Consider the following 56,222-nt stretch of genomic DNA (forward strand, 5'->3'; position numbering starts at 1 on the left):
GCGCGGAATAAACCGCCGCAGGGCGTAGGAAGTTTGACTCCTGTACACTGCACGGCCTTGGCAGCCACACATTCCCCCGGCTGCGCTCCCGATTCTGGATGTTCCGGCCATGCAAAAAGAAACTGAAATCAAACTCCGCGTCAGCCGCGAAACCCTCGCTGCCCTGCGCGAGCACCCGCTGCTGAAGAAACGCAACAAAAGTGGCTGGGAACGCCGTGAGTTGATGAACCAGTACTTCGACACCCCCGAGCGCGACCTCGCCCAGGCCAAGGTCGCCCTGCGCCTGCGCAAGGACGGTGACGAAGTGATTCAAACTCTCAAGACCCGTGGCCAGAGCGTCGCCGGTCTGTCCGAGCGTAACGAGTACGACTGGAAACTGCCGAAAGCCAAGCTCGACGTGAAGAAACTCGACGGCGAATGCTGGCCCGAGTCGCTCGCCGAGCTGGACAAGAAAACCCTCAAGCCGATCTTCACCACCGATTTCGTCCGCGAGCGCGCCGAAATCGCCTGGGGCCGTGGCAAGACCAAAGTAGTCATTGAAGCCGCGCTGGATCTCGGTCACGTGGTGGTCGGCAAGCAGAAAGAAGAAATCTGCGAGCTGGAACTGGAGCTGCGCGAAGGCGAGCCTGCTGCGTTGCTGGAACTGGCTGCCGAACTGGCCGAAACCCTGGCGCTGATGCCATGCGATATCAGCAAGGCCGAGCGTGGTTATCGCCTGCACGACGCCAACAGCTACTCGCTGAGCCTGCCAGCGCCGCAGCTGACCACCGAAACCCGTCTCGACGACGCCTTCGCCGCGCTGAGCTGGCATCTGCTCGGCAGCAGCCAGCGTCTGGCCGAACAATATCGCTTCAACGGCCACTGGCGTCTGCTGCAGGACTGGGTCGAGAACCTCGCGGAAATGCGCGCCCTGCTCAGCAGCCTCGGTCAGGCTGCGCCGCGTCAGTCGACCCACGATCTGCGCGTGGCCCTCGATGCCTTGCTGGAAGACTGGCGTCCGCTGGTACAGGTCGGTATCGAAGACGAAGACGTGCGCAAGGCCGCGCCGGAGCAGTTCCTCGAAGAACTGGAAGACCCGCGCTGGGGCCAGTTCTCGCTGAACGCTTCACGCTGGCTGCTGGCCCGCACCTGGACCGCCGACCGCAACACTCGCGGTAATCGTCAGGGTGACGCGCAACTGCACAGCTGGCTGCCGCGTCTGCTCGGCGAAGAAGCCACTGCTCTGCAGCTGCAACGCTATCAGCAGCAGCCGGAAGATCTCGCTGAACAACTGCCGCGTATCGAACGCATTCAGGTCTGGTTGCACCATGCGCGCAACGTGCTGGACATCCCGGAAATGGATCGCCTGTACGGTGAGCTGAACAAACTGGCGCAACTGGCCAACGAGCCGACCATCACCGACGAACTGCTCGATGCACGCAAGCATCAGGCGATTGCGGTGTACCAGAACCGCGCCTGGAAAATCCTCCTGCGCAGCTAAACACCTTCCCACCTGATCGTTCCCACGCTCTGCGTGGGCACGCCTCAATGGACGCTCTGCGTCCGCTTTGGGACGCAGAGCGTCCCGGGCTGCATTCCCACGCGGAGCGTGGGAACGATCAAGCGGGGTCTGCTGCGCAGCCCAGCGGGGATAAATCCCCTCGCCACAAAGGCCATCCGCACTAGACCGGCAGGCTGGTGGTGGACTTGATCTCCGACAATGCCACGATCGAATTCACTTCCTGTATCCCCGGCACCAGCGACAGCTTCTCGAAGAAGAACCGCTCGTATGCCTCAATGTCTGCCGCGACTATGCGCAACATGAAGTCCACTGCGCCCATCAGCACATAACACTCCAGCACTTCCGGAAAGCCGCGAATCGCCTCGGTGAATTCGGTGAAGTTCGAACGCCCATGAGCGTTGAGTTTGATCTCGGCAAAAATCTGCGTGTTCAGGCCGATCTTCTTGCGATCCAGCAAGGTCACTTGGCCGCGAATGATGCCCTCCTCCTTCATCCGCTGAATCCGCCGCCAGCACGGCGATTGCGACAAGCCGACCTGCTCGGCGATCTGCGCGCTCGACAGCGAAGCGTCTTCCTGCAGCAAGGCGAGGATCTTGCGGTCGTAGGCGTCCAGCTCGCTGTGCATAAAAAATCCTCAAAGATCAGCTTTCACGAATCAACTCTTTCGATAAATCCGTTCAGACGCCGATCATAGCCAAGAAATACCCCGCACCGAATGTAAAAATTTCTCCAGTGATTTTGGAGACTCGCCATGCCGCACCTTGAAGCCGTGAACAGCACCCCCACCCGCGCCGATGTCTGGAACGTCAACAACGCCCATTGCCTGGCGCAGTACCGGATCCTCGCCGAGGCCGAGCCGGACCTGCTGGTGCGCGTGCTGAATCTGTTCGCCTTGCAGTTTCTGACCCCGGAGCAGATCAACGTCCAGCGCCAGGACGATCTGATGTCGATCGACCTCCTCATGAGCGGCCTGAGCTGGCATCGCGCGCAGGTGATCGCGGAGAAACTGCGCAACCTGATCAGCGTCTGCGCGGTGGATCTGCACAACGCCGACGCGGCGTGGCAGGCGCCCGCACAGGCTGCCGGCTGACAAATCCGGCAACGGCTTCGTCGGGTAGTGGCCCAACGGTCAGCGGGGCCACGACTATCCTTTTGCGCATAACGCTTAAAAAGGAAAGCCGCATGTCCGTTCAATTTGTCACTCAGGACCGCTGGCTGGACCTCAACGATGTATTACGGGAACTGGTCGCCCAAGGCTTCATCTGCCAGGACGCGGCGGAACAGGCGCTCAATGCCCGCCGTCGCCATGCTGCTCACGGGCAGATGCATCCGCTGGAATTCATCGCCAGCCAGCAACTCGACGACCTCAGCCGTCCGGGCAAACATCTGGATCTGGAAAGCCTGACCCTGTGGCTGGCGCAACAGGCCGGTCAGCCGTATTTGCGCATTGATCCGCTGAAAATCAATGTCGCGGCGATCACGCCGCTGATGTCCTACGCCTTCGCCCAGCGCCACAAGATTCTCGCCGTCGCCGTGGACCGCGACTCGGTCACCGTGGCCAGCGCTCAGCCCTACGTCAGCGGTTGGGAAGCTGACCTGACCCACGTATTGAAGCTGCCGATCAAACGCGTTGTGGCCAACCCGGTCGACATCCAGCGCTTCAGCGTCGAATTCTTTCGTCTGGCCAAATCGGTCAGCGGCGCCAGCAATGCCGACGCCCAGGGCGGCAACCTCGGCAACTTCGAACAACTGCTCAACCTCGGCGCCAGCGACCAGGAGCCGGACGCCAACGACGCGCACATCGTCAACATCGTCGACTGGCTGTTCCAGTACGCCTTCCAGCAGCGCGCCAGCGATATCCACATCGAACCGCGCCGCGAGCACGGCACCGTGCGCTTTCGCATCGACGGCGTGCTGCACAACGTCTATCAATTCCCGCCGCAGGTGACCATGGCGATCGTCAGCCGCCTGAAAAGCCTCGGTCGCATGAACGTCGCGGAAAAACGCAAACCCCAGGATGGCCGGGTCAAGACCAAGACTCCGGACGGCGGCGAAGTGGAGTTGCGTTTGTCGACCTTGCCGACGGCGTTCGGCGAAAAAATGGTCATGCGGATTTTCGACCCGGAAGTGCTGCTGAAGAATTTCGACCAGTTGGGTTTCAGCGCCGACGACCTGCGGCGCTGGCAGGACATGACCCGCCAGCCCAACGGCATCATTCTGGTCACCGGGCCGACCGGTTCGGGCAAGACCACCACCCTGTACACCACGCTGAAAAAACTTGCGACGCCGGAGGTCAACCTCTGCACCATCGAGGACCCGATCGAAATGGTCGAGCCGGCCTTCAACCAGATGCAGGTGCAGCACAACATCGAACTGACCTTCGCCGCTGGAGTGCGCGCGCTGATGCGACAGGACCCGGACATCATCATGATCGGCGAGATCCGCGATCTGGAAACTGCGGAAATGGCGATTCAGGCCGCACTCACCGGCCACTTGGTCTTGTCCACCCTGCACACCAACGATGCACCAAGCGCCATCAGCCGTTTGCTCGAACTCGGTGTGCCGCATTACCTGATCAAAGCCACCGTGCTCGGCGTTATGGCTCAGCGTCTGGTGCGCACGTTATGCCCGCACTGCAAGGCGCCACTGACGCTCGAGGATGAAGACTGGCAAACCCTGACCCGGCCCTGGCAAGCGCCGCTGCCGAGCAATGCGCAGCGAGCGATCGGTTGCCTGGAATGCCGCGACACCGGCTATCGCGGCCGCGCCGGGGTCTACGAAATCATGCAACTGAGCGACAGCCTCAAAGCGCTGATCACCCCGGATACCGACCTCACCGCGATCAGGCGTCAGGCATTCAAGGAAGGCATGCGCAGCCTGCGCCTGTCCGGCGCGCAGAAAGTCGCGGCGGGGCTGACCACGGTGGAAGAAGTGCTGCGGGTGACGCCGCAAAGTGAGTTGAAATAATTCAGCACGGAACTGGATCGGGGGATCGGCTATCCAACGCCGTAGTCAATCCCAGGAGTCACCTCATCATGCGTCTCAAACTTGCTGTCGCCACCTTGGCCCTGCTGTCGCTTCCCGTTGGTTCGGCCATGGCGGACAGCTTTTGGCGTAACGTCATCTCCTCCGGTGCCACCACCGGCTCGACCTACCTGACGTTCAAGGATCACAAGCTGATCGTCGCCGCCCAGGACGACGCCGGCAGCTTCGTCGCCAGCGACGGCGGCATCCGTGGCCCGTACCTGGAAGCAGCCATGCAGAAAGTCCGCGCCGACAACCCGGGCCTGCAGGCTTCGGACATGGAACTGGCGAACGCGATTCTGGCGAAGAACGCCGTGGCTTCCGAGTAAACGTTGCGCCGATGAAAATGCCGCTCGATCGAGCGGCATTTTTTTGCCCGTCTTCTGAAACCGATACAAAACCCTGTGGGAGCGAGCCTGCTCGCGAAAGCGGTGAGCCAGTCACCGAAAATGCTGGCTGGACGATTGCTTTCGCAAGCAGGCTCGCTCCCACAGGGACGGCGGTGGATTTAGAGATCAGCGGTAATCATCCACCGGGACACACGCGCAATACAGGTTGCGATCCCCGTAAACGTTGTCCACCCGATTCACCGCCGGCCAATATTTGTGCAAGCGTGTGTGCGCATCCGGGGTGATGGCCTGTTCGACACTGTAGGGTCGCTCCCAGACTCCAGTGACATCGGCCAAGGTATGCGGCGCGCGTTTGAGCGGATTGTCTTCGCCCGGCCAGTTGCCCTTCTGCACTTCATTGATCTCTGCGCGAATGCTCAGCATCGCCGCGATGAAGCGGTCGAGTTCTGCCTTGGATTCGCTCTCGGTCGGCTCGACCATCAACGTACCGGGCACCGGGAAGGACATGGTCGGCGCGTGGAAGCCGTAATCCATCAGCCGCTTGGCAACGTCTTCCTCGCTGATGCCGGTCTGAGCCTTCAGTGGGCGCAAATCAAGAATGCATTCATGCGCCACCCGGCCGTTGCGCCCGGCGTAAAGCACCGGGAATGCCCCGGATAGATGCTGCGCCAGATAATTTGCCGCCAGAATCGCCACCTCGCTGGCGTCCGCCAGTTGCGGGCCCATCATGGCGATGTACATCCAACTGATCGGCAAAATGCTCGCACTGCCCCACGGTGCTGCGCTGACTGCGCCGTTTTGTGCCAGCGGTCCGTCAATCGGCACCACCGGATGGTTGGCGACGAACGGCGCCAGATGCGCACGGACGCCGATCGGCCCCATGCCCGGCCCGCCGCCGCCATGGGGAATGCAGAAGGTCTTGTGCAGGTTCATGTGTGAGACGTCGGCGCCAATGTCCGCCGGTCGGGCGAGACCAACCTGGGCATTGAGGTTCGCGCCATCCATGTACACCTGGCCGCCGTGCTGGTGGATCACTGCGCAGATGTCGCTGATGCCTTCCTCGTAAACGCCATGGGTCGACGGGTAGGTCGCCATCAGGCACGACAACTTGTTCCCGGCCTCTGCGGCTTTCAGCTTCAAGTCTTCCAGATCGACGTTGCCCGCCTCATCGCATTCGACAATCACCACACGCATTCCGGCCATCTGCGCCGAGGCCGGGTTGGTGCCATGGGCCGACGACGGAATCAGGCAGATATCCCGCGCGCCCTCCCCCCGGCTCTCGTGATATTTACGGATCGCCAAAAGCCCGGCGTATTCGCCCTGGGCGCCGGAATTGGGCTGCATGCAGATCGCGTCGAAACCGGTAATCGCGCAGAGCCAACGCTCAAGTTCTTCGATCATCAGTATGTAACCGACAGCTTGCTCCCTCGGCACGAAGGGATGCAGATGGGCGAACTGCGGCCAGGTGATCGGGATCATCTCGCTGGTGGCGTTGAGCTTCATCGTGCAGGAACCGAGCGGAATCATCGACTGATTGAGCGCGAGATCCTTGTTTTCCAGTTGTTTGAGGTAACGCAGCATCTCGGTTTCGCTGTGGTGAGCGTTGAACACCGGATGTTGCAGGTACGGCGTGCTGCGCTGGAGTTCGTCGGGAATTCCCGAGGCGATGTCCTCCGCATCAAGCGCATCAACGCTCAGGCCGTGATCAGCCCCGAGCAGCACGTCGAACAGTTTTGCCACGGTGTGTTCATCACAGGTCTCATCCAGACTCAGACCGACGCGGCCGCGACCGAGAATGCGCAGGTTGATCTGCGCTGCCTGAGCACTTTCGATGATCGCCGTTTGCGCACCGCCGACCTCTAGGGACAGGGTGTCGAAGAACTGCTCGTTGAGCCGTTTGATACCGTTGCGCTCGAGTCCCGCCGCGAGGAGGCAGGTCAGGCGATGCACGCGCTGGGCGATACGCTTCAAGCCTTCGGGGCCGTGATACACCGCGTAGCAACTGGCGATATTGGCCAGCAGTACCTGCGCTGTGCAGATGTTCGAATTGGCTTTCTCGCGGCGGATGTGTTGCTCGCGGGTTTGCAGGGCCATGCGCAGCGCGACGTTGCCACGAGCATCTTTCGACACACCGATGATTCGTCCCGGAATCGCCCGTTTGTATTCCTCGCGGCTGGCGAAAAACGCCGCATGAGGGCCGCCATAACCCATCGGCACACCGAAACGCTGGGACGAACCGAACACCACGTCGGCACCCAACTCACCCGGCGGCGTCAACAAAAGCAGGCTGAGCAGGTCGGTGGCGACGCAGGCCAGGGCCTGTTGCGCGTGCAGGTGATTGATCAAGGGTTTGAGATCGCGGATTTCGCCGTGGGTGTCGGGGTATTGCAGCAGCGCGCCGAACACCTCGTGCTGCGCCAGATTATCCACCGCGTCTACGATCAGTTCGAAGCCGAAACCTTCGGCGCGGGTCTGTACCACGGAGAGGGTTTGCGGGTGGCAGTTTTCATCCACAAAAAACAGATTGCTCTTCGACTTCGCCACGCGCCTGGCCAACGCCATGGCTTCGGCCGCTGCGGTGGCCTCATCGAGCAGCGAGGCGTTGGCCAGTTCCAGGCCGGTGAGGTCGATGGTCAGTTGCTGAAAATTGAGCAACGCTTCGAGCCGGCCTTGAGCGATTTCAGGTTGGTATGGGGTGTACGCGGTGTACCAGCCAGGATTTTCCAGCACGTTGCGCAAAATGACGGTCGGCGTCACCGTGCCGTGATAGCCCATGCCGATCAGGCTGGTGAACAGCTGATTCTGCTCGGCATAACCGCGTAGTTTCGCCAGCGCAGCCTGTTCGTCGAGTGCCGGCGGCAGATCCAGTGCGCGATTGAAGCGAATGCCCGGCGGCACGGTCTGCTCGATCAGCTCGGCGCGACTGCCCAGGCCGAGGCTGTCGAGCATCGCCTGCTGCTCGGCGGCATCCGGGCCAAGGTGGCGGCGCAGAAAGGCTTCGGGATCGCGTAACTGGCTCAGGGACGGCGACTGGGACATGACGGGCTCTCCTGGCTGGCGCTTGGCGTCAATCGACACGGTCAAACCAGCATAGCAGGCGAATTTTCAAGATCACGCCGCCCCTGTGGGAGCGAGCCTGCTCGCGAAAGCGGTGTTTCAGAAACCTTGGCATTGACTGATATGGCGCTTTCGCGAGCAGGCTCGCTCCCACAAAGGGATATTCGTCGCCCATAAAAAAGCCCCGACGAATCGGGGCTTTGGGTGTTGCCGGCAACTTACTCGCCGATTGCAGCCTTGTACCCAGCAGCATCCAGCAGCTTGTCCAGCTCGGCCTTGTCGCTTGGCTGGAGCTTGAAGATCCACGCGCCGTACGGGTCATTATTCAGCTCTTCTGGCGAGTCGGTCAGCGCCTCGTTGATCGCGATGACTTCACCGCTGACCGGGGCGTAGATGTCGGAGGCGGCTTTCACCGACTCGACCACGCCGGATTGATCACCGGCGGCGAACACCTTGCCGACTTCGGTCAACTCGACGAACACCACGTCGCCCAGCGCTTCCTGCGCGTGATCGCTGATGCCCACGGTGACGGTGCCGTCAGCTTCCAGACGCGCCCATTCATGACTTTCGGCAAAACGCAGTTCGGCAGGGATATCGCTCATCTTCGGTTCCTCGGAAATTGGTCAGCGGTCATGCCCGCCAGAAAAGGTTAGATCAAGGTTTTGCCATGGCGCACGAAGGTCGGTTTGACCACTCGCACCGGGTACCACTTGCCACGGATTTCCACTTCGGCGCGGTCGGCAGTCGCCATCGGTACACGCGCCAGGGCAATCGATTTGCTCAGCGTAGGAGAGAAACTACCACTGGTGATCTCCCCTTCGCCAACATCGGCGATGCGAACCACTTGGTGAGCGCGCAAAACCCCGCGCTCTTCCAGCACCAGACCGACCAGTTTATGCGCCACGCCGACGGCTTTTTCCGCCTCCAGCGCCGCGCGACCGATGAACTGCCGCGAGGCCGGCTCCCAGGCGATGCTCCAGGCCATGTTCGAGGCCAGCGGTGAAACGTCCTGATGAATGTCCTGACCGTACAGGTTCATTCCGGCCTCGACACGCAAGGTGTCGCGAGCACCGAGGCCGATCGGCGAAATACCCGCACCGACCAGATCGTTGAAGAAACCCGGCGCCTGATTGGCCGGCAGGCAGATTTCCAGGCCATCCTCGCCGGTGTAACCGGTACGCGCGATGAACCAGTCGCCGTCGATGGCGCCTTCGAAAGGTTTGAGTTGCTGGATCAGCGTGGCGCGCGACTGGGTCACCAGTTCGGCAATCTTGTGCCGGGCCTGCGGGCCCTGGATGGCGAGCATCGCCAGCTCGGCGCGCTCGTGCAGTTGCACGTCGTAGGCGCCGAGCTGGGCGTTCATCCAGGCCAGATCCTGATCGCGGGTCGAGGCGTTGAACACCAGCCGGTACGCGTCGTCGAGGCGATAGACGATCATGTCGTCGACGATGCCGCCGCGCTCATTGAGCATGGTGCTGTACAACGCCCGGCCGGGGCGGTGCAGACGTTCGACGTCGTTGGCCAGCAGATGCTGGAGCCAGGCCTTGGCCTGGGCGCCGGTGACATCGATCACGGTCATATGGGAAACATCGAACACCCCGCAATCGCGGCGCACTTCGTGGTGCTCCTCGACCTGCGAGCCGTAATGCAGTGGCATGTCCCAACCGCCAAAATCGACCATCTTCGCGCCGAGCGCGAGGTGCAGGTCATACAGAGGCGTACGCTGTCCCATGGGTTTCTCCTTCCGGGCGTGGCGAGGGTGCGGACCGTCGCTATACGGCTGAAAGCCTTGATGAATAAGGCTTGCAGCCGATTCCAGCGCACGGGTCTGTCAGACGAACCGCACCGAATGCCGCGCATTGTAGCCGCATGATGTAGGACTGACGACTAAGTGTTTCGATGCGCCGAACGTCGAATCAATCCGATCACCGGCAACAACCCGACCAGCACCAGCGTCAATGCCGGCAATGAGGCGCGCGCCCATTCGCCTTCGCTGGTCATTTCAAAGATGCGCACCGCCAGCGTGTCCCAGCCAAACGGGCGCATCAGCAGGGTCGCGGGCATTTCCTTGAGCACATCGACGAACACCAGCAACGCGGCGCTCAACGTGCCGGGCAGCAAGAGCGGCAGATACACTTTGAAAAACAGTCGCGGCCCACTGACACCCAGGCTACGTGCCGCTTCAGGCAAAGATGGCCGTATACGCGCCAGACTGCTTTCCAGCGGCCCGTAAGCGACAGCGATAAAGCGCACCAGATACGCCATCAGCAAAGCTGCGAGGCTGCCGAGCAGCAACGGTCTGCCCGCACCGCCGAGCCATGACGAAAGCGGAATCACCAGCTCACGATCCAGATAACTGAAGGCAAGCATGATCGACACCGCCAGCACCGAACCGGGCAACGCGTAGCCGAGATTGGCCAGGCCGACCCCGGAGCTGATGGCTGGGGTCGGTGCCAGGCGCCGGGCAAACGCCAGCAACAGCGCAACGCTGACGGTGATCAGCGCCGCCATCGCGCCCAGATAGAGCGTGTGCAGAATCAGCCCGGCGTAACGCTCATCCAGATCGAAGCGTCCACGCTGCCAGAACCAGACGATCAGTTGCAGCACCGGGATGACGAAGGCGCAGGCGAACACCAATCCACACCAGCCCGTCGCCGCGAAGGCCTTGATTCCCCGCAGGTGATACAGCGCTTTCACCCGTGGCCGCTCGTTGCTGGCCCGATTCGCCCCGCGTGCCCGGCGCTCGCCGTACAGCACCAGCATCACCACCAGCAGCAACAGACTGGCCAGTTGCGCAGCGCTGGGCAGGCTGAAAAAGCCGTACCAGGTTTTGTAGATGGCCGTGGTGAAGGTATCGAAGTTGAACACCGACACCGCGCCAAAATCGGCCAGGGTTTCCATCAGCGCCAGCGCCACGCCCGCGCCAATCGCCGGACGCGCCATCGGCAGCGCAACCCGCCAGAACGCCTGCCACGGCGACTGGCCCAGCACCCGCGCCGCTTCCATCAAACCTTTGCCCTGAGCCAGAAACGCGGTGCGCGCCAGCAGATAAACGTAGGGATAAAACACCAGCACCAGCACCACGATCACCCCGCCGGTGGACCGTACCCGAGGCAGGCGCAGGCCGCTGCCGAACCATTCGCGCAACAGGGACTGCACGGGGCCGGCGAAATCGAGCAGGCCGACGAAAACGAACGCCAGTACATACGCTGGAATGGCGAAGGGCAGCATCAGCGCCCAGTCGAGCCAGCGCCGACCGGGGAATTCACAGAGGCTGGTCAGCCATGCGAGGCTGACACCCAGCAGAATCACGCCGACACCGACGCCGAGGATCAGCTTCAGGGTATTGCCGAGCAGACGCGGCATCTGGGTTTGCCACAGGTGCGACCAGATCTGCTGATCGATGGTCTGCCACGACAGCAGCAACACGCTCAGGGGCAACAACACCAGTGCGGCGATGGCGAAGACGATGGGGTACCAGCGGCGTTGGGCGGGGTGGGCCACTTTTGGGTCTCTGGAGGGATTGGGGTGTTCTTGGATTGCGTATTTCAGGTTGGGATTGCTGCCCTCACCCTAGCCCTCTCCCGGAGGGAGAGGGAACTGACCGAGGTGCTCATGCAAACTACATCGACCTGAGATATTGAGTCGAACTCAAGTTTCGAAAGCAACAAGTTGGCTCCCTCTCCCTCCGGGAGAGGGCTGGGGTGAGGGAGCGATCTTGAAAGATCAACAGTTACACGAAACGCCTCAGTTCCACCCCGCCCGATCCATCATCCGGATCGCCTCGGCCTGACGTTTACCCGCCACCTCAACCGGCAACGTATCAGCAACAAACTTGCCCCACGCCGCCACTTCTTCCGATGGCGCCACAGCCGGGTTGGCCGGGAATTCCTGATTCACATCAGCAAAAATCTTCTGCGCCTCAGGCGTGGTCATCCATTCGACCAGCGCCTTGGCCGCTTCCGGGTGCGGCGCATGTTTGGTCAGGCCGATGCCCGACAGGTTCACGTGCACACCACGATCGGCCTGATTCGGCCAGAACAGCTTCACCGGCAGTTCAGGCTTTTGCTTGTGCAGGCGACCGTAGTAGTAGGTGTTGACGATGCCGACATCGCACTGCCCGGCGTTGATCGCTTCCAGCACTGCAACGTCATCGGAGAACACGTCAGTGGACAGGTTGTTGACCCAGCCCTTGAGGATTTTCTCGGTCTTCTCGGCGCCGTGGACTTCGATCATGGTCGCAGTCAACGACTGGTTGTAGACCTTCTTCGCCGTGCGCAGGCACAGGCGGCCTTCCCAGTTCTTGTCGGCCAGCGCTTCGTAGGTGGTCAGTTCGCCCGGCTTCACCCGCTCGGTGGAATAGGCGATGGTCCGTGCGCGCAGGCTCAGGCCGGTCCAGGCGTGGGTGGACGAGCGATATTGCTGAGGAATATTGGCGTCGATGGTTTTCGAGGTGAAAGGCTGCAGAATGCCCATCTGCTCGGCCTGCCACAGGTTACCGGCATCGACGGTGAGCAGCAGGTCGGCGGTGGCGTTTTCGCCCTCGGCCTTGATGCGCTGCATCAGCGGCGCTTCCTTGTCGGTGATGAACTTGATCTTCACCCCGGTCTTGGCGGTGTAGGCATCGAATACCGGTTTGATCAGCTCATCGATGCGCGACGAGTACACCACCACCTCATCGGCGGCCTGGGCAGTGGTGCTGCCGATCAGGGTCAAGGCCAGTGCGGTCAGAAGACGCTTGGGTGCCAACATGGGAGTGGTCTCACGGTCGGGAAAGGTGGGCCAAATGGTAAAGACTCACATTTACCACCACAATCGAACACTGGGGGAAGGCGTTACCAGATGTTGCACGGCTCAAAACTGCGGTAAGTGGGCGGACGCTTTCGCGAGCAGGCTCGCTCCCACATTGGAATGCATCTCAACAGTGGGAGCGAGCCTGCTCGCGAAGGGGCCATCAGCCTCAATGAGGCGGTCAGGGCTTTGCCAGAGTTGGAAGATCCCCAGTCAACCCCAGCGCCTCGCGCACAAACAGCGCCTTCGCCTCGGGCATCTGCTCGACCAGTTTCAACCCGGCATTGCGCAACCAGCGCAGCGGCAGGGGGTCGGCCTGGAACAACCGCTCGAAGCCTTCCATCGCCGCCATCAGCGCCAGATTGTGTGGCATGCGCCGGCGCTCATAACGGCTCAATACTTTGACATCCGCCAGTCGCTCACCGCGCTGATGCGCTTGCAGGAGCACTTCCGCCAGCACGGCGGCATCGAGGAATCCAAGGTTCACACCCTGCCCCGCCAAGGGGTGAATGGTGTGCGCCGCATCACCGATCAAGGCCAGGCCCTCAGCGACGTAGCGCTTGGCATGGCGCTGACGCAGCGGCACGCACAGACGCGGATCGGCGCTGATCACTTCACCGAGGCGCTCTTCGAACGCTCGCTCCAGCTCAGCGCAAAACGCAGTCTCCTCGAGCGCCATCAAGCGCTCGGCTTCAGCCGGTGTGGTCGACCAGACGATCGAGCACCAGTCCTGCTGACCATCACGCTCCAGCGGCAAAAACGCCAATGGCCCGTGATCGGTAAAGCGCTGCCAGGCGGTTTTGCGGTGCGGCTGGCTGCAGCGCACGCTGGTGACGATGGCGTGATGCAGATAATCCCACTCGCGAGTCGCCACGCCGGTCAGACGGCGCACAGCAGAATTGGCGCCATCGGCCGCGATTACCAGCGGCGCGCGCAAGGTGCGGCCGTCGGCCAGGGTCAGCAGCCAGTCATCGCCGGAGCGACGCATCTGCTCCAGCCGTGCATTGGCCAGCATGCCCAGGTCGCAGTCATGCAAACGCTCGAGCAAGGCATCCTGGACCACGCGATTTTCGACGATGTGGCCGAGCACATCGGCATGCACGCTGCTCGCCGAGAAATGAATCTGCCCGGTGCCGCTGCCGTCCCAAACGTGCATGTCGGTGTACGGGCTGCTGCGCCGCTGGGCGATGCCGTCCCAGACGCCAAGGCGCTCGAGAATGCGCTGGCTCGCCGCCGACAATGCACTGACACGCGGTTCGAACGCCGCTTCGGCAGCGAAGGGTTTGACACTCAGCGGGCTACCGTCGAGCAACAGCACTTCCAGCCCACTGTCCTGTAACGCCAGCGCCAGGGCGCTGCCGACCATTCCGGCTCCGACAATCAGCACATCTGCGCGCATTTCCATGCTTTAGGCCTGTCTCGCTTGCGGCTTGAGCCGCACGTAAAGGGTTTTACCGACCCGCGCCACAAGGTTGCCGGCGCCGTCATGAATGTCGACCTGCAACTGCGGCAGGTATTTATCGCCGTTGGCGGTCTGCCGGCGGATCTCGTCGAGCAGGGTCTGGTCGATGTTGAACCGGGCGAACACCGGGCCTTTGCCCGGCGCAATGAAATCGATGTCGGCAGCCTTGTCCCAGACGATGTATTTCGGGCCGAGGTTTTCCATGAGCATCAACATGAAGAACGGGTCGACCATCGAATACAGACTGCCGCCAAACTGGGTGCCGACATAATTGCGGTTGTACCAGCCCAACCCCATGGACACCTGCACATCGCGAAAGTCGTCACTGATGTGCCGAACGCGCACTCCGGCGCAGAGATACGGCGGGTAGAAGGTCATTACCCAGCGCATCAATCGTGCCTTGCCGAATTTTTTGCTCAGCCACTCAAGCATCCGGACGGGTTCCCAGGCCCATCGCCTGCCGGGCGAACCAGCGCTTGGCCGGTGGCAGCAGATCGAGGCCGAGCAGGCCGAGGTTGCGCCCCAGCGACACCAGCGGCTGGCTGCTGCCGAACAGACGCGTGACCTGATCGGAGAAGCCCACCGTCAGGTCCTGATCGAGGCGCTGCCGCTCGCGATAGGCCTGCAACGTGGCGAAGTCGCCCAGCGGCTTATCGCTGGCCAGCAGCGCGGCAGCCAAGGCGTCGGCGTCACGCAGCGAAAGGTTGAAGCCCTGGCCGGCGATCGGGTGCAGGCTGTGTGCGGCGTTGCCGAGCACGGCCAGATGCGAGCGCACCTGTTCTTCAGCTTCGATCAGTGACAGCGGATAAAGATGCCGTGCGCCGACCTGTTTCAAAGTGCCGAGGCGGTAACCGAATACGCCTTGCAGCTCGCTGAGAAAATCACGCTCGCTCAATTCAGTCAGACGCTGCGCGTCCATGCCCAGCCGCGTCCACACCAGTGCGCAACGATTGTCCGGCAGCGGCAGCAGGGCCATCGGCCCCTCATCGGTAAAGCGCTCGAAGGCCATGCCGTTGTGCGCTTCGCTCGGGGTGATGTTGGCGATCAGCGCGCTCTGGTTGTAAGGGCGCTTGCGCACGTTGATGCCCAACTGTTCGCGCAAGCCGGAGCGGCCGCCATCGGCGAGCACCGCGAGATCGCATTCCAGCGTGGTTTCATCGTTGAGGGTCAGGCGATAGCCATCGGCCAACGGCTCCATGCGCGTGACTTCCGCCGGGCAGCGCCACGTGATCACGTCTTTGTCGAGGTGCTGCCACAGGCACTGGCCGAGCCAGGCGTTTTCCACCACGTAACCGAGCGCTGGCACACCCTCTTCCATCGCCGACAAGCGCGCGGTGGAGAAGCGGCCACGGTCAGAGACGTGAATCTGTTTGATCGGCTCGGCGCGGCGGGAGATTTCCTGCCACACGCCCAGGCGCTGATAAATCTGCCGCGAGCCGAACGACAGCGCCGAGGAGCGAGCGTCGTAGCTCGGTTGCCAGCTGTCGCCGGGGGCGAACGGTTCGATCAGGACGATTTTCCAGCCCTGCGCCTTGGCCCCGGCCTGCAACGCCAACGCCAGACTGGCGCCGACCAGACCGCCACCGATGATTGCCAGATTGACTCGACTCATGCTGCGTGTGTCCTTGCTTGTGCCATCAGCGCCTCGATCTCGGCGACGGTTTTCGGCACGCCGCTGGTGAGGATTTCACAACCGGATCGGGTCACGACCACGTCATCCTCGATACGCACGCCAATACCGCGCCATTTCTTCGCCACGTTCTGATTGTCCGCCGCGATGTAGATGCCGGGCTCCACGGTCAGCGCCATGCCGACCTCCAGCACACGCCATTCGCCGCCGACCTTGTACTCGCCAACGTCATGCACATCCATGCCCAGCCAGTGGCCGGCGCGGTGCATATAGAAAGCCTTGTAGGCTTCGCTGGCGATCAACTCGTCAACCTCGCCCTGCAACAAGCCAAGCTTGACCAGACCTGCGGTGATCACCCGCACCGTGGCTTCGTGCGCCTGGTTCCAGTGCTTGTTGGGGGCAATCTCGGCGAATGCCGCTTCCTGCGAAGCCAGCACCAACTCGTAGATCGCCTTCTGCTCCGGCGAGAACCTGCCATTGACCGGCCAGGTGCGGGTGATGTCGCTGGCGTAGCAGTCGATCTCGCAACCGGCGTCTATCAACACCAGATCGCCGTCCTTGAGCAATGCGTCATTCTGCTGGTAATGCAGGATGCAGCTGTTGCGCCCGGCGGCGACAATCGAACCGTAGGCCGGCATCTTCGCTCCGCCCTTGCGGAATTCGTAATCCAGCTCGGCTTCGAGGCTGTATTCATACAGCCCCGGACGACTGGCCTGCATCGCGCGGATATGCGCCTGCGCCGAAATCCGCGCGGCTTCGCGCATCACCTTCACTTCTGCCGCCGATTTATACAGGCGCATGTCGTGCAGGAGGTGATCCAGGGCAACGAATTCATTCGGCGGCTGCGCGCCGAGGTGCGCCTTGGAGCGGATCACGTTGATCCAGTCCATCAGGTGTCGATCGAATTCGGGATTGCTGCCCATCGCCGAATACACCCGGTCGCGGCCTTCGATCAGGCCGGGGAGAATGTCGTCGATGTCAGTAATCGGAAAGGCGTCGTCGGCGCCGTACTCGCGGATGGCGCCTTCCTGCCCTGCGCGCAGGCCATCCCACAATTCGCGTTCGGCGTTGCGTTCACGGCAGAACAGGATGTACTCGCCGTGCTCGCGGCCGGGCATCAGGACGATGACGGCCTGGGGCTCGGGAAAACCGCTGAGGTACTGGAAGTCGCTGTCCTGACGGTAGACGTGCTCGACGTCGCGGTTGCGGATGGCCACCGCGGCGGCGGGCAGGATCGCGATGCTGTTGGGTTCCATCTGCGCCATCAGGGCCTTGCGGCGACGGCTGTATTCCGCTTTGGGGATATGGGTCATGGGCAGATGGCTTTCCCTGGCACGCGATTAATGCAGCGAAGGTTTGGCCGCTGGCGGCACATCGGACTTCTTGGTTTCCGAGAACAGCAGCAACGGCGCGACGCGCAGGTATTCCATGACTTCCATGTAGTCGGATTCGCCGTCTTCGGATTCTTCCAGCGCGTCCTGCACCTGGGAAATGGCTGCCAGATCCTGCAGCACTTCGGTGGCTTCGGTGCTGAGCATGCTGCTGTCGCGGCAGTTCAGGCCGAAACCGCTGAGGAAGCCCTGGCACCACTCGCCCAATGCGGCAGCGCGGTCGGCCAGCGGTGCATCGTCGGTCGGCAGCAGCAGCACGACAGTGACGTCGTCGCCGGTCAGCTCGCCTTTGACCATCTCCTGCAGGCCGATCAGAGCGTTGCGGACGTTGTCCTGGATGTCGCCTTCGAGCAGTTCGGCGGCGTCGATCAGCCAGCCTTCGTGATCGAAGCCGGCCCCGGCGCAACTGCGCCCGAGCAGCACGCCGTGCAGTTCGGCAGGCGAGACGTTGTGGCCGCTGGCAGTCAGCAGAGTGGCAAAGGCTTGGTACGGGGAATTCGCAATGGTCATGGGCAGCTAGGCGCCAGACGGCGCTATGTCTAGAATGAAGGCCTTGTATCCTACATCGACAGCCCCGCCAAGACCATTAAAGGCTGTCCGCCAGTCACCACCCATCAGACGACACGTGGACCCAATGGAAGACACCGACCTGCAAGCGCTGATGGCCAGACTCGAACTGCTGATTGGCCGAGTCGAGCAACTTAAGAGTCAAAACGCACTCTTACTAGCTCAGGAAAAAACCTGGCGCGAGGAACGCGCTCACCTCATTGAAAAAAACGAAATCGCTCGGCGTAAGGTCGAATCGATGATTTCGCGCCTCAAGGCCCTGGAGCAAGACTCATGAGTTCAAGCAATAGCGTTACCGTGCAGATCCTCGACAAAGACTATTCGATCATCTGCCCGCCGGAAGAACGCAGCAATCTGGTCAGTGCCGCGCGCTACCTGGACGGCAAGATGCGCGAGATCCGCAGCAGCGGCAAAGTCATCGGTGCCGACCGCATTGCCGTGATGGCCGCGCTGAACATCACCCACGACCTGTTGCACAAAGAAGAGCGCCCGGACATCCAGGCCAGCGGTTCGACCCGCGAGCAGGTGCGCGACTTGCTCGATCGTGTCGATCTGGTCCTGGCCGACGATCAGAACACCGCCAAGGGCTGATTCGCCTGACAGCTTGAGGTATACTCGCGGCACTCCCTGGGGTGCTTGCCAGTTGACGATGTCCCGGAGCCGATTCGCACTACCCTGGAAGTTGCACGTTGGGCTGGTGTGCATGTCCGCTAGACGGAAAGCCTTAAAGTCTACTGCTTCTTCCACCTTGAACTTTCGGGTTCAAGGGCTGAGTTGACAGCGGTTCATCCGGGGAGCCTGATTCGAATCCGATGTCGGTGTATGCCGACATCGGATTTTTTATGCGTACGTTTTTGCATCCACCTGCCGAAGCCGAACCATGACCGAACCCGCGCTGCTGCCCCGCCCGCAACTCCGCCGTCTGCTGCGCAAGGCACGCCGCGCACTGACGCCAGGCGAACAACGCCAGGCTGCCAAAGGCCTGTTCCGGCAATTGGCCCAGGACCCGCACTTTCGCCGGGCCAAACATATCTCTCTGTATTTGCCCACCGACGGTGAAATCGATCCGCGCCTGCTGCTGCGCGAAGCCCAGCGTCGCGGCAAGGCAACTTATCTGCCGGTACTCAGCGCGTGGCCACGAACGAAAATGGTCTTCCAGCGCATCCGCCCTGGCGAAAAGCTCACCCCCAATCGTTTCCGCATCCTCGAGCCCCGGGCCAATCTGGCTCGGCAACGCAAGGTCTGGGCGCTGGATCTGGTGCTGTTGCCGCTGGTAGGGTTTGACGATGTCGGCGGGCGCCTGGGCATGGGCGGCGGATTTTATGATCGCAGCCTCGCCTATCTGGCCCGCCGCAAGAACTGGCGCAAGCCGACGCTGCTGGGCCTGGCCCATGAGTGTCAGAAGGTCGAACGTCTGGCGCAGGCGAGCTGGGATGTGCCGTTACAAGGCACGGTTACCGACAAGGCGTGGTATTTCGCAGAGTAGACGCCGCATGGAACAGCGGCGTCGAAGAGACAGGTTCAGCGTTTGAAAGCGGTCGACTGTTGCACCTGTTGCGCCACTTCAATCGGCGCGTCGGTCTTGTTCGCCCACAGGCTCTGCGCGTAACCGGTGGTTACCACGCCCAGGCCAAACAAAATTACCAAAGTCCATAGCAAATCCGGTTTGCGTTTCATCGATTGCCCCCCTCAAGGCACATCATCACGATGACAGCAGCGGTTTCCGTTCGTAGGCCGTGCAGCAGCGTCAAGCTTTAAAGGCCGGCATTTTGCGGCAACGTGAACCTGTGCGCAAACGCTGACGTCAACCGACTGTCGGTTTGTCATAAAATTGCCCGACAACCTGCCCAATGACCGCTTCAGGAGCACACGACATGGCCTACTGGCTGATGAAATCAGAGCCCGACGAACTCTCGATCAAGGGCCTGGAAAAGCTCGGCAAGGCGCGCTGGGACGGGGTTCGCAACTATCAGGCGCGCAATTTCCTGCGGGCGATGGCGGTCGGTGACGAGTTCTTTTTCTACCATTCCAGCTGCCCCGAGCCGGGGATTGCCGGGATTGGCAAAATTATCGAAGCAGCGTATCCCGATCCGACGGCGCTGGAGCCGCAGAGCCATTACTTCGATCCGAAGGCCACAGCGCAGAAGAATGCCTGGAGCGCCATCGACGTGGCGCACGTCGAAACCTTTGCGCGAGTCTTGAAGCTCGACTACCTGAAACAGCAGACCGCGCTGGCAGAAATGCCACTGGTGCAGAAAGGCTCGCGGCTTTCAGTGATGCCCGTCACCGCCGAACAATGGGCCGCAGTGCTCGGCCTGCGCTGAGAACTGCCAAGTCACACCGTGGTGGCAGACAAAAGGGCCTAGGCTTGACGCTCATTTGACTGACATCAAGCGCCCCCAGCGCTTGAACCGTCAGAGTGGACGCCACAGCCGCAGGATGCCCCCATGTCGACGCACCGCCGTTCCTCACTGTTATTTGCCGGATCGCTCATAGCCTTGCTGTTGGCCGCTGGCGGCTTCGGTTACTGGAAGTCGATAAGCAGCCGCCTGCCCGAGGGGCTGTCGGCCGGCAACGGACGACTTGAGGCCACCGAAGTGCAAATCGCCAGCAAGACCCCCGGTCGCCTCGCCGAGGTGCTGGTCGATGAAGGCGACAAGGTCACTCAAGGCCAACTGCTGGCCCGCATGGACACCCGCACTCTTGAAGCCCAGCGCAACCAGGCCGAAGCCGAGGTGGTGCGCGCCCGGGAAAACCTCAACGCCGCCCAGGCCAACGTGCAGTTGCGTCAGAGTGAGCTACTGCTGGCCCAACAGGAACTCGGGCGCTCTGAGTCGCTGTTCAAGCACGGTTTCGTCAGCGCTCAGGTCATCGATCAATTGCAGTCGCGCATCGGCACCGGCAACGCTGCCGTGACGGCGGCCCGCGCCCAAGTGTCGGCGGTCGCTGCAGCGATCGGCGCAGCCCAGGCGCAGGTCGCTCAACTGACCAGCGAAATCGACGACAGCAGCCTGCGGGCGCCGATTGACGGCGTGATCCAGTTACGCATGGCCGAACCCGGGGAAGTGCTGGGTGCCGGTGGCCGCGTCCTGCTGTTGATTGATCCCAACGATCAGTACATGAACCTCTACTTGTCCGCCTCGGTGGCCGGGCGTCTGGCGGTGGGCGATGAGGCCCGGGTACTGCTCGATGCCCTGCCCGACAAGCCCTTGCCAGCGAAAATCAGTTTTGTCGCCGGCAAATCGCAGTTCACCCCCAAGGAAGTCGAAACCCGCGACGAGCGGCAAAAACTGGTGTTCCGCGTCAAACTGCGCTTGACCCAACCCAGCGCCGTACCGCAAGCCAAGCCCGGCATGCCCGGTGCCGGGTATGTGCGCACCGCGCCGATCGTCTGGCCGGCCAATCTGCAATGAGCAGCCTCGCGGTCCAGGCCAATGCTATCGCGCACCGCTACGGCAAACAGCAAGCACTGAGCGATATCACCTTCAGCCTGCCAGCCGGCACCCGTTGCGGTCTGATCGGCCCCGATGGCGCGGGCAAGTCCAGCCTGCTGGGACTGATCGCCGGCGTGAAGGCCTTGCAGCAAGGGCAACTGGACGTCCTTGGCGGGCCGATCCAGCAGCGCCACCACCGCGACACGCTGTATGCACGCATCGCTTTCATGCCGCAGGGATTGGGCGGCAACCTGTATCCAGAACTGTCGATCCGCGAAAACATTCAGTTCTTCGCCACGCTGTTCGGCCTGTCGAAGGCCGACAGCGAACAACGCATGCGCAATCTGCTGCTTGCCACCGACCTGCTGAAGTTCGCCGAGCGCCCCGCCGGCAAGTTGTCCGGCGGCATGAAACAGAAACTCGGACTATGCTGCGCGCTGATCCACGAACCGGATCTGTTAATCCTCGATGAGCCAACCACCGGCGTCGACCCGCTCTCACGACGGCGTTTCTGGGAGCTGATCGACGACGTGCGGCGCCAGCGCCCGCAACTGACCCTGCTGGTCGCCACCGCGTACATGGAAGAAGCCGAACAGTTCGAGCATTGCCTGATGCTCGACAACGGCAAATTGATTGCCACCGGTCAGAGCCGTGAACTGGCGGCCGTCACCCCCAGTGGCAAACTTGATGAGGCCTTCACCCATTTCCAGGGTGACAGCCAGCATGACGCCAGGCCGCTGGTGATTCCGCCACGTAGCAGTGGCAGCAGCGACACCGCCATCGAGGCCCACGACCTGACACTGCGTTTCGGCGACTTCACTGCGGTCGATCACGTCAACTTCGCCATCGGTCGCGGCGAAATTTTCGGTTTTCTCGGCTCCAACGGCTGCGGCAAGACCACCACGATGAAAGTCCTGACCGGGCTGATGCCGGCCAGCGAAGGCCGCGCGACACTGCTCGGCAACCCGGTAAATGCCAAGGATCTGGCCACGCGCAAACGGGTCGGCTTCATGTCCCAGAGCTTTTCGCTGTATGGCGAACTCAGTGTGCGACAGAACCTTGATCTGCACGCCCGGCTGTTCGACTTGCCCAAAGCCGAGAGTGCGCCACGCATCGATGCCCTCATTCAACGCTTCAACCTGCTCAGCGTCGCCGATCAGCCGTCCGGCGCCCTGCCTCTGGGGCTGCGTCAACGCCTGTCGCTGGCGGTTGCGGTGTTGCATCGTCCGGAAGTGCTGATCCTTGATGAGCCGACGTCCGGCGTCGACCCGGCAGCCCGTGATGACTTCTGGCGACTGCTGATCGAACTGTCCCGCGAGCAAGGCGTGACGATTTTTCTCTCCACCCACTTCATGAACGAAGCCCAGCGCTGCGACCGCATTTCGCTGATGCACGCCGGCCAAGTGCTGGCGTGCGACACCCCGGCAGCGCTGCAACGTCAGTTCGCTGGAGAAACGCTGGAAGCCGCTTTCGTGACGTGCCTGGAACAGGCTCAGGGCATTGCGCAGTCGCCGCCTGCCAGTGAATCGCCGACCGCGCCAACGACCGCCACGCCGCCGCTCCAGCAGCGCGGTTTCAGCCTCGGTCGCCTGCTGGCGGTGGCCAGCCGCGAAGGCAAGGAGCTGCTGCGTGACAAGGTGCGCATGGCGTTCGCCCTGGCGGGGGCGATTTTCATGATGGTGATTTTCGGCTACGGGATTTCCCTGGACGTGGAAAACCTCGCGTTTGCCGTGTACGACCAGGACCAGACACCGCAGAGCCGAACCTATCTGGAGGCCTTTCGCGGCTCGCGTTACTTCGATGAACGGCCAGCCATCCATGATGCACAGGAATTGCACCGACGCCTGCAACGCTCGGAGATCAAACTTGCGCTGGAAATCCCCCCCGGTTTCGGCCGTGACCTGTACGCCGGTCGCCAGCCCGCGGTGGCGGCATGGCTGGATGGCGGCATGCCGTTTCGCGCCGAGACCAGCCGCAATTATGTCGAAGCGGTGCACTTGGCCAACCTGCAACAGTTGGCCGAACAGAGCAGTCTCGCCATCAACCATCAGGCGGGCGCCAGCCTGGAAACGCGCTTTCGCTACAACCAGGATGTGGTCAGCGTCAACGCTATCGGCCCCGGCGTCATGGCGCTGATACTGGCGTTCATTCCAGCGATGCTCACCGCACTCGGCATCGTGCGCGAGAAAGAACTGGGCTCGATCACCAACTTCTACGCCACGCCCCTGACCCGCCTGGAGTTTCTGCTGGGCAAACAGGCGCCATACCTGCTGGTCAGTCTGGTCAATCTCGCGCTGCTGGTGGCGATGAACCGCTGGCTGTTTGGCGTGCCGTTCAAGGGCAGCCTGCTGACGCTGGCGTTTGGCGGCCTGCTCTACGTGCTGGCGACCACCAGCATGGGTCTGCTGATCTCGGCCTTCACCCGCACACAGATCGCCGCGATCCTCGGCACCATGATCATCACCAGCCTGCCGACCATCCAGTTCTCCGGGCTGATCGTGCCGCGTTCTTCGCTGCAAGGTGCGGCTGCGGTGATGGGCATGCTGTTTCCGGCAGGACATTTTCTCGATATTGCCGTGGGGACGTTCACCAAGGCGCTGGACTTGCGGCAGCTGTGGCCACAATGCCTGGCCCTGTTCGGCTTCTTCGTCGGGTTCACAGGGTTGAGCCTGATCATGCTGAAAAAGCAGGAGGCCTGATGCACAAGTTCGCGCACATCCTGCGCCTGGGACTCAAGGAACTGACCAGCCTGCGCCACGACAGCGTGTTGTTGCTGTTCCTGTTCTACGCCTTCACCGTGGCGATCTACATGCCCGCCGCCGGTTCGGTAATCGGCGTGCACAACGCCAGCGTGGCGATCGTCGACGAAGACCGCAGCGCCCTCTCGCGCCAGTTGGCCCAGGCCCTGCAACCGCCGGAGTTCCAGACGCCGGTGCTGCTGCCTTACCCGCAACTGGATCAGGTGATGGACAGCGGCCAGTACACCTTCGTGATCAACATTCCGGCGGGGTTTCAAACCAACCTGCTCGCGGCGCGGCGACCGGCCATTCAGGTCAACGTCGATGCCACCGCGATGAGCCAGGCGTTCATGGGCGCCGGTTACATCGGCCGGATCTTCCAGCGTGAACTGCAGGCCTACGGCGGTCAGAGCGATGCCGCGAGCAAGACGCCGATTTCGCTGACCACCCGCGCGCTATTCAATACCAACCTGGAGGGTGGCTGGTTTCTGGCGGTGATCCAGATCGTCAACAACATCACCATTCTGGCGATCATCCTCACGGGCACGGCGCTGCTGCGCGAACGCGAGCACGGCACGCTCGACCATTTGCTGGTGCTGCCGCTGACGGCGCTGGAAATCATGCTGGCGAAAATCTGGAGCAACCTGCTGGTGGTGGTGCTGTGCACCTGGCTGTCCGTGGAGGTGGTGGTCAAAGGCGCACTCGGCGTGCCGCTTTCCGGCTCAATGAGCCTGTTTTTGCTGGTGACTGCGGTTTATCTGTTTGCCAGTACCGCGTTGGGCATCTTTCTGGCGACACTCGCGCGCTCGACGCCGCAGTTCGGCTTGCTGGCGATTCCGGTGATCATCCCGATGCTGCTGCTGTCGGGCGGCAGCACGCCCCTGGACAGCATGCCGCACTGGCTGCAGTGGGTCATGCAGGGCTCACCGTCCACGCATTTTGTCAGCCTCAGCGCCGCGATTCTGTTTCGCGACGCCGGGCTGAGCGTGGTCTGGCCGGAGTTGCTGGCGCTGACTGCCATCGGTCTGCTGTTCTTCGCCATCGCCTTGGCACGCTTTCGCAAAAGCCTGGCGTCCTGAAGAGCAGCAGCCAACGTATTTACTGAATGATCAGGTTGTTGAACAACAGATCCTCAACAACAGGCTTGCCGGTCTCGTCATTCATGACCTGCTGGGTCTGCTTCAACGCTTCCTGACGCAGCTTTTCCTTGCCCTCGATGCTGCCCATCGCCTCGGTCGACTGCTGAGTGAACAGCGCCACCAGCTGATTGCGGATCAGCGGCTCGTTGGCCTTGACCAGTTTGGTCGCCTCCTCACCAGTCACACGCAATGCCACATCGGCCTTGTAGACCTTGAGCTTGGCGGTGCCGTCCAGGCCATAGTTGCCGACGAACGGCGGGCTCAGGGTGATGTAATTGACCTTCGGCGCCTCGCCTTCTTTGGCTTCTTCGGCCAGTGCTGCCACAGGCAGAGACAGGGCCAGCAACAACATGATCCACGCTTTCACAATTCGCTCCTTATCCGGTTTGCGGCCTAGCATAACGACCCGCCGCGCAAGCACAAGCTTATGGCTGACTATCAGGGCCGGGCATGCTCGTTGACCCGTTGATTCACACACCTACACTTATCGGCCATCACTCCCAAAGGAATAGCCCTGATGAAAGCCGTGCTGTGCAAAGCCTTCGGTCCTGCCGAATCGCTGGTGCTGGAAGACGTCGCCAGTCCTGTCGCGAAGAAGAATGAAATCCTGCTGGACGTGCACGCTGCCGGAGTCAATTTCCCGGACACGCTGATCATCGAGGGCAAATACCAGTTCAAACCGCCCTTCCCGTTTTCGCCAGGCGGTGAAGCGGCGGGCGTTGTGCGCGAAGTCGGGGAAAAGGTCAGCCATCTGAAAGTCGGCGACCGGGTCATGGCGCTGACCGGTTGGGGCAGTTTTGCCGAGCAGGTGGCGGTGCCGGGCTACAACGTCCTGCCGATTCCGCCGTCGATGGATTTCAACATCGCCGCTGCATTCAGCATGACCTACGGCACCTCGATGCACGCGCTCAAGCAACGCGCCAACCTGCAACCGGGCGAAACCCTGCTGGTGCTCGGCGCATCGGGCGGCGTCGGCCTCGCCGCCGTGGAGATTGGCAAAGCCATGGGTGCCCGCGTGATCGCCGCCGCCAGCAGCGCCGAGAAACTCGCGGTGGCCAAGGCTGCCGGCGCCGATGAGCTGATCAATTACAGCGAAGCCAGCCTCAAGGAGGAGATCAAACGCCTCACCGACGGCCAGGGCGCCGACGTGATCTACGACCCGGTCGGCGGCGACCTGTTCGACCAGGCCATCCGCGCCATCGCCTGGAACGGCCGCCTGCTGGTTGTCGGCTTCGCCAGCGGACGCATCCCGGAACTGCCGGTCAACCTCGCCCTGCTCAAGGGCGCGGCTGTACTCGGCGTGTTCTGGGGTTCTTTTGCCCAACGCCAGCCCCAGGACAACGCAGCCAACTTCCAGCAGCTGTTCAGCTGGTTTGCCGAGGGCAAACTCAAACCGCTGGTGTCGCAGGTGTATCCGCTGAGCAATGCCGCGCAGGCAATCGATGATCTCGGTCAGCGCAAGGCTGTGGGCAAGGTTGTCGTTCAGGTTCGTTAACAACATGGAGCGATCCGGAGCAACCATCCGGATCGCTTTGGCGTTGAGGTCTGCCTCTCCCATGCGTCAAACCGCAGAAACCCACCCGAGCCACCATTCCCTCAGCGCCGCGTACTTGTCTCAGAGCGACATGTTCAGAAAGGAACGTTCATCTGCCCAAATTTCCGCTGTTTTGCCGACGTGAAGCGATGCTATTTTCGGTAACGAAACTGTAACATTCGCATCCGCAGTCAAAACAAGAAAACTGGAGCTCTTGAATGTTTGCTTTCTTTCGTCCTGCCGCACATCAGGCTCCATTGCCTGAAGAAAAAATAGACAGCACCTACCGCCGCCTGCGCTGGCAGATCTTCGCCGGTATCTTTATCGGCTACGCCGGTTACTACCTGCTGCGCAAGAACTTCTCCCTCGCCATGCCGTACCTGATCGATGAAGGCTACAGCCGTGGCGACCTCGGCCTGGCGATGTCGGCGATCGCCATTGCGTATGGTTTGTCGAAGTTCCTCATGGGCCTGGTGTCCGACCGTTCCAACCCGCGCTTCTTCCTGCCGTTCGGTCTGCTGGTCTCGGCCGGGGTGATGTTCATTTTCGGTTTCGCGCCGTGGGCAACGTCCAGCGTGACGATGATGTTCATCCTCCTGTTCATCAACGGCTGGGCGCAGGGCATGGGCTGGCCGCCGAGCGGGCGGACCATGGTGCACTGGTGGTCGCAGAAGGAACGCGGTGGCGTGGTGTCGGTGTGGAACGTGGCGCATAACGTCGGCGGCGGTCTGATCGGCCCGCTGTTCCTGATCGGCATGGGTCTGTTCAATGACTGGCACGCGGCGTTTTACGTCCCGGCAGCAGTCGCACTTGGCGTAGCGGTATTCGCCTTCATCACCATGCGTGACACCCCGCAATCGGTCGGCCTGCCGCCGATCGAGCAGTACAAGAACGACTACCCGGAAGGCTACGACGCCAGCCACGAAGACGAATTCAGCGCCAAGGAAATCTTCGTCAAATACGTGCTGCGCAACAAAATGCTCTGGTACATCGCTCTGGCCAACGTCTTCGTCTACTTGCTGCGCTACGGCGTGCTGGACTGGGCGCCGACGTACCTGAAGGAAGCCAAGGGCTTCACCGTGGATAAAACCTCGTGGGCCTATTTCTTCTACGAGTGGGCAGGCATTCCGGGCACGCTGCTGTGCGGCTGGATGTCCGACAAGATCTTCCGTGGCAACCGTGGTTTGACCGGCATGGTGTTCATGGCCCTGGTGACTGTTGCGACCCTGGTTTACTGGCTGAATCCGGCCGGCAATCCGATGGTCGACATGATCGCCCTGCTGTCGATCGGCTTCCTGATCTACGGCCCGGTGATGCTGATCGGCCTGCAAGCGCTGGAACTGGCGCCGAAGAAAGCCGCCGGCACCGCAGCGGGCTTCACCGGTCTGTTCGGTTATCTGGGGGGTTCGGTCGCGGCCAGTGCGGCGATGGGCTACACCGTTGACCACTTCGGCTGGGATGGCGGTTTCGTGCTGTTGGTCGGCGCTTGCCTGCTGGCGATGGCCTTCCTTGCGCCAACGCTGTGGCACAAGCAAGTCGCCAGTCAGAGCCGTGAAGCGGTCGCCTGATCGCTGTGTGATTTACAGCGCTTGAGCCGCGCCTCCAGATTTCGATCCGGCATGGCGTGGCTGCGCAGGGCGTGCGCGGTCTGCTCGACATAATCGCGAGTGGTGCCGTAACGCCCGCTGGCGCTGGCGAACACCTGGCTGAGCACATGATCCGGCAAGTTGCCGGCGTAGCTCGGCAGGTGGCGCTCCAGAACGAATCCCAAGGCCTGCACCTGAGTGCCATCTTCGAGCCGGCAATTGAGCCAGTGCGGGCGATACGAGGGAAACGGCATCTCGCGTTTCCACAGCGCATACAGCGCGGTATCGAGATTGTCTTCCGGCAAGCGGTAGGCAAAGCCACTGCATGAACCGCCACGATCCAGACCGAACACCAGACCGGGCATTTCCGGTGTACCCCGATGCTCGTGGGACCACAGGTACAAGCCGCGATGATAGCCATGCACGCGACCGCGCATGCGCTCAACCGCCGTGCATTCCGGCCGCCAGATCAGCGAGCCATAGGCGAACAGCCACACCGGCCCGCCCTTGTGGCGTGCCATGGTCGATTGCATGGAAGCGAGAAGTTGTTCGTGCGTCAGCTGCGGCCCAAGATCGAGCCGCGGAGGGTAAGCCAGGTTCAGAATTGCGTTTTCAATGGCGCTCATGGCGAATAGCGTTCAGCTCCCCGCGGGTGAAGAATTACTTAATAGAACGCACCGTTGTAACAATAAGGCACATATGTTTTAAGGCAAATTAAGTGCCACTGATTAATTGCCTGATTCATATATAACCTAGCGATATTTACTGTTTAAGGTAAATACCGATCGGCTATATACCAAGTTATAAGTCTCAAGAGCGCGGCGCATAGGCGAACACATCAGCGCGCATCTGATGCGCATCCATCCCCGCCTCGACCAGCGCATCCAGGGTCCCGTAAACCATCGCCGGCGAACCGCTGGCATAGACGTGCAGCGGCTTCAGATCGGGGAAATCCTCGCAAACCGCTTCGTGCAACATCCCGCAGCGCCCTTCCCAGCCGCACTGGTCGCTGACCACTTTGTGCAGGAACAGATTGGGCAGCTTCAGCCATTCGTCCCAGTGCTCGATCTGATAAAAATCTTCTGGACGGCGCACACCCCAGTACAGATGCACTGGATGCTTGAAGCCTTTGGCGCGGCAATGTTCGATCAGGCTGTGAATCTGGCCCATGCCGGTGCCGGCGGCGATCAATACCAGAGGACCGTCGGGCAGCTCCGCAAGATGTGTGTCACCGAACGGCAACTCGACACGCACCAGCGGGTTGCGTTGCAACTGCTCGATCAGGCTCAACGCACTGGTTTCGCGCGCCAGCACATGAATTTCCAGATCACGCCCGCCGTGGGGTGCCGAAGCCATGGAGAACGCCGATTTCTCACCGTTCTCACGCTCGATCATCAAATATTGCCCGGCGTGATAGCGCGGCGGCTTGCCCGCCGGTGCCCGCAGACGCACGCGCCAGGTGTCGCCGCCGACCTCGCGGCACTCGATGACCTGACACGATAGGCTGCGCACCGGCAATTCACCGAGTGCGAGCACGCCATCCCACAACAGCACGCAGTCTTCCAGCGGTGCGGCGATGCAGGTGTAGAACTCGCCATGGTCGTGGACTTTGCCGGCCTGCTCGACGCGGCCCTCCACCAGCAGCGCTGCACACACGTGGCAATTGCCGTTGCGGCAGCTTTGCGGGCAGTCATAGCCCAGGCGCCGCGCACCGTCGAGAATCCGCTCACCGGGCTGTATCTCGAGCACTGCTCCGGAAGGCTGCAGGGTTACACGCATCAATCTATTCCTAACTGATTCCAGATGGCATCGATCCGTTGGGTGACGGCGTCGTCCTTGACGATCACGCGGCCCCACTCGCGAGTGGTTTCGCCCGGCCACTTGTGGGTGGCATCCAGGCCCATTTTCGAGCCCAGGCCGGAGATCGGCGAGGCGAAGTCGAGGTAGTCGATCGGCGTGTTATCGATCATCACCGTATCGCGCTTGGGATCCATGCGCGTGGTGATAGCCCAGATCACGTCGTTCCAGTCGCGGGCGTTGATATCGTCGTCAGTGACGATAACGAACTTGGTGTACATGAACTGTCGCAAAAACGACCAGACACCGAGCATCACGCGCTTGGCATGCCCCGGATACGACTTCTTCATCGTCACCACGGCCATGCGGTACGAGCAGCCTTCCGGCGGCAGGTAGAAGTCGGTGATTTCCGGGAACTGCTTCTGCAGAATCGGCACGAACACTTCGTTCAGCGCCACGCCGAGAATCGCCGGCTCATCCGGCGGACGGCCGGTGTAGGTGCTGTGATAGATCGGCTTGATCCGGTGGGTGATGCGCTCGACGGTGAACACCGGGAAGCTGTCGACTTCGTTGTAGTAACCGGTGTGGTCGCCATAAGGGCCTTCGTCGGCCATTTCGCCCGGATGAATCACGCCTTCAAGGATGATTTCGGCGGTGGCCGGTACTTGCAGATCGTTGCCACGGCACTTGACCAGTTCGGTACGGTTGCCGCGCAAGAGCCCTGCGAAAGCATATTCGGAGAGGCTGTCCGGCACCGGCGTCACGGCACCGAGAATCGTCGCCGGATCGGCGCCAAGGGCCACGGACACCGGGAACGGCTGGCCCGGGTGCTTCTCGCACCACTCGCGAAAATCGAGAGCACCGCCACGGTGACTGAGCCAGCGCATGATCACCTTGTTGCGGCCGATCACTTGCTGGCGGTAGATGCCGAGGTTCTGGCGTTCCTTGTTCGGGCCTTTGGTGACCGTCAGGCCCCAAGTGATCAGCGGGCCAACGTCGCCGGGCCAGCAGGTCTGCACCGGCAACATCGCCAGATCGACATCGTCGCCTTCGATGACCACTTCCTGGCACACCGCGTCTTTGACGACTTTCGGCGCCATCGAAATGATCTTGCGGAAGATCGGCAGTTTCGACCACGCGTCCTTCAAGCCCTTCGGCGGCTCCGGCTCCTTGAGGAAGGCCAGCAGCTTGCCGATTTCGCGCAGCTCGCTGACCGACTCGGCGCCCATGCCCATGGCCACGCGCTCGGGGGTGCCGAACAGATTACCGAGCACCGGAATGTCGTAACCGGTAGGCTTCTCGAACAACAGTGCCGGGCCTTTGGCCCGCAGCGTGCGATCGCACACCTCAGTCATCTCCAGCACCGGCGAGACGGGAATCTGGATGCGTTTCAACTCTCCGCGCTGCTCAAGCTGCTGCACGAAATCCCGAAGATCCTTGAATTTCATTGACGATGGCACCCTCAAAATAGGCGTACATCCTACCTGCTCTGAGGGGCAAACAGCAGCCCGTCATTGCTCGATTGTGGCCCCCGCGCTGCGGCGAAGGCGCAGGCCTCGAACTCGGGAGTGCGCTGCCGACGCCGCAATATCGGCCCATCAACAGATATCCGTGATGGGCGCGAGATTTTTCGGGGCAAAAAAAAACGCCCCCTCTCGGGAGCGTCCTTTGCTGAAACGCCAGCGTATTACTTGCGTTTCATCGACAAGAAGAACTCGTCGTTGGTCTTGGTCGTTTTCAGCTTGTCGACCAGGAACTCGATGGCGGCGACTTCGTCCATCGGGTGCAGCAGCTTGCGCAGAATCCACATGCGCTGCAGTTCGTCGTCGGCGGTCAGCAACTCTTCGCGACGGGTGCCGGAGCGGTTGATGTTGATGGCCGGGAACACACGCTTCTCGGCGATCTTGCGATCCAGAGGCAGCTCCATGTTGCCGGTACCCTTGAACTCTTCGTAGATCACTTCGTCCATCTTCGAGCCGGTTTCAACCAGCGCGGTGGCGATAATGGTCAGCGAGCCGCCTTCTTCGATGTTACGCGCGGCACCGAAGAAACGCTTCGGCTTCTCCAGGGCGTGGGCATCGACACCACCGGTCAATACCTTGCCGGAGCTCGGGATCACGGTGTTGTAGGCACGGGCCAGACGGGTGATGGAGTCGAGCAGGATCACCACGTCTTTCTTGTGTTCGACCAGACGCTTGGCCTTCTCGATCACCATTTCAGCAACCTGCACGTGACGGGTCGGCGGCTCGTCGAAGGTCGAGGCAACCACTTCGCCGCGCACGGTGCGCTGCATTTCGGTCACTTCTTCCGGACGCTCGTCGATCAACAGCACGATCAGGTGAACTTCAGGATTGTTACGGGCGATGTTCGCTGCGATGTTCTGCAGCATGATCGTTTTACCGGCTTTCGGCGGTGCGACGATCAGACCACGCTGGCCTTTGCCGATCGGTGCACACAGGTCGATCACGCGACCGGTGAGGTCTTCGGTGGAACCGTTGCCGGCTTCCATCTTCATGCGCACGGTCGGGAACAGCGGCGTCAGGTTCTCGAAGAGAATCTTGTTTTTCGCGTTCTCCGGACGATCGAAGTTGATCGTGTCGACCTTGAGCAGGGCGAAATACCGCTCGCCTTCCTTCGGAGGGCGGATCTTGCCAACGATGGTGTCACCGGTGCGCAAGTTGAAGCGGCGGATCTGGCTCGGCGAGACGTAGATGTCGTCAGGGCCGGCGAGGTAGGAAGCGTCTGCGGAGCGCAGGAAGCCGAAGCCGTCCTGGAGAATCTCCAGCACGCCATCACCGGAGATTTCCTCGCCGCTTTTCGCGTGCTTTTTCAGCAGGGAGAAAATCACGTCCTGCTTGCGCGAACGGGCCATATTTTCTATGCCCATCTGTTCGGCCAATTCGAGCAGTTCGGTAATCGGCTTTTGCTTGAGTTCAGTCAGATTCATATAGGAATGACGTAATCATTTATGGAGGGGGGGGAAATTAAGCTTTTGGCTTAATGAGGCCGCGCCGCGGAGAAGGCGACAGGATCGCGAACTAATTCGAAAAGGAGTGCGTCGGCGACGGCTAGCAGGGGGCATTGGAGAAACCAGTGCGGGGCCGAATGTACCACCTGAGTTTCGGAGCGTCTAGCCCTGAATACGCAAAAAGCCCCGCGATTTGCGGGGCTTTTTTTCAGCGCTTTACTGCGACGCTCAGATGTTGGCGTCGAGGAAAGCCGCCAGCTGCGACTTCGACAGTGCGCCGACCTTGGTCGCTTCAACGTTGCCGTTCTTGAACAGCATCAGCGTCGGGATACCACGCACGCCATGCTTGGCCGGGGTTTCCTGGTTTTCGTCGATGTTCAGTTTGGCGACGGTCAGCTTGCCTTTGTAAGTCTCGGCAATCTCGTCCAGAACCGGTGCGATCATTTTGCAAGGGCCGCACCATTCAGCCCAGTAGTCGACCAGGACAGCGCCTTCGGCCTTGAGTACGTCGGCTTCGAAACTAGCGTCGCTAACGTGTTTGATCAGATCGCTGCTCATGGAATTCTCCAGGTTGTAAGCAAAAAAACGTGGCCCATCATAGCCGCCCTTCCCTTGTTCAGGAAGCCGCAGATGATTGAGTGTTGCTATGGCCCTTGATGAGTTTGGGTATAGCTCAAGTCACGCCGTGGCGGGAGCGATGAAGGCGATTCCAGTGCGCAGGGCGGCGTTGCGCACGTGTTCCTGCATGGCTTTCTGCGCCGCCGCCGAGGCGCGGCGCGCCAGTGCGCGGAGGATCTTGCGGTGTTCCTGCCAGGTTTCCATGGCGCGCTCGGCGCGGATGAACGGCAGTTTCTGGCTCTCGAGAAAGATCTCGGCGCTGGCGGTGAGAATGCTCAGCATCGCCTGATTACCGCTGGCAAGAAGGATGCGTCGGTGGAATTCGAAGTCGAGTTTCGCCGCTGCCTCAAAGTCGCCGAGCTTCAATTGCTCGCGCATGGCCGCAACGTTGTCTTCCAGCGCATCCAGATCGAACGTGCTCAACGTCACCGCCGCCAGCCCTGCTGCAAACCCTTCGAGCGCATAGCGCAATTGAAAGATATCCAGCGGCGATGCCTGCGCCGCAAACGACCAGCCTGGCGCGTTGTCGCCGCGCGACACTTCGACCGGCGACTGCACGAACACGCCCTTGCCCGGCTGAATGCTGACCACGCCCAGTGCACTGAGCGACGACAGCGCTTCACGCAACGATGCCCGACTGACGCCCAGTTGCAGCGCCAGATCCCGTTGCGAAGGCAACGCGTCGCCGGCACCGAAGCCCTGTTCGGTGATCAGTTTGCGGATCGCTTGCAGCGCCACTTCGGGTACGGCGCGGGAGATCGAATTCATGATGTGCGGACGCGTCAGGGCCAAGGTGCGGCTAGTTGTAAAGCTATTCGTCGAGTCCGGCAAGTCGTGCCCCAGCGGGGTTCGGCACTTGCAGCCGATGCGCCATCGCAGTGCGAAAACCGAGTTGACTGTTCAGACCAGTAAGACCGAACGAAGCCGCTGCTACTGCGGCCTTCCGGGGCGAAATCCGCCTGTTGGCACGGCCCATGCTCTGTCCGATCGCAGCAACCACTTCCCGCCGATCCGGAGATTGTCCATGACCCAGCGTTACAGCGCCCTCCTCGCTTCCCTGTTTGCCGGCCTGCTGCTGTGCCAGGCCCCCGCTCACGCCGACGGTCTGGACGACGTGGTCAAACGCGGCACGCTGAAAGTTGCCGTGCCCCAGGACTTCCCGCCGTTCGGCTCGGTCGGCCCGGACATGAAGCCGCGCGGCCTGGATATCGACACGGCGAAACTGCTCGCTGACCAACTCAAGGTCAAACTCGAACTGACCCCGGTCAACAGCACCAATCGCATCCCGTTCCTCACCACCGGCAAAGTCGATCTGGTGATTTCCAGCCTCGGCAAAAACCCTGAGCGTGAGAAAGTCATCGACTTCTCCCGCGCCTATGCGCCGTTCTACCTCGCCGTGTTCGGTCCGCCAGACGCCGCGATCACCAGCCTCGACGACCTCAAGGGCAAGACCATCAGCGTCACCCGGGGCGCCATCGAAGACATCGAGCTGAGCAAAGTCGCCCCCGAAGGCGTGACCATCAAACGTTTCGAAGACAACAACTCGACCATCGCTGCTTATCTGGCAGGCCAGGTCGATCTGATCGCCAGCGGCAACGTGGTGATGGTGGCCATCAGCGAGAAGAACCCCAAGCGCGTGCCGGCGCTGAAGGTGAAGCTCAAGGATTCCCCGGTCTACGTGGGCGTGAACAAGAACGAAGCGGCGTTGCTGGCCAAGGTCAACGACATCCTCAACACCGCCAAGGCTGACGGCGCACTGGAAAAGAACTCGCAGACCTGGCTGAAAGAGCCGCTGCCGGCCGATCTCTGATCGACTGCGCGGGAGACGTTCATGGCTTATCAGTTCGATTTTTTGCCGGTGGTGGAAAACACCGACCTGCTGCTGCGCGGCGCACTGTTCACGCTGGAGCTGACCGCCATCGGCGCGCTGCTCGGGGTCGGCGTGGGCATTGTCGGCGCGCTGGTGCGAGCGTGGCAGATTCGCCCGTTCTCGGCGATCTTCGGCGTCTACGTCGAGTTGATCCGCAACACGCCGTTTCTGGTGCAACTGTTCTTCATCTTCTTCGGCCTGCCGTCGCTCGGCATGCAGATCTCCGAGTGGCAGGCGGCGGTGCTGGCGATGGTGATCAACCTTGGCGCCTATTCGACCGAAATCATCCGCGCCGGCATCCAGGCGATTCCGCGCGGGCAACTGGAAGCGGCTGCGGCACTGGCGATGACCCGCTTCGAAGCGTTCCGCCACGTCGTCCTGCTGCCCGCGCTGGGCAAGGTCTGGCCGGCGCTAAGCAGCCAGATCATCATCGTCATGCTCGGTTCGGCGGTGTGTTCGCAGATCGCCACGGAAGAATTGAGCTTCGCCGCCAACTTCATTCAGTCGCGCAACTTCCGCGCCTTTGAAACCTATGCGCTGACCACCCTGATCTATCTGTGCATGGCGCTGCTGATCCGCCAGTTGCTCAACTGGTTCGGCCGCCGGTTCATTGCGAGGAGCAGCCAATGAGCGATTTCACTTTCTGGGACATCCTGCGCAACCTGCTCACCGGCCTGCAATGGACCCTGGCGCTGTCACTGGTGGCGTTCATTGGCGGCGGCCTCGTCGGCCTGCTGATTCTGGTGATGCGCATTTCCAAGAACACGCTATCAAGCAGCATCGCCCGCACCTGGATCGAGCTGTTTCAGGGCACGCCCCTGTTGATGCAACTGTTTCTGGTGTTCTTCGGCGTGGCGCTGGCCGGCATCGAGATTTCACCGTGGATGGCCGCCGCGATCGCTTTGACCTTGTTCACCAGCGCCTATCTGGCGGAGATCTGGCGCGGCTGCGTCGAGGCCATTCCCCACGGTCAGTGGGAAGCCTCGTCGAGCCTGGCGCTCAATCCGCTTGAGCAGTTGCGCTACGTGATCCTGCCGCAAGCGCTGCGCATCGCCGTGGCGCCGACCGTGGGCTTCTCGGTGCAAGTGGTCAAAGGCACAGCGGTGACCTCGATCATCGGCTTCACCGAACTGACCAAGACCGGCGGCATGCTCGCCAATGCCACGTTCGAACCGTTCATGGTCTACGGCCTCGTCGCCCTCGGCTACTTCCTGCTCTGCTACCCCTTGTCCCTCAGTGCGCGCTACCTGGAAAGGAGACTGCATGCCTCTGCTTAGAATTTCCGCCCTGCATAAATACTACGGCGATCACCACGTGCTCAAAGGCATCGACCTCAGCGTCGAGGAAGGCCAGGTCGTGGCGATCATCGGCCGCAGCGGCTCGGGCAAATCGACTCTGTTGCGCACACTCAACGGCCTGGAGTCGATCAACGACGGCGTGATCGAAGTCGACGGCGAATACCTCGACGCCGCCCGCGCTGATCTGCGCAGCCTGCGACAGAAGGTTGGCATGGTCTTCCAGCAGTTCAACCTGTTCCCGCACCTGACCGTCGGGGAGAACGTCATGCTCGCGCCGCAAGTGGTGCAGAAAGTACCCAAGGCCAAGGCAGCCGAACTGGCGCGCGAAATGCTCGAGCGAGTCGGGCTCGGGGAGAAATTCGATGCCTTCCCGGACCGTTTGTCCGGTGGTCAGCAGCAACGGGTGGCGATCGCCCGGGCTTTGGCGATGTCGCCGAAGGTGCTGCTGTGCGATGAAATCACCTCGGCGCTGGACCCTGAGCTGGTCAATGAAGTGCTCAGCGTGGTGCGGCAATTGGCCAAGGAAGGCATGACGCTGATCATGGTCACCCACGAGATGCGCTTTGCCCGGGAAGTCGGCGACAAACTGGTGTTCATGCACGATGGCAAGGTGCATGAGGTGGGCGATCCGAAGGTGTTGTTTGCCAATCCGCAGACGGTCGAGCTGGCGAACTTTATTGGCACGGTGGAAGCGACAGCCTGAAGCAGCCTCATCCTGATCGTTCCCACGCTCCGCGTGGGAATGCAGCCAGGGACGGGGTGCGCGCTCCGGCGGTTTGAGCCATGCGCGTTGGCGCCAGCGTTTGATCGTGGCACGATGTCGGGGTTATCGACCGAGACCCCCTGACCATGCCGCAATCCCAAGCCAAGAATCTGTCCCTGATCGCCGCAATCGACCTGGGCTCCAACAGCTTTCACATGGTCGTGGCCAAGGCCCAGAACGGCGAAATCCGCATCCTCGAGCGCCTCGGCGAGAAGGTGCAACTGGCCGCCGGCATCGACGACGCGCGCCAGCTCAACGAAGAATCGATGCAGCGCGGCCTCGATTGCCTCAAGCGCTTTGCCCAACTGATCAACGGTATGCCGCTCGGCGCCGTGCGCATCGTCGGCACCAACGCCCTGCGTGAAGCGCGCAATCGTGGCGAATTCATCCGCCGCGCCGAAGAAATCCTCGGCCACACGGTAGAAGTCATTTCCGGCCGTGAAGAAGCGCGCCTGATCTATCTCGGCGTTTCGCACACGCTCGCCGATACCCCTGGCAAACGTTTGGTCGCCGACATCGGCGGCGGCAGCACCGAATTCATCATCGGCCAGCGCTTCGAGCCTTTATTGCGCGAAAGCCTGCAAATGGGCTGCGTGAGTTTCACTCAGCGTTATTTCAAGGACGGCAAGATCACCCCGGCGCGCTACGCCCAGGCCTACACGGCGGCGCGCCTGGAGATCATGAGCATCGAGCACGCCCTGCATCGCCTGACCTGGGATGAAGCCATCGGCTCCTCCGGTACGATTCGCGCCATCGGCCTGGCCTTGAAGGCTGGCGGCCACGGCAGCGGCGAGGTCAACGCCGAAGGCCTGGCGTGGCTCAAGCGCAAGCTGTTCAAGCTCGGCGACGCCGACAAGATCGATTTCGAAGGCATCAAGCCTGACCGCCGGGCGATCTTTCCGGCGGGCCTGGCGATTCTCGAAGCAATCTTCGACGCCCTCGAACTGCAACGCATGGACCATTGCGAAGGCGCGCTGCGCGAAGGCGTGCTCTACGACCTGCTCGGCCGCCATCACCATGAAGACGTGCGCGAACGCACCCTGACCTCGCTGATGGAGCGCTATCACGTCGACCTGGAACAGGCAGCGCGGGTCGAGCGCAAGGCCCTGCACGCCTTCGATCAGGTCGCCGTGGACTGGGAACTGGATGACGGCATCTGGCGCGAACTGCTCGGCTGGGCGGCGAAAGTGCACGAAGTCGGCCTCGACATCGCTCACTATCACTACCACAAGCATGGCGCCTACCTGATCGAACACTCCGATCTGGCCGGCTTCTCGCGAGAAGACCAGCAGATGCTCGCGCTATTGGTGCGTGGGCATCGGCGCAATATTCCCAAGGACAAATTCGCCGAATTCGGCGATGACGGCATCAAACTGATTCGCCTGTGCGTGCTGCTGCGGTTTGCCATTCTGTTCCATCACATTCGCGGGACCCAGGCGATGCCACAGGTGGCGCTGCATGCCAATGGCGATCATCTCGACGTGGAATTCCCGGAGAACTGGCTGGATGAAAATCAGCTGACCCAGGCGGATTTCGGCCTGGAAGCGGATTGGCTGACGCGGGTTGGAATTGTCCTCACGGTGCACTGAGTAACTGGCTGGCACAAAAAAGGCGATCCGTTAGGATCGCCTTTTTATTGGGTTTGGCTTGAGAGCGGCGGTGTAGCTCTCCCCTCACCCCAGCCCTCTCCCGAGGGAGAGGGAGCCGATTTGTACTAGCGTTGAGGCCAGAGTTCGATCAGGTATTTCAGGTCAGTGTATGACGCAAGACACCTCGGTCAGTCCCCTCTCCCTCCGGGAGAGGGTTAGGGTGAGGGGCTTTTGACCTTCGGCACTTAACTGCTGACAGGCAATATCGGGCTGCCCAGCCGCTCCAGCAACGTCGCCTGCGCACTGCGCGGGTTCTGGTTGCCAGTGGGTGTGTTGCGGATGTAGCGGCCGTCCGACTGCAGGCTCCAGCTGTGGGTGTTGTCGGTCAGGTACAGCTCCAGCTCCTTCTTGACCCGAGTCAGCAGTTTCTTGCCTTCCACCGGGAAGCAGGTCTCGACGCGCTTGTCGAGGTTGCGCTCCATCCAGTCGGCGCTGGAGAGGAACATCTGCTCGTCGCCGCCGTTGAGGAAGTAGAACACCCGCGTGTGCTCAAGGAAGCGGCCAATGATCGAGCGCACATGAATGTTGTGCGAGACCCCGGCGATGCCCGGACGCAGGCAGCACATGCCGCGCACCACCAGATCGATGCGCACGCCGGACTGGCTGGCCTTGTACAGCGCGCGGATGATCTTCGGATCGGTCAGCGAGTTGAACTTGGCGATGATGTGCGCCGGTTTGCCTTCGAGGGCAAACTGGGTTTCGCGGGCAATCATGTCGAGCATGCCCTTCTTCAGGGTGAACGGCGCATGCAGCAGCTTTTTCATGCGCAGCGTCTTGCCCATGCCGATCAACTGGCTGAACAGTTTGCCGACGTCTTCACACAAAGCGTCGTCGGAGGTCAGCAGGCTGTAGTCGGTGTAGAGCTTGGCGTTGCCGGCGTGATAGTTGCCGGTGCCGAGGTGCGCGTAGCGGACGATTTCGCCAGCCTCACGGCGCAGGATCAGCATCATCTTGGCGTGGGTCTTGAAGCCGACCACGCCGTAGATCACCACTGCGCCCGCCGCTTGCAGACGGCTGGCCAGTTGCAGGTTGGATTCTTCGTCGAAGCGCGCGCGCAGCTCGATCACGGCGGTGACCTCCTTGCCGTTACGCGCGGCGTCGACCAGCGCATCGACGATCTCCGAGTTGGCGCCGGAGCGGTACAGGGTCTGGCGAACCGCGAGCACGTGCGGGTCTTTCGCGGCCTGACGCAGCAGGTCGACCACCGGCGTGAACGACTCGAACGGGTGCAGCAGGAGGATGTCCTGCTTGCTGACCACACTGAAGATGTTTTCGCTGTTCTGCAGCAGTTTCGGGATCTGCGGGGTGAACGGCGTGTATTGCAGCTCCGGATGACTATCGAGGCCAGTGATGCTGAACAGACGCGTCAGGTTGACCGGGCCGTTGACCTGATACAGCTCGGTCTCGCTCAGGTTGAACTGCTTGAGCAGGTAGTCCGAGAGGTGTTTCGGGCAGGTGTCGGCAACTTCCAGACGCACCGCGTCACCGTAACGCCGCGAGAACAACTCGCCACGCAGGGCGCGGGCGAGGTCTTCGACGTCTTCGGAATCGAGCGCCAGGTCGGCGTTTCGGGTCAGACGGAACTGGTAGCAGCCTTTGACCTTCATGCCCTGGAACAGGTCATCGGCGTGGGCGTGGATCATCGACGACAGGAACACATAGTTGTCGCCGGCGCCGCCGACTTCTTCCGGCACCTTGATGATCCGTGGCAGCAGGCGCGGCGCCGGGATGATCGCCAGACCGGAGTCGCGCCCGAAGGCGTCGATGCCTTCGAGCTCGACGATAAAGTTCAGGCTCTTGTTCACCAGCAGCGGGAACGGGTGCGTCGGGTCGAGGCCGATCGGGGTGATGATCGGCGCGATCTCGTCGCGGAAATAGCGGCGGACCCAGGTTTTGAGCTTGGTCGTCCAGTTGCGCCGACGGATGAAGCGCACCTGATGCTTTTCCAGCTCCGGCAGGAGGATGTCGTTGAGGATCGCGTACTGGCGGTCAACGTGACCGTGAACCAGTTCGCTGATCCGCGCCAGCGCCTGATGCGGCTGCAAGCCGTCAGCGCCGGCCTGTTCGCGGGCAAAAGTGATCTGCTTTTTCAGCCCGGCGACGCGGATCTCGAAGAATTCGTCGAGGTTGCTGGAGAAGATCAGCAGGAACTTCAGCCGCTCCAGCAACGGGTAGGACTCGTCCAGCGCCTGTTCCAGCACGCGGATGTTGAACTGCAATTGCGAAAGCTCGCGGTGGATGTACAGGCTGCTGTCATCCAGGCCGGGAATGGCGATCGCCGGTACCGCCACAGCGGTTTCGGCAACCGGCGCGGGTGGCGCAGGCTCCAGTTCCGGCGGGGTTTCGGTGATTTGCTCGACCACCGGCTGAGCTTCTTTTACGGCAACTTCAGTGAGTCCTTCGGTATTCATGGAATGTTCCTGGGAGGGCTATTTCTGCTCTCGTAACAATTGAGCGGCACGAACGGCAAAGTAAGTCAGGATGCCATCTGCACCGGCACGTTTAAAGGCGGTCAGTGACTCGAGGATCACCGCTTCGCTCAACCAGCCATTCTGGATAGCGGCCATGTGCATGGCGTATTCGCCACTGACCTGATAGACGAAGGTCGGCACCTTGAAGGCATCTTTGACGCGAAAAAGAATGTCCAGGTAGGGCATGCCCGGTTTGACCATGACCATGTCCGCACCTTCGGACAAGTCGGCACCGACTTCGTGCAGCGCTTCGTCACTGTTGGCCGGGTCCATCTGATAAGAGGCCTTGTTGGCCTTGCCGAGGTTCGACGCAGAACCCACGGCATCGCGGAAAGGGCCGTAGTAGGCGCTGGCGTATTTGGCCGAGTAGGCCATGATGCGCACGTTGACGTGGCCGGCAATTTCCAGCGCCTCACGTATCGCCTGGATGCGACCGTCCATCATGTCCGATGGCGCCACCACCTGCGCGCCGGCTTCGGCGTGGGACAGCGCCTGACGCACCAGCGCATCGACGGTGATGTCGTTCTGCACGTAGCCGTCTTCGTCGAGAATGCCGTCCTGACCGTGGGTGGTGAACGGGTCCAGCGCCACGTCAGTGATCACGCCCAGCTCCGGGAACCGCTCACGCAGGGCGCGAGTGGCGCGCTGGGCGATGCCTTCGGGGTTCCAGGCTTCGGCAGCATCGAGGGATTTCAGTTCAGGCGGGGTGACCGGGAACAGCGCCAGAGCCGGAATGCCCAGCTCGATCCATTTCGCCGCTTCTTCAAGCAGCAGATCAATGGTCAGTCGCTCGACGCCCGGCATCGAGGCCACGGCTTCGCGGCGGTTTTCACCGTCGAGCACGAACACCGGCAGAATCAGATCATCGACCGTCAATACGTTTTCACGCACCAGCCGCCGCGAAAAATCATCACGACGATTGCGACGCAGACGAGTGGCTGGGAACAGACGATTGGCGGGGGTAAAGCTCACGGCAGACTCCTGAGCCCGGGCAAACGGGCGAGCGTGACAGTTATAGACGGCCATTATGACTAACAGATGACAGTTATGTGTGCTCTGTGACAGGTAGCCGCAATCCATTGTCGATGTAGGAAATGTTCACGTCGAGACACATTTGGACACTTTCATGAATGTGCCCGAAGGGTTAGGCTGCGCGTTCATTTCGCCAGCACCCAGACAATGCTCCAACAATTTCTGCACGACTTTGGCTACTTTGCCTTGTTCCTCGGCACGTTCTTCGAAGGCGAGACCATTCTGGTGCTCGCAGGCTTCCTTGCGTTCCGTGGATACATGGACATCAACCTGGTGGTGGTTGTGGCGTTCTTCGGCAGCTATGCCGGCGATCAGCTGTGGTACTTCCTGGGGCGCAAGCACGGGCGCAAATTGCTTGCGCGCAAGCCGCGCTGGCAGATGATGGGCGACCGCGCGCTGGAGCACATCCGCAAACATCCGGACATCTGGGTCCTGAGCTTCCGCTTCGTTTATGGCCTGCGCACCGTGATGCCGGTGGCGATCGGCCTGTCCGGTTATCCACCGGGACGTTACCTGCTGCTCAACGGTATCGGCGCGGCGATCTGGGCCACCGCACTGGCTGCGGCGGCTTACCACTTCGGCGCAGTGCTGGAAGGCATGCTCGGCAGCATCAAGAAGTACGAGCTGTGGGTGCTCGGCGCCTTGCTGATCCTCGGGCTGGGCCTGTGGCTGCGGCGCCGCTTCAAGAATGCGCAACTGGCAAAGAAAATCTATCAGGACGAGCATCTCGCCAAGGCCGCCGAGGCCGAGCAATTGCGTCAGGCCGAAGCGACCCCTCCTGCCGGACCGAAAACGCCAGCCGAATAAGCCATTCGCTGGCGGCTGCCACGCGCATTCCAGGCAAATAATGAACACCCCGCCGCCGTTGCGATCCATTGAGAGAGCGCTCTGTTCCCGCGCGCGCCAGCCATGCCCCTATGGCCACGCGCGACGATTTAAGGGACATTGAGCGCCATGAATCTGGAGAGAAGCCCATGAGCAAAAAAGTTGCAGTGATCCTGTCCGGCAGTGGCGTGTACGACGGCGCCGAAATCCAGGAAAGTGTCATCACCCTGCTGCGCCTCGACCAGCGCGGCGCACAGGTGCAGTGCTTCGCGCCAAACATCGCGCAATTGCATGTGATCAACCATCTGACCGGCGAAGAAATGCCGGAATCGCGCAACGTACTGGTGGAATCGGCGCGGATTGCCCGGGGCAACGTCAAGGATATCCGCGACGCCGATGTCGAGGATTTCGACGCACTGATCGTGCCCGGCGGTTTCGGCGCGGCAAAGAACCTGTCGAACTTCGCCATCGAAGGCGCCGGCTGCACCGTACAACCTGAAGTGCTGGCCCTGGCCGAAGCATTTGCCGAAGCGGGCAAACCGGTCGGGCTGATCTGCATCTCACCGGCGCTGGCAGCGAAAATCTATGGCCCGGGCGTGACCTGCACCATCGGCAACGACGCCGACACCGCTGCGGCCATGAACAAGATGGGCGCCACCCACGAAGAGTGCGCCGTGACCGAAATCGTCGAAGACAAGGCGCGCAAACTGGTGACCACCCCGGCGTACATGCTGGCGCAGACCATCAGTGAAGCGGCTTCGGGGATCAACAAACTGGTCGACCGCGTGCTCGAACTGACCCACGAAAACGACGCTTGAAATCAAAAGATCGCAGCCTTCGGCAGCTCCTACAGGTTTCGTGTCGCGCCGTGATATTGCGGCATACACCGCCCCTGTAGGAGCTGCCGCAGGCTGCGATCTTTTCAGGGCTTGCGGGTGAGCCGGGTGAGAATCCGGTCCAGCGCATTGGCAAACGCCTGCTTCTCGCGCTCGCCAAACGGCGCCGGGCCGCCGCTCATCTGGCCCTGCTCCCTGAGATCGGTGAACAGATTCCGCACCGCCAGCCGCTCGCCCATGTTCTGCGCATCGAACTCCTTGCCGCGCGGATCCAGTGCCGCCACGCCCTTCTTGACCAGCCGATCGGCCAGCGGAATATCGCTGCAGATCACCAGCTCGCCCGGCACGGCGTGCTCGACCAGATAATCATCCGCCGCATCCGGCCCGCTCGGCACCACGATCAGTTTGACGATGGCCAGCCCCGGCTTGGTCTGCGGCTGCCCGGCTACCAGCACCACTTCGAACTGGCGCTTGAGGGCGAATTTCACTACAAGATCCTTCGCCGCCCGTGGACAGGCGTCGGCATCAATCCATACACGCATGTTCTTGCCTCCAAAAAATTCGCGAGCAGGCTCGCTCCCACAGGATACATACCGAACCTGTGGGAGCGAGCCTGCTCGCGAATATGAGCGCAGCGAATGCCTTTATGCAGCCGAAACCCGACGCTTCTCCGCCACCCAACTGCGCCCATACAGCACAGCAATCGCCACAATCGCCACCACCTGCGCGGTCAGCGAATAGGCATCGGCATGGATCCCCAGCCAGTCGAATTCAAAGAACGCGACCGGCCGTGTGCCGAAGATCCCGGCTTCCTGCAAGGCCTTGACGCCATGCCCGGCAAACACCACCGACAGCGCGCACAACAGCGCGGCGTTGATGCTAAAGAACAAGGTCAGCGGCAGTTTCGCCGAGCCGCGCAGAATCACCCAGGCCAGGCCGACCAGCAGCACCAGCGCCGTCGCGCCGCCGGCCAGCACGGCGTTGTGCCCGGCAGGACCGGCCTGCAGCCACAGGGTTTCGTAGAACAGGATCACTTCAAACAACTCGCGATAGACCGAGAAGAACGCCAGGATCGCAAAGCCGAAACGTCCACTGCCGCCGACCAGACTGCTTTTGATGTAATCCTGCCAGGCCGCCGCATGACGGCGGTCATGCATCCACACGCCGAGCCACAACACCATGACGCTGGCAAACAGCGCGGTGGCGCCTTCCAGCAACTCACGCTGCGAACCGCTGACGTCGATGACGTACGCCGCCAGTGCCCAGGTACCCAGACCTGCCAGCAGTGCCAGACCCCAGCCAACGTTGACACTGCGTACTGCCGATTGCTGACCGGTATTGCGCAGGAAGGCGAGGATCGCCGCCAGCACCAGAATCGCTTCCAGGCCTTCGCGCAGCAGAATCAGCAGGCCGGAGATGAAGCTCAGCGACCAGCTCAGACCATCGCTGCCCAGCATGCCGGCGGATTCCTTGAGTTTGGCTTTGGCCGCGTCCAGACGCTGTTCGGCCTGCTCGACCGGCAGACCATCCTGCAATGACTGCCGATACGCCATCAGCGATTTTTCGGTGTCCTTGCGCACGTTGGCATCGACGTTATCCAGCGAGCTTTCGACCAGTTCGAAGCCTTCCAGATACGCCGCCACCGACAGGTCATAGGCCTGATCGTGTTCACCGGCGCGGTAGGCCGCGAGGCTTTTGTCCAGCGTGGCGGCGGTGTAATCGAGCAACTGCGCCGGCCCGCGCTTGACCTGCGGTGGTTGCGCGCGCTGGGCACGGAACGACGCCGCGACCTCTGCGCCCTCCGCCGCCTGCACTTCGGCCGGGGTCTGCCGGGCCAGGTCGGCGATGTTGTAGACCTTGTCGGACTTGGCGGCCGCCGCATCGGCGCTGAAGCCGGCAATGTAGGTGGCCAGATCCCAGCGCTGGCGATCATCGAGCTGATCGGCGAACGCCGGCATGTCGGTGCCTTCGACGCCTTGGCCGAGGGTGCTGTAGATCGCGTACAGGCTCAGGTGATCCATCCGCGCAGCGTCGCGCAGGTTGGCTGGCGCAGGGGTCAGACCGACACCGGCCGGGCCGTCGCCAGCACCAGTGTCGCCGTGGCACACCGAGCAATTTTGCGCATACAGCGGCGCACCGCGTGTCGGGTCCGGGGTGATGATCGGTGCCTGGCTGACTTCATAAGCCACCGCCAGTTTCGCCCCCAGCTGTCGGGCCTGACGGGCGACATCAGCACCGTCCTGCTTCGCAGTGATGGCGGCGTGCAAAGATTCGACGCCCTGTTCCAGCGCGGCTTTTTCCGGTTTGGCTGGCAATGCAGTGATCAAGCCTTGCAGAACCTGGGTGAATTCCAGCTGCTCGCGGTATTCGCCATCGTCGATGACTTTGCCTGCCGCGACCGTCGGCGGGTAATCGGCACTGATGTAATCGAGCAGGTGCAACGCTTGCGGCGCGCCTTCCACGGTATCGGCCAGCAGCGGCAGGCTGCTCAGGGACAATAACGGGAACAGCAGCCAGGCCAGCAATCGGGACGAGGCAGTCATGAACGAATCTCAAATGGAAATGCGAAGTTACATATTGTTCACTTCGAAGACATTTCTCTCAAGCTTTGTCGGCGTTTCGCTTTGATTGGCAGGAAATACCCGGCAGACGGCAGCAGCGTTTGTCGCCGAGTATTGCCGCACTGCCCGCTGCCGATTGACGCTCGATCAAGATCGCAGCCATTTGCCACCATCCACTTTATACTGCCCGCCCCAGAGCATTTGCGCGCAAGGAATCAACCTCAATGCGGAGTCTTCCGTTCGTTTTGCTGCTTTGCGTCGCTGTTCAGTTGAGCGGTTGTGCCGCCTATCGCAACTACGATCTTGAAATGCAGCAGACCACCGAGCAAATGACCCGGGGCAATCTGACCGGGGCTCTGGCACTGGTGGAAATGAACAACCCGTGGGAAGACAAGGATCTGCTGTATTACCTGGAAAAAGGCGCGATCCTCAGCGCTGGCAGTGCCCTGCCCGACAGCCAGGACGCCTGGCGCAATGCCGACCGCATGATCTTCCAGCGCGAGGAAGCCAACCCGTCCGGCGCGATGAAATTACTGGCCCGTTTCGGTGATGAAATGGGCACGATGCTGGTCAACGACAAGCTGCGGCGCTATGAAGGCTACGATTACGAAAAGGTCATGTTGACTACGCAAATGGCCTTGAACCAGCTATCCGTCAATGACTTTGCCGGCGCCCGCGCAGACATCAGGAAAACCCACGAACGCGAAGCATTGATCGCCCGCCAGCGTGAAAAGCAATACGAAGCGGCCGAGGAACAGGCAAAAGCTCAAGGCAAAGTTCTCCATTACAAGGAACTGGAAGGCTACCCGGTCGCCTTGCTTGATGCGCCGCAGGTCGTTGAGCTGAAAAACGGCTATCAGAGTGCGTTCAGCCACTATCTGGCCGGATTCACCTATGAAGCCCTCGGCGAACGCGCCCTCGCGGCGGCCGGTTATCGTCAGGCGATCGAACTGCGGCCGGATATGCCCTTGCTGCAAAAGGCCCTGCGCAATCTCGACAAACCGCCAGCGAAAGCCGATGAAAGCGATGTGTTGCTGATTATCCAGAGTGGCCTGGCCCCGGCTCGCAGCTCCGTGCAGGTGCCGATCCCGGTTCGTCTGAACGAAACGCTGGTCATCATTGCGCCCATTTCATTCCCGGTGATGGTGCCGGACGCGGTCACACCCAACTTCAGCCATATCACCGTAGACGGTCGCAAACAGCCGTTGGTAGTGATCAATAGCGTGACCGATATGTCCATGCGCACACTGCGCGACGACATGCCGCAAATCATCTCGCGGGCGATGTTCCGCGCCAACATGGCCGCCATCGGTCAAGCGCAGGAAAACGAGCGCAACCCGGCGAAAGCCTCGTTGATCGTCACTCAGCATGATCCGTTCGAAGAAGCCGACACCCGCACATGGCGAGCGTTGCCGGACAAGACGCTGGTCGCCCGCCTGCGCTTGAAAAAAGGCCTGCATACCTTCCGTTTTGCGCCTGCGTCCATCGACCACCCTTTTGAAATGCGCGTCGACCAGGACCGCCAGATTCTGCACCTGCGGGTATTCCGGGATCAGGTCTATACCGTCGGATCAGCCTTTGTACCGAATCAAAAACCCGCGTCGGATACACCCGCTTCTGCGGAGAAGTGATGGCACAACATCTAGAAATGCACCCAAAAGGCTATTACATAGCCATCACCCCACGTTTATAATGCCGCGCCCTCGCCCAGCGAGCCGGCATCAAAAGCTCCTCACGCATGAGGAATTGGCAGGAGGCCAGCGCCGCCGTCGATAGGTCACACCAGCCCGACCAGCACACGCGGCTGCAAGTTTTTTACTCAGGGAAGAAGTACCCATGGCATTCCGCGCTCCCATGCTGCTCGCGCTCAGCGCCGTCACGCTGTTGTCCGGCTGCGCAGCGTTTCGCAACTACGATTCCGAACTGGCCCAGACCAATCAGCAACTGGCATCCGGCAACGTCGACGCGGCGCTGACCCTGCTGGAAAAGAACAACACCGGTACCGACAAAGACCTGCTCTATTACTTCGAGAAAGGCGAACTGCTGCGCGCCAAGGGCGACCTGTCAGGCAGCCAGAACGCCTGGGGCAGCGCCGATCAGGTGGTCGGTCAGTGGGAAGACGCGGTCAAGCTCGATTCGGCCAAGTACCTGGCACAGTTCGGCAGCTTCATCGTCAACGACAAGGTGCGTCGCTACGAAGGCTATGACTACGAGAAAGTCATGCTGACCACGCAGATGGCCTTGAACCTGTTGGCGGTCAACGATTTCGATGGCGCCCGCACTGCGATCAAAAAGACCCACGAACGCGAAGCGGTGATCGCTGACCTGCGCGACAAGGAATACCTCAAGAGCGAAGAACAGGCCGAAAAAGAAGGCATCAAGACCCAGTACAAGGATCTGCAGGGTTATCCGGTGGCCAGCCTCGACGCGCCGGAAGTGGTCGGCCTGAAAAACAGCTACCAGAGTGCGTTCAGCCATTACCTGGCCGGTTTCGTTTACGAAGCCCTGGGCGAGAAGGATCTGGCCGCGCCGGGTTATCGCAAGGCTGCCGAATTGCGCCCGAACACGCCGCTGCTCGAGCAGGCGCTGGTCAATCTCGACAAGCCTTCCAAATCCGATGACAGCGACATTCTCATCGTCGTGCAGAGCGGTCTGGCCCCGGCCCGTGACTCGATTCGCGTACCGTTGCCGCTGCCGATTTCCAACAACGTGGTGATCACCCCGTTGTCGTTCCCGATCATCAAACCGGACACCTCCACCGCGCCTTTTGCGCAGATCGGCGTCGACGGCAAGCAGGTCGACCTGACCGCACTGAACAGCACCACCGCCATGTCCCGCCGCGCTCTGCGTGATGACATGCCGGGGATCATCGTGCGCACCACCGTGCGCGCGATCACCAAAGGCGTGGCGCAGAAGCAGATCAACGAAACCAATCCGCTGGCCGGTCTCGCTGTGGGTATTTCTTCAGCAGTGCTCGAAGGTGCCGATACCCGTACATGGCGCACCCTGCCGGACAACACCCAAGTGGTGCGTCTGCGCCTGAAAAAAGGTGAGCATCAGGTTACCCTGCCGAGCGCCGTCGGCGGCTCGGTGGTCAAGGTCACCGTCGACCAGCGTTACCAAGTGATCAGCCTGCGTGCCGTGGGCAACCAGGTATTCGCTGGCGGCATCGCTGCTCACGTAATGCCGAGCGCTGCCGCGACCAACGTCGCCAGCCTCAAACAACCTTAAGAACGGAGTCTTTGCAATGCGCTTGAAGATCATCGCCGTCGCCGCCCTCGCCTTGCTGGCAGGCTGCGCCACCCCGCCACCACCTGAGCCGGGCAGCGCCGCGAGCAAAGTCGTGGCCATGGGCCCGCAGAAACACATCGTCGTCGGCGCCATGCGCGTGGCTCGTGAAAACGGCTTCATGACCGTCAACGTGCAGTTGAGCAACACCCTTAACAGCAACAAGATTTTCTACTACCGCTTCGCCTGGCTCGGCGCCGAAGGTTTCCCGGTTGCCGAAGAAGAAGTGTGGAAAAGCCAGATGATGTACGGCGCCCAGACCAGCTTCATTCAGGCCATCGCCCCGACCCCGAAAGCCGTGGATTTCCGTCTGGAAATCAAGACGCCTTAAGCCCGCCACCCTATTTCTGATTGAGAGAGCTTTCTCATGTTTGCACGCTTTTCCTGCATCGCCGTCATCGCCCTGCTCGCCTCCGGTTGCGCCAACACCTCGCCGACCCTGGGCAGCAAGAACATCAGCTACGGCGACACCAAAGCGGTTGAAACCGTGACCAACGAATTCGGTTCGACCGACCTGCAAATGATCGCCGAGTCGATGACCCGCTCGCTGGCCCAGTCCGGCATTCTGCAGGGCCGTCCGGTGGTTCAGGTCTACGATGTGAAGAACAAGACCAGCGAGTACATCGACACCCGCGAAATCACCACCAGCATCAAGACCCAACTGATGAAAACCGGTGTTGCGCGCTTCGCCAGCGACAACAATGCAATGCAGAGCCAGGTCGACCAGCTCAAGCTGCAAAACCAGAGCGGCCTGTACAAGAAAAGCACCGTGGCCAAGACCGGCAACATGGTTGCCGCCAAGTACCGCATCGAAGGCTCGATCAGCTCGATCGTCAAGCGCAGCAGCGACTACAAGGACGTCTTCTACAAATTCAGCCTGCAGTTGATCGACGTCGAAAGCGGTCTGGCCGAGTGGATGGACGAAAAAGAGATCCGCAAAACCACGGAGCGTTAATCGATGCGCACATGGATTGGCATGATGGCCCTGGCTTGCGCGTTCAGCGCGCAGGCGGCCCCGAAAGTGGCGGTGACGGATCTGGCGTATCAGGAGCGCGTGGAGCAATACATCCACATCGTTTCGGCGCAGAGTAATCATCGTGAGAGTTACTACAGCGCCAGCGGCTCTTCGAGCTACAACGAGATCGAAGCGACCACCAGCTACATCGAACAGGGCGAGTTGCGCAAATTCACCGGCGACATCAAGGGTGAAATCCTGCGTACCGGCATGTTCCAGCTGGTCCAGGGCACGCCGTATACCGCCTCATCCAAAGGCGACGTGTATGACGTGATCAAGCGCATCAAGGCCGGCAACTTCAAAGGCGCCGACTACGTACTGTTCGGCACCGTGTCCGACATCGATTTCACCCAGGACATCAACGAGCTGGCGCACACCGACAGCTACTCGGCGGTGCTGGGCCTGACGCTGGTGGCGGATTTCAGCCTGATCAACACCAAGACCTACGAGATCACCTCGGCCTTCACGGCGATGGGCGAAGCGCAGGACACCAAACTGGTGAACCATCGCGACATCAAGATCTCGCTGAACCGTCCGCGGGTGGTGCGTGAGGTGTCGAAGGCCTTGGGCGAAGACGTGGCCGGGCAACTGAGCATGCAACTCGGTGGCGGTGACGGTTATGAGCAGCCGCGTGAAGCGCCGCAGCGCAATAATCTGCCGCGTGATACGGCGCCGGTGATTTTACGCTGAGCCGATCTGAGGACTTTTGTGGCGAAGGGCTCTGTGGCGAGGGGATTTATCCCCGTTGGGTCGCGAAGCGGCCCTCGCTATTGATTCAAGACGATTGGGACTGCTGCGCAGTCCAACGGGGATAAATCCCCTCGCCACAAAAGCTCGCTTGCCCCGATGTCTCGGTAGAAATGAAAAAGGCGACCTCTTGAGGTCGCCTTTTTTCTGTCCGAGCGGTTTACGCCGCCGCTTTGCGCAACGTCGCCATGAACGCCGCCGCGCCAATGAATAACCCGGCAAAGGTGCGGTTCATGCGTTTCTGCTGCTTGGGCGTGCGCAACAGGCGCAGCACCTTCGACGCCAGTCCGGTGTAGCCGGCCATGACAATCAGATCGACGAAAACCATGGTCACGCCGATCACCACATACTGAATCAGCAGCGGCGCATGGGGATTGATGAACTGCGGCAACACCGCGAGCATGAACACCAACGCCTTGGGGTTGCTGATGTTCACCAGAAAGCCGCGAAACACCAAAGCCAGCGGCTTGCCGATCGGCCGCACTGCGGCGTCATCGCTCATGTCCATGGGCAGCGCCCGCCATTGCTTGATCGCCAGGTAAACCAGATAGGCGACACCGAACCATTTGATCGCATGGAATGCTGTGGCCGAAGCGGTGAGCACAGCGCCAACACCCGCGCCGACAATCGCGATCTGCACCGCCAGACCGATCTGCAGGCCCAGTGCGTTCCAGTAGCCGCGCCAGAACCCGTATTGCAGACCGCTGGACATCGACGCGATGGCGCCCGCGCCCGGGGACAGGCTGATCACCCAGCAGGCGGCAAAAAATGCCAGCCATGTTTGAAGCTCCATCGCACACCTCGGCTGATGCTGTAACAAGTCGTCAAAACTAATGCTGTTTGGGGCTAAAAGCAAAAGATCGCAGCCTTCGGCAGCTCCTACAGGGATCGTATTCCAAATGTAGGAGCTGCCGAAGGCTGCGATCTTTTGATCTTGCTGGAAAAGCTACTTCTCAAAGCCACTCGACGGAAACACATCTGTCCCGCGCCAACGCCGCACCGAACGCTGGAAGAACAGGCTGTTCGGCACCTGCACCATGGCGCTGCCGGTGCCCAACTCTTCGGCCTCGACCAGCGTGGTGTAGAGCAGATTGATCGCGATCACCCGGCCTTTGACGCCAGGCTTGTCGGTGGTATCCACCAGCTCGACTACGTCGCCGAGGCGGAACGGCCCGACGGTGAAGATCAGAATCGCGCAGAGCAGGTTCGACAGCACGCTCCACATGGCGAAGAACGCCACCGCCGCCACCGCGACAAATCCCGACAGCGCCGTCCACAGCACCGTGGCCGAAACGCCGAGGCGCTCGAGCACGAAGAGCAGCGCGCTGCCCATGATCAGCCAGCGCAACACGCCGCGTAGCGGCATCAGCAACTGCGGCGGAAACGGATAGCGCTCACCCAGGCGAGTGAGGCCTTTGGCGACGAAACGCTGGGTCAGGTAACCGGCCAGCAGAATCAGCAGAATCTGCGCGGTGAACCACAACGGTTCGACCCACACCGCCGAGAAAGGCAGCTTGAAGGCTTCCATCAGGACAACGCCTCCAGCTCCGCCTGCATGCTTTCCAGGGTTTCCAGCGCTTCCATCCAGGCTTCTTCCAGCTCGGCTTCACGAACCTTCAATTTCGCCTGTTCGGCGAGCAGATCACGCAATTCATTCTTGCGCGCCGGCTCGTAGATATCGCTGTCACCGAGGCTGGCATCGACCTTGGCCAGTTTCTCGTGGAGCTTGCCCAGCTCGGCTTCAAGCTTGTCGGCCTCGCGCTTGTGCGGCGCCAGTTGCTGACGCAACGCTGCCGCCGCCTGGCGCTGCGCTTTCTTGTCGGTCTTGTCCGGGTTGACAGGCGTGTTGCTGACCGGCGCATTGCGCTGACGGTATTCCACCAGCCAGCGCGCGTAGTCTTCGAGATCGCCGTCGAACTCTTCGACCTTGCCGTCAGCGACCAGATAGAAGTTGTCGGTGGTGCTCTTGAGCAAGTGCCGATCGTGAGAGACCACCAGCACCGCACCGCTGAATTCCTGCAGGGCCATGGTCAGCGCCAGACGCATTTCCAGATCGAGGTGGTTGGTCGGTTCGTCGAGCAGCAGCAGGTTCGGGCGTTCCCAGGCGATCAACGCGAGGGCCAGACGCGCCTTCTCGCCACCGGAGAAATTCAGCACCGGCTCATCGATGCGCGCACCCCGGAAGTCGAAGCCGCCAAGGAAGTCGCGCAAGGTCTGCTCGCGCTCACCCGGCGCGAGGCGCTGCAAGTGCAGCAACGGGCTGGCCTTGGAGTCCAGCGAATCGAGCTGATGCTGGGCGAAGTAGCCGACCACGGTGTTTTCGCCACGGGTCAGGCGCCCGGCCAGCGGTTCGAGCTCGCCGGCGAGGTTCTTGATCAGCGTCGATTTACCCGCACCGTTCGGCCCAAGCAGACCGATCCGCGCACCCGGGGTCAGTTGCAGCTTGACCTTCTCGAGGATGGTCTTGTCGCCATAACCCAGGCGTGCATCGGACAGGTCGATCAGCGGACTGGAGATCTTGGTCGACTCGCGGAAGACGAAGTCGAACGGCGAATCGACGTGGGCCGCCGACAATTCTTCCATGCGCTCCAGCGCCTTGATCCGGCTCTGCGCCTGACGGGCCTTGGTCGCCTGGGCCTTGAAGCGAGCGATGTAGCTTTCCATGTGCGCACGCTGCGCCTGCTGCTTCTCGTAGGCCTGTTGCTGCTGGGCCAGACGCTCGGCACGGGCGCGCTCGAACGCGGTGTAGCCGCCACGGTAGAGGGTCAGTTTGCGCTGATCGACATGGGCAACGTGATCGACCACTTCGTCGAGGAAATCCCGGTCGTGGGAAATCAGCAGCAAGGTGCCCGGATAACTCTTCAGCCACTCTTCGAGCCAGATGATCGCATCGAGGTCCAAGTGGTTGGTCGGTTCGTCGAGCAGCAGCAGATCCGACGGGCACATCAGTGCCTGCGCCAGATTCAGACGCATCCGCCAGCCACCAGAGAAATCGCCTACCTGACGATCCATCTGCTCATTGGTGAACCCAAGACCGGCGAGCAGCTTGCGCGCCCGCGCATCGGCGGTGTAACCGTCGGCGCTGTCGAGTTCGGCGTGCAGGCGCGCCAGCGCGGTGCCGTCGTGGGCCTGCTCGGCGGCGGCAAGCTCGCGTTGCACCTCGCGCAGACGCAGGTCGCCATCGAGCACATAATCGACCGCCAGGCGTTCGAGGGTGTCGACCTCCTGGCGCATGTGCGCGATACGCCAGTCGGCCGGCAGCAGGCAGTCGCCCGAATCCGGGTGCAACTCGCCGCGCAGCAGGGCGAACAGGCTGGATTTGCCGGCACCGTTGGCGCCGATGAGGCCGGCTTTGTGGCCGGCGTGCAGGGTCAGCTCGGCGTCTTCTAGCAGACGTTGCGGGCCACGCTGTAAAGTCAGGTTCTGAAGTCGGATCATAATGGCGGCGGAGTCTACCAGCTTCGCTCACAACTGGCGCGAGTAGCACGATGTCCTCTGACCTGTGGAGCTTTGCCCTTGATGTCTACGCCCGCCCGGGTGTGGAAGATGCCTGCCTGCAATTGCAAACGGCGGGCGCCAATGTCTGCCTGCTGCTGTGCGGTTTGTGGCTGGAGCAGCGCGCGGTGGCCTGCGATCAGCCGCGCGTACGCTTACTCAAGGCCTTGACCGCGCCGTGGGATATCGAAGTGGTGCAGCCGCTGCGAACCCTGCGCCTGCAATGGAAAGCGCGGGCCGTCGACGATGCGGTGGTGGCCGGCATGCGGGAGCAGATCAAATCACTGGAGCTGGAAGCTGAGCGCACCTTGCTTTCACGCCTTGAAGGTGTGGCGCAAGAGTGGACGCGCAACGATGCAGGTTCGGTGACCTGGCTTGAAGACCTGGCCGGCAATGCCGCCAGCCTGAACCGCGACGCGCTGCAAGTGCTGCGCGTCGCGGCAACCGGCACTTAGGAACCGCTGGTCGGGGTGCTGCTGACGTTCGACGAAGCGGCTGGTGCTGGCGCAGTCGAAGGGGTCGAGTGGGCGGCGGACGACGGTGCCGACGCAGCTGGAGCAGCCGGGGTAGCGGCAGTGGCAGGCTTGGCCGCTGGAGCGGTGGCCGGTTTGGTCGCGGCTGGCTTGGCAGCTGCAGGCTTTTTCACCGCTGGTTTTGCGGCTGGCTTGGCGGCCGGTTTTGCAGCAGCGGTCGCAGGCTTGGCAGCAGGCTTGGCGGCCGGTTTCACAGCGGTTTTTGCCGCAGGTTTTGCTGCCGATGTTGCGGCTGGTTTGGCAGCCGGTTTT

Annotated in this window: 53 protein-coding genes and 1 other RNA gene (1 of these 54 running past the window's edge); 27 read left to right on the forward strand and 27 right to left on the reverse strand. The window is 61.5% G+C overall.

Translation table 11 applies throughout. From position 1 onward, the window contains the following. Positions 1-109: 109 nt before the first annotated feature. Positions 110-1,480 carry a CYTH domain-containing protein gene (locus AC0Z5Z_RS01515; RefSeq protein ID WP_041476882.1) on the forward strand — a complete coding sequence of 457 codons (1,371 nt, stop codon included), beginning with the start codon at positions 110-112 and terminating at the stop codon, positions 1,478-1,480. Between the two features lie 181 nt (positions 1,481-1,661). On the opposite strand, the gene AC0Z5Z_RS01520 is transcribed toward AC0Z5Z_RS01515, so the two are convergent. Then, positions 1,662-2,126 (reverse strand): Lrp/AsnC family transcriptional regulator, encoded by a 465-nt coding sequence (locus AC0Z5Z_RS01520; protein WP_024014730.1) that lies wholly within the window; start codon positions 2,124-2,126, stop codon positions 1,662-1,664. 126 nt (positions 2,127-2,252) lie between these two features. On the opposite strand from AC0Z5Z_RS01520, the gene AC0Z5Z_RS01525 reads away from it, so the two are divergent. From AC0Z5Z_RS01525 to AC0Z5Z_RS01535, 3 genes are all read left to right on the forward strand, one after another. After that, complete coding sequence (locus AC0Z5Z_RS01525) at positions 2,253-2,591, forward strand: hypothetical protein (RefSeq protein ID WP_256807839.1); 339 nt, start codon at positions 2,253-2,255, stop codon at positions 2,589-2,591. A 92-nt stretch (positions 2,592-2,683) separates the two neighbouring features. After that, positions 2,684-4,468 carry a type IV pilus assembly ATPase TfpB gene (gene tfpB / locus AC0Z5Z_RS01530; protein WP_024014732.1) on the forward strand — a complete coding sequence of 595 codons (1,785 nt, stop codon included), beginning with the start codon at positions 2,684-2,686 and terminating at the stop codon, positions 4,466-4,468. A gap of 65 nt (positions 4,469-4,533) precedes the next feature. Next, complete coding sequence (locus tag AC0Z5Z_RS01535; RefSeq protein WP_172667868.1) at positions 4,534-4,854, forward strand: DUF2388 domain-containing protein; 321 nt, start codon at positions 4,534-4,536, stop codon at positions 4,852-4,854. Between the two features lie 186 nt (positions 4,855-5,040). Here the strand turns inward: AC0Z5Z_RS01535 and gcvP are convergent, their stop codons facing one another. The 10 genes from gcvP to AC0Z5Z_RS01585 all read right to left on the reverse strand — a co-directional run bounded on the left by gcvP (position 5,041) and on the right by AC0Z5Z_RS01585 (position 17,716). Beyond that, positions 5,041-7,914 (reverse strand): aminomethyl-transferring glycine dehydrogenase, encoded by a 2,874-nt coding sequence (gene gcvP / locus AC0Z5Z_RS01540; RefSeq protein WP_485610621.1) that lies wholly within the window; start codon positions 7,912-7,914, stop codon positions 5,041-5,043. A gap of 236 nt (positions 7,915-8,150) precedes the next feature. After that, the gene (gene gcvH, locus AC0Z5Z_RS01545) at positions 8,151-8,534 is read right to left on the reverse strand and encodes a glycine cleavage system protein GcvH (RefSeq protein WP_150742944.1); all 384 of its coding nucleotides are present in this window, start codon (positions 8,532-8,534) and stop codon (positions 8,151-8,153) included. 47 nt (positions 8,535-8,581) lie between these two features. Next, positions 8,582-9,664, reverse strand: coding sequence for a glycine cleavage system aminomethyltransferase GcvT (gene gcvT / locus AC0Z5Z_RS01550; RefSeq protein WP_056791717.1), 1,083 nt, complete (start codon positions 9,662-9,664; stop codon positions 8,582-8,584). Between the two features lie 155 nt (positions 9,665-9,819). Then, the gene (locus AC0Z5Z_RS01555) at positions 9,820-11,436 is read right to left on the reverse strand and encodes an ABC transporter permease (protein WP_460161426.1); all 1,617 of its coding nucleotides are present in this window, start codon (positions 11,434-11,436) and stop codon (positions 9,820-9,822) included. Between the two features lie 243 nt (positions 11,437-11,679). Next, positions 11,680-12,684, reverse strand: a complete 1,005-nt coding sequence (locus tag AC0Z5Z_RS01560; protein WP_110599906.1) for an extracellular solute-binding protein — start codon at positions 12,682-12,684, stop codon at positions 11,680-11,682. Positions 12,685-12,904: 220 nt separating this feature from the next. Further along, positions 12,905-14,122 carry a 2-octaprenyl-3-methyl-6-methoxy-1,4-benzoquinol hydroxylase gene (locus AC0Z5Z_RS01565; protein WP_485610696.1) on the reverse strand — a complete coding sequence of 406 codons (1,218 nt, stop codon included), beginning with the start codon at positions 14,120-14,122 and terminating at the stop codon, positions 12,905-12,907. Between the two features lie 9 nt (positions 14,123-14,131). Further along, on the reverse strand, positions 14,132-14,617 hold the full coding sequence (locus tag AC0Z5Z_RS01570; RefSeq protein ID WP_485610622.1) for a DUF4442 domain-containing protein: 486 nt from the start codon (positions 14,615-14,617) through the stop codon (positions 14,132-14,134). Next, positions 14,610-15,797: a 2-octaprenyl-6-methoxyphenyl hydroxylase gene (gene ubiH / locus AC0Z5Z_RS01575; protein WP_263216177.1), complete on the reverse strand. Its 1,188-nt coding sequence runs from the start codon at positions 15,795-15,797 to the stop codon at positions 14,610-14,612. Before ubiH ends, AC0Z5Z_RS01570 begins: the two co-directional genes overlap by 8 nt. After that, positions 15,794-17,128, reverse strand: coding sequence for a Xaa-Pro aminopeptidase (pepP, locus tag AC0Z5Z_RS01580; RefSeq protein WP_041476895.1), 1,335 nt, complete (start codon positions 17,126-17,128; stop codon positions 15,794-15,796). Before pepP ends, ubiH begins: the two co-directional genes overlap by 4 nt. Before the next feature lie 27 nt (positions 17,129-17,155). After that, entirely contained in the window at positions 17,156-17,716 is a 561-nt protein-coding gene (locus AC0Z5Z_RS01585) for a YecA/YgfB family protein (RefSeq protein ID WP_041476897.1), read from the reverse strand. A 124-nt stretch (positions 17,717-17,840) separates the two neighbouring features. On the opposite strand from AC0Z5Z_RS01585, the gene AC0Z5Z_RS01590 reads away from it, so the two are divergent. From AC0Z5Z_RS01590 to AC0Z5Z_RS01605, 4 genes are all read left to right on the forward strand, one after another. Next, positions 17,841-18,050: a TIGR02449 family protein gene (locus AC0Z5Z_RS01590; RefSeq protein WP_007911197.1), complete on the forward strand. Its 210-nt coding sequence runs from the start codon at positions 17,841-17,843 to the stop codon at positions 18,048-18,050. Further along, a complete protein-coding gene (locus AC0Z5Z_RS01595) occupies positions 18,047-18,364 on the forward strand; it encodes a cell division protein ZapA (protein WP_460142481.1) in 318 nt (105 codons plus the stop codon). The genes AC0Z5Z_RS01590 and AC0Z5Z_RS01595 overlap by 4 nt, the downstream gene beginning before the upstream one ends. Before the next feature lie 30 nt (positions 18,365-18,394). After that, positions 18,395-18,573, forward strand: a non-coding RNA gene (gene ssrS / locus AC0Z5Z_RS01600) — 6S RNA. Positions 18,574-18,653: 80 nt separating this feature from the next. Beyond that, positions 18,654-19,259, forward strand: coding sequence for a 5-formyltetrahydrofolate cyclo-ligase (locus tag AC0Z5Z_RS01605; protein ID WP_024014742.1), 606 nt, complete (start codon positions 18,654-18,656; stop codon positions 19,257-19,259). 35 nt (positions 19,260-19,294) lie between these two features. On the opposite strand, the gene AC0Z5Z_RS01610 is transcribed toward AC0Z5Z_RS01605, so the two are convergent. After that, entirely contained in the window at positions 19,295-19,450 is a 156-nt protein-coding gene (locus AC0Z5Z_RS01610; RefSeq protein ID WP_024014743.1) for a hypothetical protein, read from the reverse strand. A 197-nt stretch (positions 19,451-19,647) separates the two neighbouring features. Between AC0Z5Z_RS01610 and AC0Z5Z_RS01615 the strand changes: the two genes are divergently transcribed. From AC0Z5Z_RS01615 to AC0Z5Z_RS01630, 4 genes are all read left to right on the forward strand, one after another. Beyond that, positions 19,648-20,097, forward strand: a complete 450-nt coding sequence (locus tag AC0Z5Z_RS01615) for an EVE domain-containing protein (protein WP_095181275.1) — start codon at positions 19,648-19,650, stop codon at positions 20,095-20,097. 123 nt (positions 20,098-20,220) lie between these two features. Further along, positions 20,221-21,186 carry an HlyD family secretion protein gene (locus tag AC0Z5Z_RS01620; RefSeq protein ID WP_485610623.1) on the forward strand — a complete coding sequence of 322 codons (966 nt, stop codon included), beginning with the start codon at positions 20,221-20,223 and terminating at the stop codon, positions 21,184-21,186. After that, positions 21,183-23,906 carry a ribosome-associated ATPase/putative transporter RbbA gene (gene rbbA, locus AC0Z5Z_RS01625; RefSeq protein WP_485610624.1) on the forward strand — a complete coding sequence of 908 codons (2,724 nt, stop codon included), beginning with the start codon at positions 21,183-21,185 and terminating at the stop codon, positions 23,904-23,906. The genes AC0Z5Z_RS01620 and rbbA overlap by 4 nt, the downstream gene beginning before the upstream one ends. After that, complete coding sequence (locus AC0Z5Z_RS01630; RefSeq protein ID WP_095181272.1) at positions 23,906-25,024, forward strand: ABC transporter permease; 1,119 nt, start codon at positions 23,906-23,908, stop codon at positions 25,022-25,024. Before rbbA ends, AC0Z5Z_RS01630 begins: the two co-directional genes overlap by 1 nt. Positions 25,025-25,043: 19 nt before the next feature. Here AC0Z5Z_RS01630 and AC0Z5Z_RS01635 read toward each other — a convergent pair whose 3' ends face one another. Continuing rightward, on the reverse strand, positions 25,044-25,451 hold the full coding sequence (locus AC0Z5Z_RS01635) for a flagellar basal body-associated protein FliL (protein WP_056791694.1): 408 nt from the start codon (positions 25,449-25,451) through the stop codon (positions 25,044-25,046). A gap of 150 nt (positions 25,452-25,601) precedes the next feature. On the opposite strand from AC0Z5Z_RS01635, the gene AC0Z5Z_RS01640 reads away from it, so the two are divergent. After that, the gene (locus tag AC0Z5Z_RS01640; RefSeq protein WP_041476901.1) at positions 25,602-26,579 is read left to right on the forward strand and encodes an NADPH:quinone oxidoreductase family protein; all 978 of its coding nucleotides are present in this window, start codon (positions 25,602-25,604) and stop codon (positions 26,577-26,579) included. Positions 26,580-26,836: 257 nt separating this feature from the next. Beyond that, positions 26,837-28,186, forward strand: a complete 1,350-nt coding sequence (gene glpT / locus AC0Z5Z_RS01645; RefSeq protein ID WP_024014747.1) for a glycerol-3-phosphate transporter — start codon at positions 26,837-26,839, stop codon at positions 28,184-28,186. On the opposite strand, the gene AC0Z5Z_RS01650 is transcribed toward glpT, so the two are convergent. The 6 genes from AC0Z5Z_RS01650 to AC0Z5Z_RS01675 form a co-directional block, all read right to left on the reverse strand. Continuing rightward, positions 28,162-28,830: a gamma-glutamylcyclotransferase gene (locus AC0Z5Z_RS01650; RefSeq protein ID WP_024014748.1), complete on the reverse strand. Its 669-nt coding sequence runs from the start codon at positions 28,828-28,830 to the stop codon at positions 28,162-28,164. The genes glpT and AC0Z5Z_RS01650 overlap by 25 nt on opposite strands. A 184-nt stretch (positions 28,831-29,014) precedes the next feature. Beyond that, entirely contained in the window at positions 29,015-29,983 is a 969-nt protein-coding gene (locus AC0Z5Z_RS01655) for a CDP-6-deoxy-delta-3,4-glucoseen reductase (protein WP_353188335.1), read from the reverse strand. Next, positions 29,983-31,449 (reverse strand): 4-hydroxy-3-polyprenylbenzoate decarboxylase, encoded by a 1,467-nt coding sequence (ubiD, locus tag AC0Z5Z_RS01660; RefSeq protein WP_039757427.1) that lies wholly within the window; start codon positions 31,447-31,449, stop codon positions 29,983-29,985. Before ubiD ends, AC0Z5Z_RS01655 begins: the two co-directional genes overlap by 1 nt. 239 nt (positions 31,450-31,688) lie before the next feature. Further along, the gene (rho, locus tag AC0Z5Z_RS01665; RefSeq protein ID WP_003229334.1) at positions 31,689-32,948 is read right to left on the reverse strand and encodes a transcription termination factor Rho; all 1,260 of its coding nucleotides are present in this window, start codon (positions 32,946-32,948) and stop codon (positions 31,689-31,691) included. Positions 32,949-33,197: 249 nt separating this feature from the next. Then, complete coding sequence (trxA, locus tag AC0Z5Z_RS01670; RefSeq protein WP_003206727.1) at positions 33,198-33,527, reverse strand: thioredoxin TrxA; 330 nt, start codon at positions 33,525-33,527, stop codon at positions 33,198-33,200. A 120-nt stretch (positions 33,528-33,647) separates the two neighbouring features. Then, a complete protein-coding gene (locus AC0Z5Z_RS01675) occupies positions 33,648-34,355 on the reverse strand; it encodes a FadR/GntR family transcriptional regulator (RefSeq protein WP_485610625.1) in 708 nt (235 codons plus the stop codon). 256 nt (positions 34,356-34,611) lie between these two features. Here AC0Z5Z_RS01675 and AC0Z5Z_RS01680 point away from each other — a divergent pair, with 256 nt between their 5' ends. From AC0Z5Z_RS01680 to ppx, 5 genes are all read left to right on the forward strand, one after another. Beyond that, positions 34,612-35,397 (forward strand): transporter substrate-binding domain-containing protein, encoded by a 786-nt coding sequence (locus AC0Z5Z_RS01680; protein WP_041476905.1) that lies wholly within the window; start codon positions 34,612-34,614, stop codon positions 35,395-35,397. A 21-nt stretch (positions 35,398-35,418) separates the two neighbouring features. After that, positions 35,419-36,087 carry an amino acid ABC transporter permease gene (locus AC0Z5Z_RS01685; RefSeq protein ID WP_016772622.1) on the forward strand — a complete coding sequence of 223 codons (669 nt, stop codon included), beginning with the start codon at positions 35,419-35,421 and terminating at the stop codon, positions 36,085-36,087. After that, positions 36,084-36,734, forward strand: a complete 651-nt coding sequence (locus AC0Z5Z_RS01690) for an amino acid ABC transporter permease (RefSeq protein WP_122705602.1) — start codon at positions 36,084-36,086, stop codon at positions 36,732-36,734. The genes AC0Z5Z_RS01685 and AC0Z5Z_RS01690 overlap by 4 nt, the downstream gene beginning before the upstream one ends. Then, positions 36,721-37,458, forward strand: coding sequence for an amino acid ABC transporter ATP-binding protein (locus AC0Z5Z_RS01695; RefSeq protein ID WP_485610626.1), 738 nt, complete (start codon positions 36,721-36,723; stop codon positions 37,456-37,458). The genes AC0Z5Z_RS01690 and AC0Z5Z_RS01695 overlap by 14 nt, the downstream gene beginning before the upstream one ends. 146 nt (positions 37,459-37,604) lie before the next feature. Then, positions 37,605-39,107 (forward strand): exopolyphosphatase, encoded by a 1,503-nt coding sequence (gene ppx, locus AC0Z5Z_RS01700; protein ID WP_041476907.1) that lies wholly within the window; start codon positions 37,605-37,607, stop codon positions 39,105-39,107. 245 nt (positions 39,108-39,352) lie between these two features. On the opposite strand, the gene ppk1 is transcribed toward ppx, so the two are convergent. Together ppk1 and hemB are read right to left on the reverse strand one after the other, a co-directional pair. Further along, a complete protein-coding gene (gene ppk1, locus AC0Z5Z_RS01705) occupies positions 39,353-41,578 on the reverse strand; it encodes a polyphosphate kinase 1 (protein ID WP_016772619.1) in 2,226 nt (741 codons plus the stop codon). An 18-nt stretch (positions 41,579-41,596) separates the two neighbouring features. Then, entirely contained in the window at positions 41,597-42,610 is a 1,014-nt protein-coding gene (hemB, locus tag AC0Z5Z_RS01710; RefSeq protein WP_122751194.1) for a porphobilinogen synthase, read from the reverse strand. 207 nt (positions 42,611-42,817) lie between these two features. Between hemB and AC0Z5Z_RS01715 the strand changes: the two genes are divergently transcribed. Next, the gene (locus AC0Z5Z_RS01715; RefSeq protein ID WP_485610627.1) at positions 42,818-43,477 is read left to right on the forward strand and encodes a DedA family protein; all 660 of its coding nucleotides are present in this window, start codon (positions 42,818-42,820) and stop codon (positions 43,475-43,477) included. Between the two features lie 167 nt (positions 43,478-43,644). Beyond that, positions 43,645-44,313 (forward strand): isoprenoid biosynthesis glyoxalase ElbB, encoded by a 669-nt coding sequence (elbB, locus tag AC0Z5Z_RS01720; protein WP_016772616.1) that lies wholly within the window; start codon positions 43,645-43,647, stop codon positions 44,311-44,313. Positions 44,314-44,417: 104 nt separating this feature from the next. Here elbB and AC0Z5Z_RS01725 read toward each other — a convergent pair whose 3' ends face one another. Both AC0Z5Z_RS01725 and AC0Z5Z_RS01730 read right to left on the reverse strand, forming a co-directional pair. Beyond that, entirely contained in the window at positions 44,418-44,873 is a 456-nt protein-coding gene (locus AC0Z5Z_RS01725) for a YaiI/YqxD family protein (protein ID WP_041476910.1), read from the reverse strand. 102 nt (positions 44,874-44,975) lie between these two features. Continuing rightward, on the reverse strand, positions 44,976-46,874 hold the full coding sequence (locus AC0Z5Z_RS01730) for an FTR1 family protein (protein WP_485610628.1): 1,899 nt from the start codon (positions 46,872-46,874) through the stop codon (positions 44,976-44,978). A 242-nt stretch (positions 46,875-47,116) separates the two neighbouring features. On the opposite strand from AC0Z5Z_RS01730, the gene AC0Z5Z_RS01735 reads away from it, so the two are divergent. The 5 genes from AC0Z5Z_RS01735 (at position 47,117) to AC0Z5Z_RS01755 (ending at position 51,885) form a co-directional block, all read left to right on the forward strand. Further along, entirely contained in the window at positions 47,117-48,523 is a 1,407-nt protein-coding gene (locus AC0Z5Z_RS01735) for a COG3014 family protein (protein WP_150637080.1), read from the forward strand. 205 nt (positions 48,524-48,728) lie between these two features. Next, on the forward strand, positions 48,729-50,123 hold the full coding sequence (locus AC0Z5Z_RS01740) for a COG3014 family protein (RefSeq protein WP_056791673.1): 1,395 nt from the start codon (positions 48,729-48,731) through the stop codon (positions 50,121-50,123). 16 nt (positions 50,124-50,139) lie between these two features. Beyond that, positions 50,140-50,511 (forward strand): YcfL family putative periplasmic lipoprotein, encoded by a 372-nt coding sequence (locus AC0Z5Z_RS01745; RefSeq protein ID WP_016772611.1) that lies wholly within the window; start codon positions 50,140-50,142, stop codon positions 50,509-50,511. Between the two features lie 36 nt (positions 50,512-50,547). After that, on the forward strand, positions 50,548-51,135 hold the full coding sequence (gene lpoB, locus AC0Z5Z_RS01750) for a penicillin-binding protein activator LpoB (RefSeq protein ID WP_016772610.1): 588 nt from the start codon (positions 50,548-50,550) through the stop codon (positions 51,133-51,135). Positions 51,136-51,138: 3 nt separating this feature from the next. Further along, the gene (locus AC0Z5Z_RS01755; RefSeq protein ID WP_016772609.1) at positions 51,139-51,885 is read left to right on the forward strand and encodes a hypothetical protein; all 747 of its coding nucleotides are present in this window, start codon (positions 51,139-51,141) and stop codon (positions 51,883-51,885) included. Between the two features lie 217 nt (positions 51,886-52,102). Here the strand turns inward: AC0Z5Z_RS01755 and rhtB are convergent, their stop codons facing one another. The 3 genes from rhtB to AC0Z5Z_RS01770 form a co-directional block, all read right to left on the reverse strand. Then, positions 52,103-52,735, reverse strand: a complete 633-nt coding sequence (gene rhtB, locus AC0Z5Z_RS01760) for a homoserine/homoserine lactone efflux protein (protein ID WP_024014759.1) — start codon at positions 52,733-52,735, stop codon at positions 52,103-52,105. Positions 52,736-52,888: 153 nt separating this feature from the next. Beyond that, entirely contained in the window at positions 52,889-53,470 is a 582-nt protein-coding gene (locus AC0Z5Z_RS01765) for a mechanosensitive ion channel family protein (protein ID WP_056791670.1), read from the reverse strand. Further along, positions 53,470-55,380 (reverse strand): ATP-binding cassette domain-containing protein, encoded by a 1,911-nt coding sequence (locus AC0Z5Z_RS01770; protein WP_056791667.1) that lies wholly within the window; start codon positions 55,378-55,380, stop codon positions 53,470-53,472. The genes AC0Z5Z_RS01765 and AC0Z5Z_RS01770 overlap by 1 nt, the downstream gene beginning before the upstream one ends. 50 nt (positions 55,381-55,430) lie before the next feature. Here AC0Z5Z_RS01770 and AC0Z5Z_RS01775 point away from each other — a divergent pair, with 50 nt between their 5' ends. Further along, positions 55,431-55,892, forward strand: coding sequence for a TIGR02444 family protein (locus AC0Z5Z_RS01775; RefSeq protein WP_095181264.1), 462 nt, complete (start codon positions 55,431-55,433; stop codon positions 55,890-55,892). On the opposite strand, the gene AC0Z5Z_RS01780 is transcribed toward AC0Z5Z_RS01775, so the two are convergent. Further along, on the reverse strand, positions 55,889-56,222 hold the 3' end of the coding sequence (locus AC0Z5Z_RS01780; protein ID WP_485610629.1) for an AlgP family protein. Its footprint extends 845 nt past the window's final position; 334 of the gene's 1,179 nt are visible here — the last part of the coding sequence; its start codon lies off the right edge, out of view — the gene reads right to left on this strand; it ends in the stop codon at positions 55,889-55,891. The genes AC0Z5Z_RS01775 and AC0Z5Z_RS01780 overlap by 4 nt on opposite strands.

The organism is Pseudomonas sp. 1L-E-NC-VB-C3 (genome assembly GCF_057291535.1).

Bases quoted from the DNA above. Each gene is read 5' to 3' on its own strand.
- AC0Z5Z_RS01655 (WP_353188335.1), bottom strand. From the start codon at position 29,983: ATGCGTGTAACCCTGCAGCCTTCCGGAGCAGTGCTCGAGATACAGCCC.
- AC0Z5Z_RS01715 (WP_485610627.1), top strand. From the start codon at position 42,818: ATGCTCCAACAATTTCTGCACGACTTTGGCTACTTTGCCTTGTTCCTC.
- AC0Z5Z_RS01615 (WP_095181275.1), top strand. From the start codon at position 19,648: ATGGCCTACTGGCTGATGAAATCAGAGCCCGACGAACTCTCGATCAAG.
- rho (WP_003229334.1), bottom strand. From the start codon at position 32,948: ATGAATCTGACTGAACTCAAGCAAAAGCCGATTACCGAACTGCTCGAA.
- ubiD (WP_039757427.1), bottom strand. From the start codon at position 31,449: ATGAAATTCAAGGATCTTCGGGATTTCGTGCAGCAGCTTGAGCAGCGC.
- AC0Z5Z_RS01695 (WP_485610626.1), top strand. From the start codon at position 36,721: ATGCCTCTGCTTAGAATTTCCGCCCTGCATAAATACTACGGCGATCAC.
- AC0Z5Z_RS01680 (WP_041476905.1), top strand. From the start codon at position 34,612: ATGACCCAGCGTTACAGCGCCCTCCTCGCTTCCCTGTTTGCCGGCCTG.
- AC0Z5Z_RS01570 (WP_485610622.1), bottom strand. From the start codon at position 14,617: ATGCTTGAGTGGCTGAGCAAAAAATTCGGCAAGGCACGATTGATGCGC.
- AC0Z5Z_RS01605 (WP_024014742.1), top strand. From the start codon at position 18,654: ATGACCGAACCCGCGCTGCTGCCCCGCCCGCAACTCCGCCGTCTGCTG.
- AC0Z5Z_RS01755 (WP_016772609.1), top strand. From the start codon at position 51,139: ATGCGCACATGGATTGGCATGATGGCCCTGGCTTGCGCGTTCAGCGCG.
- AC0Z5Z_RS01630 (WP_095181272.1), top strand. From the start codon at position 23,906: ATGCACAAGTTCGCGCACATCCTGCGCCTGGGACTCAAGGAACTGACC.
- AC0Z5Z_RS01560 (WP_110599906.1), bottom strand. From the start codon at position 12,684: ATGTTGGCACCCAAGCGTCTTCTGACCGCACTGGCCTTGACCCTGATC.
- AC0Z5Z_RS01650 (WP_024014748.1), bottom strand. From the start codon at position 28,830: ATGAGCGCCATTGAAAACGCAATTCTGAACCTGGCTTACCCTCCGCGG.
- ppx (WP_041476907.1), top strand. From the start codon at position 37,605: ATGCCGCAATCCCAAGCCAAGAATCTGTCCCTGATCGCCGCAATCGAC.
- elbB (WP_016772616.1), top strand. From the start codon at position 43,645: ATGAGCAAAAAAGTTGCAGTGATCCTGTCCGGCAGTGGCGTGTACGAC.
- gcvP (WP_485610621.1), bottom strand. From the start codon at position 7,914: ATGTCCCAGTCGCCGTCCCTGAGCCAGTTACGCGATCCCGAAGCCTTT.
- pepP (WP_041476895.1), bottom strand. From the start codon at position 17,128: ATGACCCATATCCCCAAAGCGGAATACAGCCGTCGCCGCAAGGCCCTG.
- AC0Z5Z_RS01515 (WP_041476882.1), top strand. From the start codon at position 110: ATGCAAAAAGAAACTGAAATCAAACTCCGCGTCAGCCGCGAAACCCTC.
- lpoB (WP_016772610.1), top strand. From the start codon at position 50,548: ATGTTTGCACGCTTTTCCTGCATCGCCGTCATCGCCCTGCTCGCCTCC.
- AC0Z5Z_RS01565 (WP_485610696.1), bottom strand. From the start codon at position 14,122: ATGCGCGCAGATGTGCTGATTGTCGGAGCCGGAATGGTCGGCAGCGCC.
- AC0Z5Z_RS01765 (WP_056791670.1), bottom strand. From the start codon at position 53,470: ATGGAAGCCTTCAAGCTGCCTTTCTCGGCGGTGTGGGTCGAACCGTTG.
- AC0Z5Z_RS01595 (WP_460142481.1), top strand. From the start codon at position 18,047: ATGAGTTCAAGCAATAGCGTTACCGTGCAGATCCTCGACAAAGACTAT.
- gcvH (WP_150742944.1), bottom strand. From the start codon at position 8,534: ATGAGCGATATCCCTGCCGAACTGCGTTTTGCCGAAAGTCATGAATGG.
- glpT (WP_024014747.1), top strand. From the start codon at position 26,837: ATGTTTGCTTTCTTTCGTCCTGCCGCACATCAGGCTCCATTGCCTGAA.
- AC0Z5Z_RS01520 (WP_024014730.1), bottom strand. From the start codon at position 2,126: ATGCACAGCGAGCTGGACGCCTACGACCGCAAGATCCTCGCCTTGCTG.
- AC0Z5Z_RS01775 (WP_095181264.1), top strand. From the start codon at position 55,431: ATGTCCTCTGACCTGTGGAGCTTTGCCCTTGATGTCTACGCCCGCCCG.
- AC0Z5Z_RS01735 (WP_150637080.1), top strand. From the start codon at position 47,117: ATGCGGAGTCTTCCGTTCGTTTTGCTGCTTTGCGTCGCTGTTCAGTTG.
- tfpB (WP_024014732.1), top strand. From the start codon at position 2,684: ATGTCCGTTCAATTTGTCACTCAGGACCGCTGGCTGGACCTCAACGAT.
- AC0Z5Z_RS01770 (WP_056791667.1), bottom strand. From the start codon at position 55,380: ATGATCCGACTTCAGAACCTGACTTTACAGCGTGGCCCGCAACGTCTG.
- gcvT (WP_056791717.1), bottom strand. From the start codon at position 9,664: ATGGGACAGCGTACGCCTCTGTATGACCTGCACCTCGCGCTCGGCGCG.
- ppk1 (WP_016772619.1), bottom strand. From the start codon at position 41,578: ATGAATACCGAAGGACTCACTGAAGTTGCCGTAAAAGAAGCTCAGCCG.
- rbbA (WP_485610624.1), top strand. From the start codon at position 21,183: ATGAGCAGCCTCGCGGTCCAGGCCAATGCTATCGCGCACCGCTACGGC.
- AC0Z5Z_RS01725 (WP_041476910.1), bottom strand. From the start codon at position 44,873: ATGCGTGTATGGATTGATGCCGACGCCTGTCCACGGGCGGCGAAGGAT.
- AC0Z5Z_RS01745 (WP_016772611.1), top strand. From the start codon at position 50,140: ATGCGCTTGAAGATCATCGCCGTCGCCGCCCTCGCCTTGCTGGCAGGC.
- AC0Z5Z_RS01675 (WP_485610625.1), bottom strand. From the start codon at position 34,355: ATGAATTCGATCTCCCGCGCCGTACCCGAAGTGGCGCTGCAAGCGATC.
- AC0Z5Z_RS01685 (WP_016772622.1), top strand. From the start codon at position 35,419: ATGGCTTATCAGTTCGATTTTTTGCCGGTGGTGGAAAACACCGACCTG.
- AC0Z5Z_RS01590 (WP_007911197.1), top strand. From the start codon at position 17,841: ATGGAAGACACCGACCTGCAAGCGCTGATGGCCAGACTCGAACTGCTG.
- trxA (WP_003206727.1), bottom strand. From the start codon at position 33,527: ATGAGCAGCGATCTGATCAAACACGTTAGCGACGCTAGTTTCGAAGCC.
- AC0Z5Z_RS01585 (WP_041476897.1), bottom strand. From the start codon at position 17,716: ATGACCATTGCGAATTCCCCGTACCAAGCCTTTGCCACTCTGCTGACT.
- rhtB (WP_024014759.1), bottom strand. From the start codon at position 52,735: ATGGAGCTTCAAACATGGCTGGCATTTTTTGCCGCCTGCTGGGTGATC.
- AC0Z5Z_RS01740 (WP_056791673.1), top strand. From the start codon at position 48,729: ATGGCATTCCGCGCTCCCATGCTGCTCGCGCTCAGCGCCGTCACGCTG.
- AC0Z5Z_RS01610 (WP_024014743.1), bottom strand. From the start codon at position 19,450: ATGAAACGCAAACCGGATTTGCTATGGACTTTGGTAATTTTGTTTGGC.
- AC0Z5Z_RS01640 (WP_041476901.1), top strand. From the start codon at position 25,602: ATGAAAGCCGTGCTGTGCAAAGCCTTCGGTCCTGCCGAATCGCTGGTG.
- AC0Z5Z_RS01620 (WP_485610623.1), top strand. From the start codon at position 20,221: ATGTCGACGCACCGCCGTTCCTCACTGTTATTTGCCGGATCGCTCATA.
- AC0Z5Z_RS01525 (WP_256807839.1), top strand. From the start codon at position 2,253: ATGCCGCACCTTGAAGCCGTGAACAGCACCCCCACCCGCGCCGATGTC.
- AC0Z5Z_RS01730 (WP_485610628.1), bottom strand. From the start codon at position 46,874: ATGACTGCCTCGTCCCGATTGCTGGCCTGGCTGCTGTTCCCGTTATTG.
- ubiH (WP_263216177.1), bottom strand. From the start codon at position 15,797: ATGAGTCGAGTCAATCTGGCAATCATCGGTGGCGGTCTGGTCGGCGCC.
- AC0Z5Z_RS01690 (WP_122705602.1), top strand. From the start codon at position 36,084: ATGAGCGATTTCACTTTCTGGGACATCCTGCGCAACCTGCTCACCGGC.